Raw genomic sequence first — 57,671 nt, forward strand, 5'->3', positions numbered from 1 at the left:
CTCCGAAAACGAATGTCGACTTTACAAGCTTAGCTGCCAGCAACACTTTACGCAGACAGAGCCAATTCATTCGCGAGAGGCCCTTACATTCGACAGATCTTCATCGGGTGTCCCGCCGCCTCGCGAATGAATTCGCTCCCACAGATTTCGCTCCTCACTGCTCCATATCCAGCTCGATCAACTCCCCCCGCACCTCGCGCCCGTCGATGTGCAGCACCCCGACCGTAATCGGTAGCTTGAAACGCCGAGGCCCGGCGCTGCCCGGGTTGATGAACAGCACGCCGTGGCGCATCTGCTGCAGCGGTTTGTGGGAGTGGCCGGTGACCACCACCGCCACATCCGGCGGCAGGGTTTCCGGCACGTCAGCGAGGATGTGGGTCACGTAAATCCCCACTTCGCCGACACGCAACACCGCCTCGAACGGCACATCAGCCGCCCAGGCATCGTCGGTGTCGTTGTTGCCGCGCACTACCGTCAGCGGCGCGATTTGCCTCAACGCGTCGAGAATTTCGGGCTTGCCGATATCGCCGCCATGAATCAGGTAATCGCAGCCGCGCAATGCCTCCAGCGCCTGGGGACGCAGCAAGCCGTGGGTGTCTGAAATCAAGCCGACCTTTATCGCCATCGATCAACTCCCGGATGCAGCAACCGCAGCCTGACGGGCCTGTACGCGCTTCATGCTGATCATCGCCAGCAACGCCACAATCGCCACCAGCGACGCAAAGAACTCACCCACATGGGGCAGACCGAACGCCTGCACGCTGAAGCCTACCGCAACCACTGGCACCGAAATCGACACATACAACACCACGAAAAATGCCGAGGTCACCGCCGCCTTTTGATGGGGCGGGCTGCTGGCAGTGACCGCGCCCATGCCCGCGCGCAGGATCATGCCCTGGCCAATCCCGGCCAGCAGACCGGCGCCCACCAACAGCAGCAACTGCGCCGTCGCGATGCTCAGGCCGAGGCAGATCATACCCGCGATCAAACCCACGCAGCCCAGGGTCATGTGCAGGCCCTTGGGCAGCCATTGCAGCAACGCCTGGCCGATGATCGATGCAACGAAAAACAGGCCGATTACCGCACCGATCAACACGCCGCCGTGCACGTCCATGATATGGATCAGCACCGACGGCACCATGCTGGTGAACAGCCCGGCGACGCTGAATCCGGCCAGCCCCGCAATCGACGCCGAGATGAACACGCCACGCACCGAGGGCGGCACCGAAGGCTTTTGGATAGCGAGTTTGAACTGCGGCGGGCGCTGCACGGTTTCGCGAATCACTGCCACGCCAACGGCGGCGAGCAACAGCAGCGCCAGATGCACGTAGAAAATCAGGTGCAGCGGGTCTTGCAGATGCTGCGAGGTAAAGCCCGCGAGCAACGGCCCGATGCCCAGGCCCAGCATGTTCGCTGCGGTGGCCATGAGCGTGGCGTTTTTCCAGGTTTTCGGTGCCAGTTCAATGACCGCGACTGTGGCGGTACCGGTCATGATCCCCGCTGAAAAACCCGAGAACAACCGCCCGATCAGCAAGCCACCGATGGAGTCCGAGAACAGGAAAATCAGCGCACTGAGCGCGCCCATGAACAGCCCGGCGAGCAGCATCGGGCGTCGGCCCACCTGATCCGACCAACTGCCCACTGCCAGCAACGCCGCGATAACCCCTGCGGCGTAGATGGAAAAAATGATCGTCAGCCAGCTCGCATCAAACCCCAACCGCTGTTGATAGATCGCGTACAGCGGCGTCGGCAGCGTGGTGCCGACCATAGCGATCAGTAACGCGGCAGCGGCGATGAAGAAGTCGCGAGTAGACGGTGAAGCGGGCGAGGTCATGAATCCTCCGGGCAGGACAAAAAGGACACACATTATTGGCCAATTGCGTACAAAACGTCGGAAAAGTTTCTGTGGGAGATGGACCACGGCACACTCGGTAATGTTCGATGCCGCCTATCAAGGACCTCGGAAGCTAACTAAATCCAAGGATGAGAACGTTAACATCCGATGCATCCGGCTCATCGCTTTTGCCCCCCTTCGTGCTAGCCTTGTGCACTTCAGCACCATGTGGCCGCCCCGCATGTTGTTCCGTTTCAAGGCCGCCAGAAGTCCATGAGCAAAAAGACCCCCGTCACCATTTCCGACATCGCCCGCCGCGTGAACATGACCCCGGTCACCGTGTCCCGCGCGCTGAACAAACCCGATCTGGTCAAGCCCGCAACCCTGGCGCGCATTCTGGAAGTGGCGCAGGAGCTGGACTATGTGCCAAACGCCTTCGCCCGCAGCCTCAAGCGTAGCGAGAGCATGATCATCGGCGTGATCACCGCGTCGGTGGACAACCCGTTCTACAGCGAGATGATCAAGGCGATTTCCCGCGAAGCGAAGAAATACGGCTACACGATCATGCTGGTCGACACCGACGGCTCCGAAGAGCTTGAGCGCAAGGCCGTGGACACCCTGCTCAGTTATCGCGTGGCGGGCATCGTGCTGTCGCCGGTGTCGGACGAGCCGGAATATCAGCCTCAATATCTGAGCCGCCTGAGCAATGGCGACGTGCCGGTGGTGCAACTGGACCGCTCGCTGCATGGCAGCCCGTTCAGCCACGTGGTGCTCGACAACTACCATAGCGGCTTGAAGGGTGCGCGTTATCTGTTGGCGCAAAGCCCTGCCATGCAGCGCCTGTTGGTGCTGACCGGCCCTGCCCATTCGCGGATTTCCGAGGAGCGCCTCAAGGGCGTGAAAGCTGCGCTGTCCGAGAGTGGCAAGGACGTACAGCTGGATGTGTTCGCGGGCGATTACACCCTTGAGCCGTCATACCAAAGCACCCTGGACTACCTGAGCGAGCACGCCGTGCCGGATGCGATTTTCGGCTTCAACCAGCTGATTACCCTGGGCGCCATGCGTGCGCTGCGTGATCGGGGAATCGCCCACGACAGTCTGCCCATCTGCGGCATCGACCGCCTGCCGTTTGCCGACATCTTCGGCATTCCGATTGCCTGTATTGCGCACGATGCCTCGCGAGCGGGCAGCCAAGCGGTGACGTTGCTGCTGGAGCGGATTCAGGATCGGTTCTTGCCGAAGGCCAAGGTGGTGATTGTCGGGGAGTTGGAGAACGGCGCGGCGGGGTGATTCTCCCCGCCGAACTCTTGCCGAACACAAAACCTGTGGGAGCGAATTCATTTGCGAGAGGCCAGTACAGCCGATACAAATGCGTCGGATGTACAAACGTCTCGCGAATGAATTCGCTCCCACAGGATCAGTATCCGGCCTCCCAATCGGGTCAGAACTTCTACCGGCTGGTATACCCGCCATCAATCGGCAACGACACCCCACTGATCATCGACGCCGCATCACTCAACAGAAACAGAATCGGTGCCGCAACTTCCGCCGTTTCAGCAAAACGCCCCAACGGAATGGCCGCCAGCGCAGGGTCGCGCTTGCTCGGTTCGCTCCAGGCCATCTGCCCCATCGGCGTCAGGGTGACCGTGGGGTTGACACTGTTGACCCGAATCCCGTGCTTGCCCCACTCACCGCACTGCACGCGGGTCATGGCGTCCATGGCGCCTTTCGACGCGCAGTAGCTCAGGTGATCGTCCAGCGCCACCAGCGACGCCTGGCTCGACACGTTGACGATGCTGCCCTTCACGCCCTCGCCGATCATGGTCTTGGCCACCTTCGCCGCGACCATCGCCGACGCCCGCACGTTGACGGCCATGACCTGATCGAAGGCCTGCGCGCTGACCTCGGTCGCCGCTTCGAGAATGGAAATCCCGGCGCAGTTGACCAAGCCATGTATCACCGGCAACTCGGCGAGCAACACAGCCAATTGTTCGTGATCCGCTACATCCACCCGCAAGACGTGGCAGCCTTGGGCTTCGAGCTTCTGCAACGCGAGCGGATCACGCCCCATGGCGTACACCTCGGCCCCGCTGGCCCGCAATTGCTGCACGACCTCCCAACCGATGCCACTGCTGGCGCCGGTCACGAGAATGCGCTGAGCGCTGAAATCAAAGTGAACGCGGTTCAAGGTCAAGCTCCCTGCAAGCGATGCATGATGGGTTTGAGCGCCGGGTACAGCGCCACGTAATCGGCGAACAGGCGTGAATACAGCGCAACGTTCTCCGCCTGGGGTTCGGCGCGACGCTCCAGCTGCACCCAGCCTTTGTGCACCTGCGCCTCATCCACCAACCCCACTGCGTGGGCCGCCAGCAGCGCCGCACCGAGGGCCGCTTCGACTTCCTGCACGATGGTGTAGACCGGGAAATTGGTGACGTCGGCGATGATCTGCATCCATAAATCCGAATGGCTCGCGCCACCGACCACGATCAGCTGAGGGTCCAGCGATTGCGCGCCTTTGGTGCCAGCCTCGATGTTGTGGCGCAGGGCGAAGGTCACGCCTTCGAGCACGGCGCGGTACAGGTGAATGCGGCTGTGAAAGAGGGTCAGGCCGACGAAACTGCCACTGGCTTTCGGGTCCCACACCGGGCTGCGTTCCCCCATCAGATAAGGCTGAAACAGCACGCCGTCGCTGCCTGCGGGAATCTGCGTGGCAGCACGTTCGAGGATGGCGTGGCTGTCTTCGCCGGTCTCACGAGCCTGCTGTTCTTCGGCCTGACAGAACTGCTCGCGAAACCAACTGACGGACGCCCCCGCCGTGATCGCGCCACCGAAGATGTAGAGATCCTTCGCGCCATTGAAGACGTGGGGAAAACTTACCAGTCCATGGCGCGCATCGACCTGCTGATTGAGGTAGCCCCAGCACATGCTGGTGCCGATCATCGCCACGTGGTTGCCGGCTTGGGTGACGCCTGCCGCGAAAGTGGCCATGGCCGCATCGACGCCACCGCCGAGCAACGGAATGCCCGCCCGCAGGCCCAGACGCTCGGCCCATTCAGGAAGCAGCCCGCCGACCACATCGCCGGAATGCACCAGCCGCTCGGGCATCATTGATTGGGGGATGCCCAGCGCGTCGAGCATCTCTGTCGACCAGCTTCGCGCCTCGATGTCGTAGACGCCGCCGATGTTGCCCGCCGAGCTGTGATCCACCGCCACCTCACCGGTGAGGCAGAAGTTGATGTAGCTGTTGGGCGGCAGCAGGTAGCGGGTGTCAGCCCAGACCCGTGGCTGTTTGTCCTTGAGCCAGAGCATCTTGGTGAAGCCGTAATAGCTGTCCACCGAGTTGCCGGTGATCGCGTACAGGCGTTCGAGATCGACGTTCTGGTTGACCCACTCCACTTGATCTTCGGCGCGCCGGTCCATCCAGATCAGGCACGGGTAAAGGGGTTTGATCTGCGCATCGACCGCAATGCCCGAGCCGCCGTAGAGGCTGCTGACGCAGAGGGATTTGACGCGGTCTCTGGGCACGCCGCTCTTTCGCATGCAGGCGGCGACGCAGATTTCCACGGCATCCAGCCACACCTGCGGCCACTGCTCGGCCCAGCGCGGTTTGGGGGTATCGACCTTATAGCCGTGACTGTGCTGCGCGACGATGCCGCCCTGGGCATCGACCAGCAATGCCTTGGTGCTCTGGGTACCAATGTCGACCCCGATGACGTATTCCATCTTCACGCACTCTCTTGTTATTGGTTGAATCGCTGGATCTTCGGCGCTCGCGCCGACGCCATCGCGGATGAATCCGCTCCCACAGGAGTTTTGTATTCCTGCCGCAGAAATCACACTCACCCCGACACCCTCGCGGATGAATCCGCTCCCACAGGAGTTTTGTATCCCTGCCGCAGAACCACCCTCACCCCGGCGCCATCGCGGATGAATCCGCTCCCACAGGAGTTTTGTATTCCTGCCGCAGAACCACACTCACCCCGGCACCCTCGCGGATGAATCCGCTCCCACAGGAGTTTTGTATTCCTGCCGGAGAATCACACTCACCCCGGCACCCTCGTGGATGAATCCGCTCCCACAGGAGTTTTGTATTCCTGCCGCAGAATCACACTCACCCCGACACCCTCGCGGATGAATCCGCTCCCACAGGAGTTTTGTATCCCTGCCGCAGAACCACCCTCCCCCCGGCACCCTCGCGGATGAATCCGCTCCCACAGGAGTTTTGTATTCCTGCCGCAGAACCACACTCACCCCGACACCCTCGCGGATGAATCCGCTCCCACAGAAGATTTGCATTCCACCTGTGGGAGCGAATTCATTCGCGATGCGATGTACAACGCGCCGCTAACTCAGGCACCTGTAACAGGCTTGAGCAACACCTTGATCGACTTGGTCGAGTTCGCCAGTTCGAAGGCTTCAGCATAATCATCCAGCCCGAAATCATGGGTGACGATGCCTTCAGAGGTCACCAGCCCACGCTCGAACAGGTCGATGGCGATCGGGTAGCAATACGGCCCCAGGTGAGCGCCGCGCACGTCCAGCTCCTTGCGGTCACCGATGATCGACCAGTCGGCGCTGGTCTCGGCGCCGAACACACTGAATTCGACGAAACGCCCCAGTTTGCGGATCAGGTCCAGGCCTTGGGTCACGCCGACCGGCACGCCGGTGGTTTCGATGTAGACGTCGCAGCCGTAACCATCGGTCAGGCCGTTGATGATCTCGCGGGCGTTGTCGCGGCTCGGGTTGATCACCACGTCAGCCCCGAATTTTTTCGCCAGTTCCAGACGCTCGTCGACCATGTCGATGACCACCAGTTTCTTCGGCGTTTTCAGCGCAGCGACCTGCACCATGCACAGGCCCAGGGTGCCTGCACCGGCGATGACCAGCACATCATCAAGCTGTACGTCGCCACGGTTGACGGTGTGGATGGAGCAGGCCATCGGCTCGATCAGCGCCGAGTCTTCCAGCGAAACGGATTCAGGAATCTTGTGCACGATGGCGGTTTTCGGGATGCGCATGTACTGCGCCATGCCGCCTTCGGCGACGTCTTTCTGGAAGCCGAAAATGTTGTGCACTTCGCACATCCAGTACTTGCCGGATTTGCAGAATTTGCACTTCTCGCAAGGCACGATCTGCTCGGCGATGACCTTGTCGCCAACCTTCACGCCGAAGTGCTCTTCAGCGCCCTCGCCCACCGAATCCACATAGCCGAAGAACTCATGGCCCGGCACCACGGGCGCCTTGACCCACGGGCTCTCGCCACCCCAGAACATCGCCGCGCCCGAGTGGCATTTGCAGTCACTGGCGCAGATGCCGCAGGCGCCGATGCGGATGACCAGCTCGTTGATGCGTGCCACCGGCTTGGTGATGCGCTCTAGGCGGTAGTCTTTCGGCGCGTGGCAGACGACGGCTTGCATGGTGGTTTTTGTGTTTTGTTCCATGTCGGTTCACCTTTTGAGTATTGATGACCTGTAGGAGCGCGCTTGCCCGCGATGGCGTCGTGTCAGTCGGCAGCAATGCCTCTGGCCCGCCGCCGTCGCGGGCAAGCGCGCTCCTACAGGTGTGGTGTTCAAAATCGGTTTATTTATGCCGCTGCCGACTGATGAAAATCGCCAGCAAGATGATTGCGCCCTTGATCACGCTCTGCACATACGGCGACACGCCGAGCATGTTCAATCCGTTGTTGAGCACGCCCAACAGCATGGCCCCCACCAGAGTGCCGATGATCACGCCGCGACCACCGGCAATCGACGCGCCGCCCAATACCACGGCAGCGATGGCGTCCAGTTCGAAACCGACCCCGGCGTTGGGCTGGCCGCTCATCAGACGCGACGACAGCACCAGCCCGGCAATCGCTGCCGTCAGTCCGCTGATCGAGTACACCAGCAGCTTGAAACGCGAAGCCCGCACGCCAGAGAGGCGCACCGCTTCTTCGTTGCCACCGATGGCGTAGACGTAGCGGCCGATGCGGGTGTGTTGCAGCAGCACCCAGGCGAAGAAGTAGGTCAGTAGCATGATCACAATCGGCACCTGAATGCCGAACAAGGTGCCGCGACCGAACCAGGCGAACCAGTCCGGCATCCCGGAAATCGGGTAGCCGTCGGTGTACATCAGGCCCAAGCCGCGGGCGATGCCCATGGTCGCGAGGGTGACGATGATCGGCGGCATTTTCAGGTAGGCGACGAAGATCCCGTTACCGACCCCAAAGCCCACGCCAATCAGCAAACCGATCAGGATCGCGATCGGCGCCGGAACGCCTGCGACCATCAAGCCGGTGGTCAAAGTGCCGGACAGCGCCATCACCGGCCCCACCGACAGATCGATGCCACCGGTGAGGATCACGCAGGTCATGCCCACGGCGATGATGGCGTTGATCGACACTTGCCTGGCGATGTTTTCCAGGTTCGCACCGGTGAGGAATTTGTCGCTGGCGAAGATCATGAAGACCGTCACCACCACCAGCCCGACGAAGGGATAAAACGCCGGCGAGCGGATCAGTTGGGCAAAGTTGATCCTCAAGCGATTGGGTTGTGCAGTCATGGTTTTAATGGACGTGTTCACTGTTCAGACTCCCGGTGGCATGGCGCATCACTTCTTGCGGGTTGATGTCACTTGCCTGCAGCACGTTGACGATGGCGCCCTTGTTGAAGACGGCCACGCGATCGCACATGCCGATGATTTCCGGCAGTTCCGAAGAGATCATGATGATCGCGAAGCCTTGTTCGGTGAGTTTGCGCATCAGGGTGTAGATCTCCGCCTTCGCGCCGACGTCGATGCCTCGGGTCGGCTCGTCGAAGATCAGAATGTCGCAGTGGTGATTGATCCAGCGGGCGATCACCACCTTCTGCTGATTGCCGCCGCTCAGATTGATCACCCGGCTTTCGCAAGAAGGCGCCTTGATCGACAGCTGCTTCATCAGCTCGGCCGTGGTGGTGTCTTCCTTGTGCCGATCGAGCAGGTGCGCGGCGCTTTCGTACTTGCCCAGGTTGTTCAGCGAGATGTTCTCGCGAATGCTGAAATCGACGATCAGCCCTTCGCTCTTGCGGCTCTCGGGCAGCAGGCCGATGCCGTTGGCCAACGAGTGCGCGGGATCACTGAGGTTGACCGACTGGCCACGCAGCAGCACGTCCTTGCTCACCACCGGCAACGCGCCGATCACGCCCAGCGCCAGCTCCGTGCGCCCGGAACCGACCAACCCGGCAAAGCCGAGAATCTCGCCCTTGTGCAGGTTGAAGCTGTTGTGCGGGCCGTTGCGGGTCAGCTGAATATCGCGCACCTGCAGCACGGCGTCGCCCAGCGGTTTGTCGGGTTTGGGCGGAAAACTTGCCTCCAGACGACGCCCCACCATCATCTCCACCAGGGTGTCGATGTCACTGTCGGCGACGGTCAGCGCGCCGACATTAGCGCCGTCGCGCAGCACGCTGATGCGATCACAGACCTGGAAGATTTCCTCAAGGTGATGAGAGATGAAGATCACCGCCACGCCCTGATTTTTCAGCTCGCGCATGATGTCGAATAGCAGCTCCGCTTCCGATGGCGTCAGCGTGGCGGTGGGTTCATCGAGAATCAGCAGGCGCGCTTCAAGGGCCAGTGCCTTGGCGATTTCGACGAATTGCTGCTCGGCCACGCTCAGATGCTGCACCGAACAATCGAGGTTGATCTTGACCCCAAGGCGATCGAACAGCGCGATGGCTTTCTCGCGCATCTCGCCTTTGCGCAGCAGGCCGAAACCGTTGACGATTTCATGGCCCAGGAAAATGTTCTCCACGGCATTGAGATACGGGATCAGGCTGAATTCCTGAAACACAATGCCGATGCCCGCGGCGATGGCTTCGTTATACGTCGCGAAATGTTGCTCGGCGCCATCGATAAGGATGCTGCCTTTGTCCTGATGCTCGACACCGGCGAGGATCTTCATCAGCGTGGATTTGCCCGCGCCGTTCTCGCCCAGCAAGGCGTGGATCTCGCCGCGCTCGACCGACAGATTGATCGACTTGAGCGCGTGCACGCCGGGGTAGCTTTTACAGATGTTTTCCAGTTGCAGAAGGCAGCTCATAAGCACCTCGTCAAACCGCAGCTCGCGTGAATCCGCGCCGCCCGCCCAACGGAGAAACGTCAGGCGGGCGGCAGCGTCAGTGTCACCAGGTAAAGGTTTTGGCCTTGGCCTGGTCCACCAGCAGGATGTCCACCGGAATGGTCGCCGGGACTTGCGAGCCCCACTTCTTGGCGAGCGCCAGGCCCAGGGCCAGACGCACCTGATCACGCGGGTATTGAGCGGAGGTGGCGATGAATTTGCTGTTCGGTTTCTGGATTTCCTTGACTGCTTCCGGCGCGCCGTCGACGCTGGTCAGCTTGACGTCTCGACCGCTGGATTCGATGGCCGCCAATGCGCCCATCGAGCCGTTGTCGTTGACGCTGAACAGGCCTTTGAGATTGGGCTGAGCCTGAAGCATGTTCTCGGTCACGCTGAGTGCCTGGTCACGCTCCTGCTTGCCGTTCTGGATGCTGACGATCTTGATGTCCGGGTGCTTGGCCAGTGCGTCCTTACAGCCACGCACGCGCTCAAGAATCGGGACCACGGCGATGCCGTCAAGAATCCCGACGTCGCCTTTGCCGCCGATGTGAGTCGCCAGGTATTCACAGGCCTGAACGCCCGCGTCGTAGTTTTTGGAGCCGACGAAGGAATCCAGCGGGCCGCTGGCCTGGGCGTCCACCGCAATCACCACCACGCCCTTGTCATGAGCCTGCTTGACCGCCGACTGCACACCTACCGAATCGGTCGGGTTGATGATCAGCACATCGATGCCCTTCTGCAGCATGTCTTCGATATCGCTGAGCTGCTTGGAGACATCATGACGCGCGTCGGTCACCAGCAAGGTCGCCCCGATGCTGTTGGTGGCGTCCTGCAGAGCATCCTTCATGGTCACGAAATAGGGGTTGTTGATCTCTTGGAATGAGGCACCGATCTTCAGCGGAGCGGCTTTGGCATCCGCCGCCTGAGCGGTGACAGAGCCTGCGCACGCTACAGCCACAGCGAGCGAACAGAAAACGGCGGAAAAGCCCTTCTTGAGGCGAGTTGTCATGGCGAAAAATCCCGTTGTTTTTATTGTTAAAGCGGAAATGTCATCGTTAACATTTTCGAAATTAGCAGAGAAAAATGAGCTTCGCAACAGCTACTCCTCGTCCATACATCGGCTACAGCGCTTGAGTTTTGTATATCCCATTGACATATCCAAAAGTGAGCCTAACCTTGCATATCTTTGAGGGATATCCCACCGGAGGTACAGACATGGAACAATCCACCCTATTCAAAAGTAATCGCAGCCAGGCCGTCCGCTTGCCCAAAGCGGTAGCGCTTCCCGATGACGTTAAACGCGTCGATGTGATTGCCATTGGCAGAACTCGAATCATCACTCCGGCAGGTGAGTCTTGGGACAGCTGGTTTGACGGAGAAGGCGTGAGCGCCGACTTCATGAACGATCGTGAACAACCCGCCGATCAGACCCGCGAGTCGTTCTAATGCTCAGGTACATGCTCGACACCAACATCTGCATTTTCACAATCAAAAACAAACCCGCTCAGGTCCGAGAAGCGTTCAATCGGCATCACGGCCAGCTTTGCATCAGTACCATTACCCTTATGGAGCTGATCTACGGAGCAGAGAAGTCGGCAGCTGCGCAGAAAAATCTGGCTGTTGTCGAAGGCTTCGTCGCACGGTTGGACGTGCTGCCATATGACAATGATGCCGCCGCCCATACCGCGATGATCAGGGCTGAACTTGCCCGTGCGGGAACGCCGATTGGCCCTTATGACCAGATGATCGCTGGCCACGCCAGATCCCAAGGTTTGGTGATCGTCACCAATAATCTGAGGGAGTTCGAAAGAGTCGCCGGGCTCAGGACAGAAGACTGGATTTGAGCCTTGGCCTCACGCGTTGACAAAGTTTGTTACGGGTGTCGATAATCCCGGCACGTGTCATACGACAACCGATGACACCTATAACAACAACGTCCATCAAGGTCTCTCATGATGACTCAATCCAGTGCCTCCACGCCTTTGAACCGCATTCTGCTGACAGGCGCCGCGGGCGGTCTTGGCAAGGTATTGCGCGAAACCTTGCGCCCTTACGCCAATGTTCTGCGCCTCTCCGACATCGCCGACATGGCCCCTGCCGCCGGCCCTCATGAAGAAGTGCAGCGTTGCGATCTGGCGGATAAAGCCGCCGTTCATCAGTTGGTCGAAGGCGTCGACGCCATCGTGCACTTTGGCGGTGTGTCCACCGAGCACTCGTTCGAAGACATCCTCGGCCCGAACATCTGCGGCACCTACCACCTCTACGAAGCGGCCCGTCGTCATGGCGTGAAGCGGGTGATCTTCGCCAGCTCCAACCACGTGATCGGCTTCTACCGCCAGGACGAAACCATCGACGCCAGCGCCGTGAAGCGCCCCGACAGCTACTACGGCCTGTCCAAGTCCTACGGTGAGGACCTGGCCAGCTTCTATTTCGATCGCTACGGCATCGAAACCGTGAGTATCCGCATCGGCTCCTCGTTCCCGGAAGCGCAGAACCGCCGCATGCTGAGCAGTTGGCTGAGTTACGACGACCTGACCCAACTGATCGAGCGCGGCCTGTTCACTCCCAACGTTGGCCACACCGTGGTGTACGGCGCGTCCAACAACGCGAAGGTCTGGTGGGACAACCGCCTGGCCAGCCATCTGAATTACCAGCCCAAGGACAGCTCCGAGCCATTCCGCGCCAAGGTCGAAGCGCAGCCAGCGCCTGCTGCAGATGATCCGGCAATGGTGTACCAGGGCGGCGCATTCGTGGCGTCAGGGCCATTTGGCGACGCGTGATTGCCGCTGGCGTAATGGCGAGACTGAACCTGTCTTTTTCCACCTCAGAGAACGAGTGCCATGCAGGCTGAGTTGATCCTCGACGCGCGCAACGCTACCGGCGAAAGCCCGGTGTGGAGCGCGCAGGAACAGGCGCTGTACTGGGTCGATATTCCGGCGGGGCGTCTGCATCGCTGGAGAGCGCTGGATAACCGCTCGCAGAGCTGGCAGGCGCCGCAAATGCTCGCCTGCATCGCCCGCCACAGCGACGGCAGTTGGCTGGGCGGGATGGAAGACGGCCTGTATCGCCTGATTCCGCAAGCCGATGGCAGCCTGAATTCACAGCGGTTGCTCGGCGTTGAGCACGCTCGGCCGAACATGCGCTTCAACGACGGTCGCTGCGACCGTCAGGGCCGCTTCTGGGCCGGCACCATGTTCATGGACATGGGCGCGTCCTCAACCACCGGCTCGCTCTATCGCTACATCGGTGGTCAATCCGCGCCTCTGCGCGCCGTTATCAACAACATGATCGTGCCCAACGGCCTGGGCTTCAGCCCCGATGGTCGGGTCATGTACCTTTCCGATTCGCACCCCTCGGTGCAGAAGATCTGGGCCTTCGATTACGACATCGACGATGGCATCCCCCACAATCGCCGCCTGTTCGTCGACATGAAACAGCACCCCGGTCGCCCCGACGGCGCAGCGGTGGACGCCGACGGATGCTACTGGATCTGCGGCAACGATGAAGGCCTGATCCATCGCTTCACCCCGGCAGGCCAGCTGGATCGCTCGCTGTCAGTGCCGGTGAAGAAACCGGCCATGTGCGCGTTTGGCGGGCGTGATCTGGACACCCTTTTTGTCACTTCGATTCGCCCCAGCGGTGACCTCAGCGATCAGCCGTTGGCCGGGGGCGTGTTCGCCTTGCACGCTGGAGTCAAAGGACTCGAAGAAACGCCATTCGGGCTGTGAACGCACTTCGCCATCGCGCAAGAACAAGAAGTGACACATCAGCTACCTCAAAAACCGCCTGGCCATCGACGGCCGTGCCTTCACCCGCATCGCTATGCAGCCAGGGCATCTGTACCTGTTCTGGGGCTACGCAAGTCGTTGGGCGTGTTGAAGGGGCCGGATGTGCAGGATGACATTCCGCAGACGTAGATATTTCTACGCAACGACTCGAACCCTGTGGGGAGCGAATTCATTCGCGAAAAATAGTACAGCCGACAAAGATGCGTGGGCTGTAACGACGTTTCGCGAATGAATTCGCTCCCACAATTTTCTGTCGCGGCGAGCCAGAGGATGCCGCATCTTACTTTCGAATAACCTTATGTAATCTAGTTATCTTCATAAACGCTACGCATAAACTCTCCTTCTATATTTATGACAAAAGGTGATTAGCGGATCGCCGATTTATATCTTTATGATCTGAGCCACAACAACCTAAACAGGAGTTCAGGACATGGCGATTCAGATCAAACCCGTGGCAGGGAAAATTGGTGCCGAGCTTTCCGGCATCAAACTTTCCGGTGATATCTGCGAACACGATTTCGATTTCATCAATCAGGCACTGCTGAAACACAAAGTGCTGTTCTTTCGCGAACAGTTCCTCACCGACGAGCAACACGAAAGCTTCTCCCGCCTGTTCGGTGACCAGGTGCCGCATCCTACCGTGCGTTCCGCTGAGCAAAGCACTGCGATCCTCAACCTCGATTCCCGCGAAACTCGCGCCAACTCCTGGCACACCGACGTCACCTTCGTTGCCGACTACCCGAAAGTCTCCATCCTGCGTGGCGTGGTCATTCCGCCGTACGGTGGCGACACCGTATGGGCCAACACCGCAGCGGCCTATGCCGACCTGCCGGAGCCGCTCAAGGCGCTGGCCGACAATCTGCGCGCCCTGCACACCAACGTTTACGACTACGTGACGCCCAAGGACACCGGGGACGCGGGCGTCAAACGCTACCGTGAACAGTTCACCGCCGAGATCTACGAGACCGAGCACCCACTGGTGCGTGTGCACCCGGAAACCGGTGAGCGCAGCCTGGTTCTGGGTCACTTTGTGAAACACATACAGGGCGTCAGCAGCAACGATTCGAAACAGCTGATTCGACTGTTCCACGACCGTATCACTCAGGTCGACAACACTGTGCGCTGGCGCTGGAGCGAAGGCGACGTGGTGATCTGGGACAACCGCGCCACGCAACACATCGCCATCAACGACTACGGCCAGGCGCAGCGCATCGTGCGTCGCACCACCATCGCCGGCGACATTCCGGTGGGTGTCGATGGCCGCTCCAGTCAAGCGATCAAACCAACCCCGCAAACCCTCTCCCCGCGCACAGAAGCCGACAAAAAGCATCTGGCTGCCTGACACACCCGTCACTCATTCTTTAAGGAAGAACCGTCATGGCAAAGGCCAAGCGCCCCTCTCTCTTCAGCAAAACAAGCGTAGCTACCGCACTGGCGGCGCTGCTGATGATGCCCTTGGCCGAGGCCGACGTGCTGCGCATCGGCGTGGCCAGCGCCGGAGGCGGCGATCCGGTGACCTTCAGCGGCTCACCGCTGGGCATCGTGCGCAACCAGCAGCTTCTGGAAAAAGCCTTTGAAGGCACGGGCACAGAGATTCAGTGGTTCTTCTTCAAGGGCGCAGGCCCTGCGGTGAACGAAGCCCTGTCGAACAAGCAACTGGACTTCGCCTACGAAGGCGACCTGCCGCAAGTGGTCGGTCGCGCCAACGGTCTGGACACCAAGCTGCTGGCGGCCATTGGCGTGCGCTCCAACGTGTATCTGGCAGTGCCCAAAGGCTCTGACATCAAGACCATCGAAGACCTGAAAGGCAAAAAAGTCGCGGTCTTCCGCGGCACCAACGGCCATCTGGTGTCGATCAACTTGCTGGCCGACCACGGCCTGACCGAACGCGACCTGAAAGTGATCAACCTCGACAGCGGCAGCAGCCAGGCCGCGCTGGCGTCCAAAGGCGTCGACGCCGCATTTGGCGGTCGCGAATTGTTCAAACTGCGCGATCAGGGCCTGGCCGACATCATCTTCGACAACCCGAACAACGACGTGCGTTACACCCGCCAGTGCGCGCTGGTGGTTCGTGGCGACTATGAAAAAGAACACTCGGCCAACGTGCAGAAAATGGTCGACACCCTCGTCGAAGCGGCCAAGTGGGAATCCGAAGAGAGCAACCGCGACGCCGTGCTCAACGAGTGGGCCAAGACCAACGAACCGATCGCCTCGCTTAAGGCTGACTTCGGTCACATCGCCCTGCGCGACAGCGCATCGCCCCTGGTGGATGACTTCCTGAAGGCGCGTTATCAGGCCGTCGCGGATCAGGCCAAGGAGGAGAAGATGATCCGTCGCCCGGTCAGCATCGACGGCTGGTTCGAAACCAAATACCTGGAAAACGCGCTGAAGTCCAAAGGGCTGCAGCACTACTGGACGGCGTACGGCGCTGATGGCAAGGCCGCTGCGAATAACGCAACGGCGTCGTCGGACAAAGCCGTGAACAACGGAGGCTGATGCCATGGCCCGAGCCAACGCTAGCGCACTCGAACGGCACCAGACGCCTGCAAAGCCTCTGGCGCCCGTCGAACGTCTCCCCAACTTTCCGGCCCGCGCCCCTAGGCGCGTGTCGGCCAGCCAACGCCCCCGTATCGCCTGGCGATCCCGGGCCCTGAACGGCACCCTGCCCTGGCTGCTGCCGATCGCGCTGCTGGGGCTGTGGTACTTGGGCACCGAACGTGGCTGGCTGTCGGAGCAGGTCTTGCCGCCACCGGCCTATGTCTATCAGACGCTGGTGGACCTGGTGACCACCGGGGACTTGTGGCTCAACGCATCGGCCAGCCTGCAACGCGTGCTGGTGGGCTTTGTGATTGGCTCGGGGCTGGGCGTGACGCTGGGTCTGGTGATGGGGCTGTCGAAGACCGTCGAGGATTACCTGCTGCCGACCTTCAACGCTCTGGTGCAGATTCCCGTTCTGGGCTGGATGCCCTTCGCCCTGCTGCTGTTCGGCATCGGCGAACCCCTCAAATACGTGCTCATCGCCCACGCCGCGCTGGTGCCGGTCACCCTGTGCACCTTGCAGGCCTTTCATCAGGTACCCAAACGCCTGCTGGAAGTCGGGCAGGCTTACGGTTTCAGCCATCGCCAGATCGTCACCGACATCGTCCTGCCGTCCGCCGTCGCGCCGATTTTCACCGGTTTGCGACTGGGCTTCACCAAGGCCTGGCTGTCGCTGGTGGTGGTCGAGCTGCTCGCCTCCAGCGAAGGTCTGGGCTACCTGATCGCCTATGGCCGTCAGCTGTTCCAACTGGATCTGGTGATGGCTGCGGTGGTCGTGGTGGGCGCGGTCGGCCTGCTGATCGATCGGACATTCGAAGTCGTCGAGCGCCGTCTGAACAAAGGTCGGCCAGTCGCACCCGGGAGGCTCTCATGAGTTCATTGGCAATCACCCAGCCCCCACGCCAGCATTGCTATCGCGGCTGGGTCGTGCCCATCGTCGCAGTCGCTATCTGGTGGCTGGCGGTCAATCAGGGCTGGAGCGATTCGGGCCTGCTGGTCTCGCCGCAGAAGGTCGCCGTTACAGCCTGGGATCAGGTGACCTCGGGGCAGTTCTGGCGAGCGATTTCGTCAAGCCTGGCGCGCAACCTCAGTGGCTTTTTCATCGGCACGGTACTGGGCCTGATCCTTGGTTGCCTGCTGGGCTTCTCCCGCCTGTTCGAGCGGTTGGTGGGCCCGAGTTTCAACACCTTCAAACAGATCTCTCTGTTCGCCTGGATTCCACTCATTTCGGTGTGGTTCGGCCTGGGCGACGTCGCCAAGGTGGTGTTCCTCTCCCTCGCGGCGCTGGTGCCGGTGGTGGTCAACACCTGTGACGGCCTGCGCAACGTGCCCAATGCATTTGTGGAAGTGGCCAAGGTTTACGGCTTCAGCCGCTGGCAGACCATCGTCGGGGTGATGCTGCCCGCCGCACTGCCTTCGATTTTCACCGGTATTTATCTCGCGCTGGTGTACTCGTGGCTGGCCACCATCGGTGCCGAATACCTGCTGGTGTCGGGCGACGGCATCGGCAACACGCTGATCGATGGCAGCGAACATTTCATGATGGATCTGGTGCTGTTCGGCATGGTGATCATCGGTCTGGTGGGCTGGGCGCTGAACGTTTTGGCGCGCCGACTGGAGCGACGCCTGCAGCGGCTTTACGGCATTACGCCTCGTTAACTTCCAGCAAAAGGGATCACTCATGCCTGCCACTCAATCGATTTCCCTCCCGGCCCAGCAAGGCAATGGCCTGCGCCTGGAGAACATCAGCAAGCGCTTTTCCAGCGCCAGCGCCGACACGCAACTGCAGGTGCTCGACAACGTGCAACTGGACATCGCGCCGGGCGAATTCATCACCATCGTCGGCGCCAGCGGTTGCGGCAAGTCAACGCTGCTGCGGCTGATTCTGGGCCTGGACGAGGCGTTCGATGGGCGCATCCTGCTCGATGACAAGCCGATCAAGGGCACCGGTCTGGAACGCGGCATCGTGTTTCAGGATCACCGCTTGTTCCCTTGGCTGACTGTGGAACAGAACGTCGCCGTCGGCCTGAAAAACGCGCCCCTGACACCTGCGCAGAAAAAGGACACCGTGCGCGAGCACATTCATCTGGTGGGGCTGCAGGATTTCACCGAGTCGTACCCGCATCAGATTTCTGGCGGCATGGCGCAACGTGTGGCCATTGCCCGAGGGCTGGTGAACCGCCCGAGCGTGCTGCTGCTCGATGAGCCCTTCGGCGCATTGGATGCCCTGACCCGCACACGCTTGCAGCGGGAACTGCAGAACATTTGGCAGCAGGAAAAGATCACCATGGTCCACGTCACCCATGACGTGGACGAAGCGGTTTATCTTGGGGATCGGGTGGTGGTGATGCAGCCGCATCCGGGGCGTATCCGGCGCATCGTTGATATCGACCTGCCCCGCCCACGCAACCGCAGCGATGCGCGATTCATCACGTTGCGCGATGACGTGTTGAGTGATTTTGCGGAGTTGGCATAGGGTCCCAAGCGATCCTTTCTGTGGGAGCGAATTCATTCGCGAGGCGGTGGCACATCCGCCCCCTATTTGTCACCTGTGCTTATGTCTCGCGAATGAATTCGCTCCCACAGATTTCGTGCACGGCCGGAGGGATTCGATCACCTAGGGTTCGTGCACAGCCGGGGGGATTCGATCACCTAGGGTTCGTGCTCAGCCGGGGAGATTCGCTCACACCGGGTTCATGTCCAGCCGGGTATTGGTTGCGTGACCGGATTGAAGTCACTCACCCCAACTCATGCAGCGAAACCTGATTGCGCCCATTTTTCTTCGACGCATAGAGGGCCTGATCCGCCCATTCGATCAGCGTCTTGTACTCATTGAGCGGTGAGTTCATGTCCGCTACGCCAAGGCTGATGGTGCAGCGAATCACCTCGCCCTCGTGCATGACCTCCTGCGCTTCGATGGCCACGCGCAAACGCTCGGCGAACATGCCGCCGCCGTATTTGTCGGTGTCGGGCAGCAGCACCGCGTACTCTTCTCCCCCGTAGCGACCGGCGATGTCCGAGTCGCGAATGTGCTCGCGAATCACGTCGGCCACGCGCTGGATCACCTTGTCGCCGCACTGGTGGCCATAGGTGTCGTTGACCCGCTTGAAGTGGTCGATGTCGAACATCACCAGTGCAGCCGACGTGCCGTAGCGCACATGGCGGGCGTACTCCAGACGCAACGCTTCCTCCCAGTGCCCGCGGTTGTACAGCCCGGTCAGGCGATCGGTGCTGGAGAGCTTCTGCAGCTCGCGGTTGGCGGCCTGCAATTGCTGGCGGTTGGTGGCTACGTCGGTGACGTCGTAGATCACCACGCACACGTGGGTCACCTCACCGTTGGTCGCCCGCAGCGGGAACATCGTGGTGTTCTGGTACATGAAATCTTCCTGGCCGGTGATCGGCTGGTAGCTCTTGAAACGCACCAGGTACGGCCGCTGCTCCCAGATCGTGAACGCCGGGGTACCAAGGGTGATCACGCTGTCGATCTTCTTTTTCAGCCAGTCTTGATTGACCTCGGGAAACAGCTCGAAAAACGAGCGGTTGGCCGCTTCATAGGGCAGCACGCCGGAGCGGTTTTCCATGAAGGTGTTCCACACCTGCACCTGATATTCCTGGTCCAGCACCACCACGCCAACGTCGATGCTCTGGGTGATGGTCAACAGCCAATGCAGCTCTTTGATGTCGATACGATCGTTCATGAATCAGCTCATCAAATAGGCGAGTTTGCGCGACAGCCGCTCTACCGAGTCTTCGGTGAACAACATCAACAGGTCGAAATGAACATTATGGCCTTCCAGGCTGTAACTGATCTCCACAGCGAGGGTTTTCTTCCAGCGCTGCTGATTGATGCGAATCAGCTCCTCGATGCCGCTATGGGCGCCGAGCACCTGCGGGTGGCCCTGGGAGAAGGCAATGTCGATCTGCTCGGCGATACCGCTCAGGCACGCGCCGATGATGATCGACGACAGGTCCAGGAGCATCTCCATGTCGGAGTAGTCCTTGTCGCGGATCTTCATCAGCTGCGCCATGTCGGCGATTTCAGAATCGTGAAACAGCAACAACGCCTCGCCCGCGATCCCGCCACCGATGTAGCCCTGGCAGACGGCTGTGAGCCGGTCGCTGCTCTGCGCGTCGGCCAGCGCCATGTGCAGCTCCCCCACTTCCAGCATGTTGACGTTGGGCACCGGCAGTTGCACGAACACCCCCAGCACCCGCGCCAACAAAGCGGCCGCGCGGCCCATGGCGACGTTGACGGTCTCGCGCAAGGCGTCCTGAAAACTGATGACGGCGGTATCCGCCTTGGGTGCGGGGGTGACCGGTTTGCTCGGCTCACCCAGCAACCCCAGGCGTTGCAGGGTCAGTTGCAGTTCGAGGGGGTCGGCCGGCTTTTTCAGGAACGCCAGCGCCCCCAGCTCCAGAGTCCGGCGCACGGCCTCTTCCTGAACGTCGCCCGACACCACGATGACCTTGGCCTGCAGATTCTCCGCGCGCATGGCGGCCAGCGCCTGATAGCCGTCCATGTCCGGCATCGTCAGGTCCAGTAACACCACCTGCCCCAGGCCCTGACGAATAGCCTGAAGACCCTCGTGTCCGTTGGTCGCGGTGGTAACCGACACCCCCCAATCGGAAGGCAAGGCGCGTATCAGCTGTTTGCGCGCCATATTGGAATCGTCGCAAATCAGCAGAGGAATCGTGGGCATTGCTTTCAATCTCACGGCAAAAGAGTTTCAGGCTGGGCCCGGAATATCAGCGCAATCAATTGGCTTGCAACACTCGCACCGCATTGAATCGAACAATGTTCAATAACAACTGCGCGGAAAAAGTGAGTCGAATCTTCACTCATTCAGGGATAGGCTGCGCAGTATGCAATATTTATGCTCATGCCTACTTTCAACAACGCATTTGAATGAAAAAGACAAACGCTTGATTGTTGGCGTCAATATCCTCGCGAGCAGCCTTAACTGTGATCGTGACGAAAGCCGCGACATATCCGCCAACCCCGCCAAACATGCGGTCAGCCGCTCTGCCCAAGGCTTGCAAGACCAAGACAAATACGCCGTTAATTCAAAGACTTAATAGGCATTTATTAAAACCATCGGGCAATGGACAGGGTGAATTACCGACTCAACGCCGCCGAACCGTTACTGTTAATTCAGAAGCTGTAAGTAAGTGCAGACATGCGACGCACCCATTCCGGCATTGAACCAAGACAGTGCGCATTGAGCAGCGGGATGTAGTTAGGAGAACACAGGGCGCATCAGACCCGAGTCGAGGGAATATTGAGCGAAGGTGCTGACACTTTCTCGACCGCCAGATAGAACAAGCCCCGGCGCGAGCGCCAGGGCTTGTAATGGCCACATCCCTGTGGCCTTCGCATGAACCTTCAATCGACCAACTAACAGCCTCCCTGGCCGTCAGCCGTGCGTTCTTTCGGCTCTTGAGAAACTGATTACTGAGCTTTGAGGCCGTCAGCCGAAACAGCTTTGACGCCTTTAATTTTCTTGGTGATGGCGACAGCGGTAGTTTTCTGCGCTTCGGTGATAGCGACCGTCGACGACAGGGAAACCACGCCTTTGTTGGTTTCTACCTTGATGTCGGAGCCTGGAATGCCTTTTTCAGTCAGCAGGTCGGACTTGACCTTGGTGGTGATCCAGGTATCAGAGGTGGCTTCTTTGGTTTTAGCCACTTCACCTGCAGCCAATTGCATAGGTGCTTGGGTCGAGGTTTCAGCCATGGCTACGTTAGCCATGGTCAGAGTCAGAGCAGTGGCGGTAGCAGCAGCGATAGCGAACTTCTTCATACGAGTAACTCCTGTTTTTCTCAGAATCTGCGCCAACCTCGTTGGCCGCAGGGTTATGAGGTATATCGCAAGCGCTGTGCCAAACCTCGCCGCTTGATTTTGTTTATGAAAATCAATGAGTTAACAAATAGTGGATCCCGTCCGATCGTGCAGATTGCCCGTTTACGGAAAGTTCCGCTTGCAAGATGCATGTTCTGAACGAGCATTTGCGTTTCGTTCCGGCCGTAACCCCTTAATTGCACTCGAAAAAAAAGGGCCCAAACGGGCCCTTTCTCAATAACCTTGACTGCGTGCGATTAAACGCCCGATGCCTTGGCTGCCGCGACGTCCTTGATCGACAGTTTGATACGGCCGCGATTGTCCACGTCCAGTACCAGTACTTCGACTTCCTGACCTTCTTTCAGCACGTCGGTAACTTTCTCAACGCGAGCGTCGCTCAGCATGGAGATGTGCACCAGACCGTCCTTGCCAGGCAGGATGTTGACGAATGCGCCGAAGTCGACGATGCGCTCCACCTTACCGACGTAGATCTTGCCGATCTCGGCCTCAGCAGTAATACCCAGAACGCGCTGACGTGCAGCCTCAGCGGCTTCCTTGGTTTCGCCGAAGATCTTGATCGAGCCGTCGTCTTCGATGTCGATCGAAGCCTTGGTTTCTTCACAGATGGCACGGATGGTCGCGCCGCCCTTGCCGATGACGTCACGGATCTTGTCGGTGTCGATCTTCATCGCGATCATGGTCGGAGCGTTCTCCGACAGCTCAGGACGCGATTGACCGATGATCTTGTTCATCTGGCCGAGGATGTTCAGGCGAGCTTCCAGGGCCTGGCCCAGGGCGATCTCCATGATTTCTTCGGTGATGCCTTTGATCTTGATGTCCATCTGCAGTGCGGTGACGCCATTGGCGGTACCGGCCACTTTGAAGTCCATGTCGCCGAGGTGGTCTTCGTCACCCAGGATGTCGGTCAGAACAGCGAATTTCTCGCCTTCTTTAACCAGACCCATGGCGATACCGGCAACCGGTGCCTTCAGCGGAACGCCTGCGTCCATCAGGGCCAGGGAAGCGCCGCAGACCGAAGCCATGGAGCTGGAACCGTTGGACTCGGTGATTTCCGATACCACACGGATGGTGTACGGGAACGCGTCAGCAGCAGGCAGCATGGCCTGAACCGAACGGCGAGCCAGACGGCCGTGGCCGATTTCGCGACGACCAGCGCCACCCATGCGACCACACTCGCCCACCGAGAACGGAGGGAAGTTGTAGTGCAGCATGAACGGGTCTTTCTTCTCACCTTCCAGAGTGTCCAGCAACTGCGCGTCACGGGCAGTACCCAGGGTCGCTACAACCAGCGCCTGAGTTTCACCACGGGTGAACAGGGCCGAGCCGTGGGTCTTTGGCAGAACGCCGACTTCGATGTTCAGCGGACGTACGGTGCGGGTGTCGCGGCCGTCGATACGTGGCTTGCCATCAACGATGTTCTGGCGAACGGTGCGGTATTCGATTTCGCCGAATGCGGCTTTGACTTCGGAAGCCGACGGGCTGCCTTCTTCAACGGCCAGCTTGGCAACGACCTGATCCTTCAGCTCGCCCAGACGCGCGTAACGGTCGGCCTTGACGGTGATGGTGTAGGCCTCGGAGATCGCAGCACCGAACTCGGAGCGGATCGCGCCCAGCAGTTCAGTGGCTTCTGCCTGAGGCGCCCAGGTCCAGGTAGGCTTGGCAGCTTCGGCGGCCAGCTCTTTGACAGCCTTGATGACCGACTGGAATTCGTCGTGAGCGAACAGCACGGCGCCCAGCATCTGGTCTTCGGTCAGCTCTTTGGCTTCGGACTCAACCATCAGTACCGCTTCTTCGGTACCGGCAACGACCATGTCCAGGCTCGAAGCTTTCAGTTGCTCGTAGTTCGGGTTCAGCAGGTAGCCGGTGCTTTCGTGGTAAGCCACGCGAGCGGCGCCGATCGGGCCGTCGAAAGGAATGCCGGAGATCGCCAGGGCAGCCGAGGTACCGATCATTGCAGCGATGTCCGGATCGGTTTTCTTGCTGGTGGAAACGACGGTGCAGACAACCTGCACTTCGTTCATGAAACCTTCAGGAAACAGTGGGCGGATCGGACGGTCGATCAGACGCGAGGTCAGTGTTTCTTTTTCGGAAGGACGGCCTTCGCGCTTGAAGAAGCCACCTGGGATCTTGCCGGCGGCGTAGGTTTTTTCCTGGTAGTGAACAGACAGCGGGAAGAAGCCTTTACCAGCGTCTGCCTGCTTGGCGCCGACCACGGTCACGAGGACGGTGACGTCGTCGTCAACGGTGACCAATACCGCACCAGAAGCCTGACGGGCGATACGGCCTGTCTCCAGAGTGACGGTCGATTGACCGAATTGAAACTTCTTGATTACCGGGTTCACGGTTTCCTACCTTCTTTGTGGCTCTTGGGGGAACTGGTTTCTTGCGAATTCTTGGGCAGCGAGGGGAATCGGCCCGACGCCTGTCCAGATGTACGTGTATACCGAAAAAACGTGTATCCAGATAAAACTTGAGGCTGGGAGCCTGCCATGCGCCAGCGGGAAACCCTCTGACGCACGACAGACAACCAACCTCTAGCGCAATCGCTGATTAGCGACGCAGACCCAGGCGAGCGATCAGAGCGCTGTAACGGCTCACGTCCTTGCCTTTCAGGTAGTCCAGCAGCTTACGACGCTGGTTAACCATGCGGATCAGACCACGACGGGAGTGGTGATCCTTACCGTTGGCCTTGAAGTGACCTTGCAGTTTGTTGATGTTGTGGGTCAGCAGTGCAACTTGCACTTCTGGCGAACCAGTGTCACCAACAGCTTGCTGGTAGTCAGCTACGATTTGAGCCTTTTCTTGAACGTCGAGAGCCATGTGGCAATCCTTCTATCAGGAAACTGTTTCAAAGAAACAGCTTCAACAGGCCAGGGACAAATCCCTGTATCTATAAATGAGGAGTGACCATGCCTGTTAACAGCCACCCTCGTACCGCCGCGCCGGGAGACCCCCGACTCGACGGGTCCGGTCACTCTGACCGAATCAGTCGACGTGGCGCAATGCGCCCGTCTTCACTCACTTCACCGATCCCGATGAAGCGTCCTTCATGATCCTGCACCCGCACCATGCCGAATTTCGGCGCATCCGGTGCGCGGACTGGCTGACCATGCAACCAGTAGAACGAACTGTGCTCGGAAAACTTCAGCAACGGCCAGTCGAGCAAACCGCTGTCGGACGGCATCAGGAAGCGATCGACCGCTTCGTTGCCACCTTCGGCGTGCACGGCTTCCAGCTCTTCGAGCGTGACCGTCTGGGCCAGCGTGAAGGGGCCGGCGTGAGTGCGGCGCAGTTCTGCGACGTAAGCACCACAGCCGAGCTTCTCACCAATATCCTCCACCAGGGTCCGAATATAAGTGCCTTTGCTGCAGCCAACCGACAGTCGAGCGGTCTCGCCTTCGCTCGCCAGTAATTCCAGGCGCGCAATAGTAACAGAACGCGCCTCGCGCTCCACCACTTCCCCTGCGCGCGCCAGTTTGTACAACGGCTGGCCATCACGCTTGAGGGCGGAGTACATCGGCGGTATCTGACTGATATTCCCGCGAAAATCGGGCAGTACAGCCTCGATATCGGCGCGACCAACGGTCACCGGGCGAGTTTGTAACACGTCGCCTTCAGCGTCTGCCGTGGTGGTAGTCTTGCCCAGCTGCATCAGGGTTTCGTAACCCTTGTCGGAATCGAGCAGGTACTGGGAGAACTTGGTCGCCTCCCCGAAGCACAACGGCAGCACGCCGGTGGCCAATGGGTCGAGGCTACCGGTGTGGCCGGCCTTTTCCGCGTTGAGCAACCAGCGAACCTTCTGCAAGGCAGCATTGGAGGTGAAGCCCAGCGGCTTGTCGAGCAGGATGATGCCGCTGACGTTACGGCGGATACGCTTGACCTGAGCCACGCCGCTACTCCTCCGAGGCATCTTGCTTGGAAGCTTGGTCGTGCTGGTTGTCTTCAGCCACCGCGCGCTCGATCAGCGCCGACAGGTGAGCACCGCGCGATACGCTTTCGTCGTAATGGAAGTGCAACTGAGGCACGCTGCGCAGCTTCATTTCACGACCCAGCTGCATGCGCAGGAAGCCTGCGGCGGAGTTCAGCACCTTGAGCGTCTGTGAGATATCTTCCGCGCCTTCGACTCCCATCACGGTGATGAAGATCTTCGCGTGACCGACATCACGACTGACGTCGACGGCAGTGATGGTGACCAGACCCACGCGTGGGTCCTTGACTTCACGACGGATCAGTTGCGCCAGCTCGCGCTGCATCTGATCGCCGATACGTTGGGTACGGCTGTATTCTTTTGCCATGTCTTGTTACCTGCTGCTGCCACCCAGCGGTGCTGCGTGGTCTGAAAGCGGCAAACGCCCGGCCTGGCAGAAGCCGGACCGGGCGTTGCGTTTAGAGTCCATAACGGGCGCTGGGCATTTTCATGCGGCGACTGCCAGGATTCCTGAAGCTCGCGATTTAGAGGCTGCGAGCCACTTGGACCTTCTCGAAGACTTCGATCTTGTCGCCGACCTTGACGTCGTTGTAGCTCTTGACGCCGATACCGCATTCCATGCCGTTACGCACTTCGGAAGCGTCATCCTTGAAGCGGCGCAGGGATTCCAGCTCGCCTTCGAAGATAACGATGTCTTCACGCAGTACGCGGATCGGACGGTTACGGTAAACGGTACCTTCGACGACCATACAGCCGGCGATCGCACCGAATTTCGGCGAGCGGAACACGTCACGCACTTCGGCGATACCCAGGATGTTCTCCCGGACGTCGCTGCCAAGCATGCCGGTGAGGGCCTTCTTGACGTCTTCGATGATGTCGTAGATGACGTTGTAGTAACGCATGTCCAGACCTTCCTGCTCGACGATCTTGCGCGCGCCAGCATCAGCACGCACGTTGAAGCCAAACAGAACAGCGTTGGAAGCCAGCGCCAGGTTGGCATCGCTCTCGGTGATACCACCGACGCCGCCGCCCACTACACGTACCTGCACTTCGTCGTTGCCCAGGCCGTTCAAAGCGCCCTGCAAAGCTTCAAGAGAACCACGGACGTCGGATTTGAGGACGATGTTGAGCGTCTTCTTCTCTTCCTGCCCCATGTTCTCGAAGATGTTTTCCAGCTTGCCGGCGTGAGCACGGGCCAGCTTGACTTCGCGGAACTTGCCTTGACGGAACAGAGCCACTTCGCGGGCTTTCTTCTCGTCAGCCACAACGCTCATCTCATCGCCAGCATCTGGCGTACCGTCCAGGCCGAGAATCTCGACAGGGATGGATGGACCGGCTTCCTTGATAGGCTTGCCGTTCTCATCGAGCATGGCGCGAACGCGACCGTAGTTCGAACCGACCAGGACCATATCGCCCTGACGCAGCGTGCCGTCCTGAACCAGAACAGTCGCCACAGGACCACGGCCCTTGTCAAGACGGGACTCGACCACAACACCACGGCCAGGAGCCGACGGGGTTGCAACCAGTTCCAGAACTTCGGCCTGCAGCAGAACGGCTTCGAGCAGCTCGTCGACGCCAGTACCGACTTTCGCCGAGACCGGAACGAATGGCGTGTCACCACCCCACTCTTCGGACGTTACGCCGTGAGCCGACAGCTCACTGCGGATACGGTCCAGGTCAGCGCCGGGCTTGTCGATCTTGTTGACCGCGACCACCAGCGGAACACCGGCAGCCTGTGCGTGTTGCACGGCTTCGATGGTCTGCGGCATCACGCCGTCGTCAGCGGCGACAACCAGAATCACGATGTCGGTGGCCTTGGCACCACGAGCACGCATGGCGGTAAACGCGGCGTGACCTGGGGTGTCGAGGAACGTCACCATGCCACGCTCGGTTTCGACGTGGTATGCACCGATGTGCTGGGTGATCCCGCCGGCTTCGCCAGCAGCAACCTTGGCACGACGGATGTAGTCGAGCAGCGACGTCTTACCGTGGTCAACGTGGCCCATTACGGTCACGACCGGTGCACGGGAGAACGTCTCGCCTTCGAACTTCAGCGACTCGGCCAGGGAATCTTCCAGGGCGGTGTCGCTGACCAGGGTCACTTTGTGGCCCAGTTCTTCGGCGACCAGCTGAGCAGTTTCCTGATCCAGAACCTGGTTGATGGTCGCTGGAGTACCCAGCTTGAACATGAACTTGATGATCTCAGCGGCCTTGACCGACATCTGTTGAGCGAGGTCGCCCACAGTGATGGTCTCGCCGATCTTCACTTCACGAATCACAGGACCGGTAGGGTTCTGGAAGCCGTGCGCATTGCGCTTCTTCAGTTTGGCCTTGCCACGACCGCCACGACGGAAGCCATCGCTTTCTTCGTCGGTGGTACGTGGAGCAACCCGTGGGGCTGGCGCCTTTTCCTTGACCGAAGCGCGATGCGGAGCGTTTTTGCGCTCGCCATCGCCACCACCGCCGCCGCGACGGTTGTTCTCGTCGGCACGTGGCTTGTCAGGACGACGTGGTTCGTCGCGCTTGCGAGCGTCTGCCGCTGGAGCAGGAGCCGCCACAGGCGCTTCCTGAACAGCTTCGACAGCCACGGGTGCAGCCGCCTGAGGTGCAGGAGCGGCAACCGCTTCTGCAGCTTGGGCAGCAGGAGCAGGCTGACGGCGTGCTTCTTCTTCGGCACGCAGACGGGCTTCTTCTTCAGCCTTCTGGCGTGCAGCGTTTTCTACTGCACGACGCTCGTCTTGCTCGCGCTTGCGCTCGGCTTCGATTTCTTCCGGGCTGCGTTGTACAAAGACTTTCTTTTTACGTACTTCAACGCTGATGCTCTTGCTGCCAGCAACGCGCAACGTACTGGTGGTTTTACGCTGCAAAGTGATCTTGCGCGGTTCTTCCACTTTCGCCTTGTGGCTGCTCTTCAAGTGCGTCAGCAAAGACTGCTTCTCACTATCGCTCACACCTTCATCGGCGGCGGTGTGCGGCAGACCTGCCTCACGCATCTGCTGCAACAGGCGCTCAACCGGTGTTTTGACCTCATCGGCCAGTTGTTTCACCGTGACTTGCGTCATGCACTTCTCTCCTCAGGCCGCGCCTAGTTACTCGAACCAATGGGCTCGGGCGGCCATGATCAACTTGCCGGCACGATCATCGTCAATGCCGTCGATGTCGAGCAGATCGTCAATAGACTGCTCGGCCAGGTCTTCGCGGGTAATTACGCCGCGCACCGCCAGTTCCATCGCCAAATCCTTGTCCATACCCTCAAGCGAGAGCAGGTCTTCGGCCGGATGGGCGTCTGCCAGCTTTTCCTCTGTAGCGATGGCTTTGGTCAACAAACGATCCTTGGCACGAGCGCGAAGCTCGTTGACGATGTCTTCGTCAAAGCCGTCGATGTTGAGCATTTCTTCCAACGGTACGTAGGCAATCTCTTCCAGGCTGGTGAAGCCTTCGTCTACCAGCACCTGAGCCAATTCTTCGTCGACTTCCAGCTCGTCGATGAAGTTGCGCAGGATGTCACCGGTTTCCGCTTGCTGCTTGGCCTGGATGTCCGACTCGGTCATCACGTTCAGGGTCCAGCCGGTCAACTGACTGGCAAGACGAACGTTCTGACCGCCACGGCCAATCGCCTGGGCCAGATTGTCTGCACCTACAGCGATATCCATGGCATGGGCGTCTTCATCAACGATGATCGCTGCAACTTCCGCAGGCGACATGGCGTTGATGACGAACTGTGCCGGGTTGTCGTCCCACAGGACGATATCTACACGCTCGCCGCCCAACTCGCCGGAAACAGCCTGAACACGCGAACCGCGCATGCCGATGCAGGCGCCTTGCGGGTCGATGCGTTTGTCCTTGGAGCGAACTGCGATTTTTGCACGCGATCCTGGATCACGGGAGGCAGCCATCACCTCGATGAGACCTTCGGCGATTTCCGGAACTTCGATCCGGAACAGCTCGATCAGCATCTCTGGCGCGGTGCGCGACAGGATCAGCTGAGGGCCGCGGTTTTCAGTGCGGATTTCTTTGAGCAATGCACGAACGCGGACACCGACGCGGAAAGTTTCCCGCGAAATGATGTCTTCACGCGCCAGCAGCGCCTCGGCATTGTTACCCAGGTCGACGATGACATTGTCACGTGTAACTTTTTTAACAGTACCGGAAATGATTTCGCCCAGACGCTCACGATAAGCGTCCACCACCTGGGCGCGCTCGGCTTCGCGGACTTTCTGCACGATGACCTGCTTGGCGGTCTGGGCAGCGATGCGGCCGAACTCGATGGATTCGATCTTTTCTTCTACAACCTCACCGACCTTGGCGCCCGGATGCGTCTGGGCAACCTTGCTCGGCCAGGTTTCAATGGCCGGATCGTCAAGATCGTCTTCTTCGACGACCGTCCAGCGACGGAACGTCTCATAGGCACCCGTGTGGCGATTGATTTCCACACGAAGGTCCACTTCGTCTTCAAAACGCTTTTTGGTGGCCGTGGCCAACGCAATTTCCAGCGCTTCAAAAATCACACCGGCCGGTACGCCTTTTTCATTGGATACCGACTCAACAACCAGCAGTACTTCTTTGCTCATCGTACGCCTCGCCTTTCGCAAGCCATTGGATCCGCGGGATCCGCAGTATCTGGCACGTCTCAGTCAAACGTGGGAATAATGTTGGCTTTGTCGATCAGATCGATCGGCAACAGGTATTCATGGGCATCCACTTGCACCACGACATCCTGCTCCTCCACCCCGCGGAGAAGGCCTTGAAAGTTACGTCGACCGTCGAAGGGCGAACGTAGTCTTATCTTCACTTGCTCCCCGGCAAAGGCGGCAAACTGCTCGATCGTGAACAGCGGGCGTTCCATGCCAGGAGAAGAAACTTCGAGCGTATATTCGGAGCTGATCGGATCTTCTACGTCCAGAACACCGCTGATCTGACGGCTCACGATGGCACAATCGTCCACCAGCACACCGCCCTCTTTATCGATATAAACGCGCAACAGCGAGTGACGGCCCTGAGCCGAAAACTCGATACCCCAGCATTCATAGCCAAGGGCCACGATTACCGGGGCCAACAAGGCCTGCAACTGTTCTAGCTTGCTCGACACCTGAACCCCCTCGTGCATGCTGTGCAAATAAAAAATGGGCGAAGCGCCCATCATGAAAACGCCGTCGAACAGCGGCGCCATAAAGTGTCCAGCTAACAAAAAGCCCCTGAAAAGGGGCTCCGCTAAAACTGGTTGCGGGGGCTGGATTTGAACCAACGACCTTCGGGTTATGAGCCCGACGAGCTACCAGACTGCTCCACCCCGCGACAAAGCTGGGGCGGAAGTATACGACCGAACCCGTTTCGGGTCAATCCAACACATCCACCTACAAGAAAGCCCGCTACTGCGGGCTGCCTTGTTAATTGGTACCGAGAAGGGGACTCGAACCCCTACACCCTATGGGCACAACCACCTCAAGGTTGCGTGTCTACCAATTCCACCACCTCGGCATTACAACTCTATTTGCAGTCCCAATATCAACTGCGAATCCTGTGTTACTTCTGTTCTGGAGCGGCAGGAACGTCAGCTGGAGCAGCGGCTGGTTTCTGTTGCCCTTCCAGGACCGGAACATCATCTGCTGCCGGTTTTTGCTTCACTTCCAATACCGCTGGATCTGGCAAACCTACTTGAGTCAGCTGGTGAGCTTTCTCTTTAGCAAAGTAACCTAACCCCAAGCTGGTTATGAAGAAACAGGCGGCAAGTATAGCAGTAAACTTACTAAGAAAGGTAGAGGAACCTTGGCCTCCGAAGACAGTATTTGATGCACCTGCTCCGAACGACGCACCAGCGTCCGCACCTTTACCCTGCTGCAGCAATACCAGAGCAACAACGCCCAGCGCACCCAGCAGATGAAGAACGACTACGACTGTTTCCAGCATTTTTTCAGTTTCCCGCGGCGCGAATGATCGCACCGAACTCATCTGCATTCAGGGAAGCGCCACCAATGAGGCCCCCATCGATATCCGGCATGCTGAACAGCTCGACCGCATTGGCCGCCTTCACGCTGCCGCCATATAGAAGCCGCACACCTTGCGCGACCTCAGAATTCTCTTTCGCCAACTGCGCACGAATGGCTGCGTGCACCTCCTGCGCCTGTTCCGGCGAGGCCGTCAATCCGGTACCAATGGCCCAGACTGGCTCGTAGGCAATTACCGCATTCACAAACGCATCGATACCAAGCTCTTCGATGATGCTGTCGAGTTGTTGCCCGACAACTTCAAGCGTCCTGCCAGCCTGGCGCTGCTCAAGTGTTTCACCGATGCATAACACCGGAGTAAGCCCACTTGCCTGGGCCGCCGCAAATTTGCGGGCGAGGACTTCATCGCTTTCGCCCATGATCTGGCGACGCTCCGAATGACCTACAAGCACCATCTTGCAACCTGCGTCCTGCAACTGAGTCGGCGAAATCTCGCCGGTCAGCGCACCCTGACCTGCCTCGTGTGCGCAGTTCTGCGCACCCACCGAAATCGAGTGATCTTCAAAGCACTCGACAACGAAGCTGACGTGCAGGCTCGAAGGGAATACCGCAACATCGACACCTTCAGGAATGGCCATGTTCGCCAAACCTTCGACCAGCTCAGCGACGCTGGCGCAGGTACCGTGCATTTTCCAGTTACCAGCTACCATAGGGCGACGCATGCTGTACCTCGTCGGTCAAAGTGGGCGCAGATGTTACCCAACACTTTCAACACTGGCAAGCCGAAATCAGAGGCAAACTTCAGCAACCAGTTTTGCCAGCTCATCGGCATACCCGGCGACCACGTTCTGGTCTTCACCTTCGACCATTACACGCACCAGCGGCTCTGTGCCGGACTTGCGCAGCAGCACGCGACCACGACCACCCATGGCCGCCGTGACACGCTCACAGGCCTCTTTGACGGCCGGGTGCTGAACAGGGTCGACCTTGCCGCCCTCAAAGCGCACATTGACCAACACCTGCGGGCATTTCTTCAGTCCCTGACGAGACTCGGCCAGGCTCTGGCCGGTACGCTTCAAGGCCAGCAGTACCTGAAGCGCAGCGATGATCGCATCACCGGTAGTTGTGTGCTGGAAGCAGACAACGTGGCCGGAGTTCTCACCCCCCACTTGCCAGTTGCGCTCAAGCAGCTCAGCGATCACGTAACGGTCGCCCACGTTGGCGCGCACGAATGGAATGTTCAGATCCGCCAGTGCCAGCTCAAGCCCCAGATTGCTCATGAGAGTACCGACAACACCACCCTGCAAGCGCCCCCGCTCGTGCAGGTCGCGGGCGATGATGTAAAGCAGCTCGTCGCCGTCGACGATGGCGCCAGTGTGGTCGACCATCAGGACGCGATCACCATCGCCATCGAAACCAATGCCCAGGTCAGCCTTTTCAGCGACGACAGCTGCCTGCAGGCTGCCCATGTGGGTGGAGCCGCAATCGTCGTTGATGTTCAGGCCGTTCGGAGCCGCGGACAGCACGGTGACCTTGGCACCCAGTTCGCGGAACACGTTTGGCGCCACTTTGTAGGTCGCGCCATGAGCGCAGTCCACGACGATCTTGAGGCCGGCAAAATCAGTGCTCGTCGGCACGCTGCTTTTGCAGAACTCAATATAGCGACCCGCTGCGTCGTTGATGCGCGAGACCTTGCCAAGTTTTTCCGACTCGGCCACGGTCATGGGCGCATCGAGCAGCTCCTCGATCATCATCTCGATCTCGTCCGGCAACTTGGTGCCCTGGCCCGAGAAGAACTTGATGCCGTTGTCGTGATGCGGGTTATGCGATGCACTGATGACGATGCCTGCTTCCGCATGAAAGGTGCGCGTCAGGTAAGCGATCGCTGGCGTCGGCATCGGGCCGAGCAACATCACGTCAGCACCGGCAGCAGACAGGCCCGCCTCCAGCGCGGATTCGAACATGTAACCGGAGATTCGCGTGTCCTTGCCGACCAGAATGCGGCACGCGCCCATCTTGCGGAACGCCATACCGGCAGCCCAACCGAGCTTGAGCATGAAGTCCGGGGTGATCGGAAATTGACCGACACGACCACGAATGCCGTCGGTTCCGAAATATTTCTTCTTGGTCATGGATGCTCCATCCTTCTTATTTTGCCGATTCGACAGCGGCAATCATCCGCACCACGTCGACAGTTTCCGCAACATCGTGCACACGTAAAATTCTTGCCCCTTTGAGCATGGCCATCGCGGCCAATGCCAGGGCGCCGTAAAGACGCTGATCGACTGGCTTGTCGAGCACCTTGCCGATCATGCTTTTGCGCGACACACCCACCAGCAAAGGCCGACCCAGCACATTCAGGACCTCCATGTGCTTGAACAGGCTCAGGTTGTGATCGAGCGTCTTGGCAAATCCATAACCGGGGTCGAGGATGATCTTGTCAGCCGCGATGCCGGCCGCCACACAGGCGTCCATTCGCTCACGAAGGAAAGACGTCACTTCACCAATCAGATCGTCGTAGCGCGGGTCATCCTGCATGTCCGTCGGCTCGCCGCGCATGTGCATCAGGCACACCGGCAGCCCGGTCGCGACCGCAGCATCCAGCGCGCCATCACGCCGCAGCGAACGCACGTCGTTGATCAAGCCAGCGCCCAGACGTGCCGTTTCGCGAATCACTGCAGGCGTCGAGGTATCCACCGAGATAACCACATCGAGCTCACGATTGATCGCTTCGACGATCGGCGCCACCCGCTCAAGCTCCTCAACGGGAGAAACGGTGCGCGCGCCAGGACGCGTGGATTCTCCACCAACATCGATCAGCGTCGCGCCAGCCTTGACCATCGCTTCGGCATGACCCAGCGCGAGATCACGCTGCGCGAAACGACCGCCATCGGAGAACGAATCGGGGGTGATATTGAGGATTCCCATGACGTGCGTCCGGGACAAATCAAGAACCCGGTTGCCGCAAGGCAACCGGGTAGGGTACAGCGTAGAAGTCATGTCAGGCCTTAATGGTCAGCAGCAGGGCCGCCAATCGGTGTTTCCGGGCGTGGACCGACAGGGGCGGTAGGCGTACCGGAGTTACCGGTGCCACCCGACCAGTCACGCGGCTCGCGAGGGGTGCGGCCGGCCATAATGTCATCGATCTGTTCAGCGTCGATGGTTTCGTACTTCATCAGCGCGTCGGCCATCGCATCGAGCTTGTCGCGATTGTCGGTGAGGATCTGCTTTGCAGTGCCGTAGCACTGATCGATGATGCTACGCACTTCGAGATCGATCATCTTCGCGGTTTCACCCGAAAGGCTCGAACTCTGACCGCCACCACCACGACCCAGATAGCCGCCATCATCGTCTTCCGAATACATCAGCGGACCCATTTTCTCGGACAGGCCCCACTTGGTGACCATGTTTCGGGCAATCTGGCTGGCGCGCATGATGTCGTTGGAGGCACCGGTGGTCACACCGTCGAAGCCCAGCGTCATCTCTTCAGCGATACGGCCACCATACAGCGAACAGATCTGACTGATCAGGGCGCGCTTGGACAGGCTGTAGCGGTCTTCCTCAGGCAGGAACATCGTCACACCCAAGGCACGGCCGCGCGGGATAATCGAAACCTTGTAAACCGGGTCATGCTCAGGCACAACGCGACCGACGATGGCGTGACCGGCTTCGTGATAAGCGGTGTTCTGCTTCTCTTTTTCCGACATGACCATGGATTTACGCTCGGCGCCCATCATGATCTTGTCTTTGGCCAGTTCGAATTCTTTCATTTCGACGATGCGCTTGCCGACACGAGCAGCAAAAAGCGAGGCCTCGTTGACCAAGTTGGCAAGGTCGGCACCGGAGAAGCCCGGCGTACCACGCGCGATGACGGCAGCGTTGACATCATCACCCATCGGCACTTTGCGCATGTGTACTTTCAGAATCTGTTCACGACCGCGGATATCCGGCAAACCGACCACGACCTGACGGTCGAAACGGCCCGGACGCAGCAGTGCAGGGTCCAGTACGTCCGGACGGTTGGTGGCGGCGATGACGATGATGCCATCGTTCATTTCGAAGCCGTCCATCTCTACCAGCAACTGGTTGAGAGTCTGTTCACGCTCGTCGTGGCCACCGCCCATGCCTGCGCCACGATGGCGGCCAACGGCGTCGATTTCGTCGATAAAGATGATGCACGGCGCGTGCTTCTTGGCCTGCTCGAACATGTCACGAACGCGGCTTGCACCGACACCCACGAACATCTCGACGAAGTCGGAACCGGAGATGGTGAAGAACGGCACTTTCGCTTCGCCGGCAATCGCCTTGGCAAGCAAGGTTTTACCCGTACCTGGAGGACCGACCATCAGCACGCCACGTGGAATGCGACCACCCAGACGCTGGAACTTGCCCGGATCACGCAGGAATTCGACCAGCTCGCCTACTTCTTCCTTGGCCTCGTCGCAACCGGCGACGTCAGCCAGGGTGGTCTTGACCTGATCTTCAGAAAGCAGCCTCGCCTTGCTCTTGCCAAAGCTCATCGGCCCGCCTTTGCCCCCTGCACCACCTTGCATCTGGCGCATGAAAAACATGAAGACGGCGATAATTACCAGAATCGGGAAGCTGGCGACGAGCAACTGAGTCCAGATGCTCTGCTGTTCAGGCTGCTTGCCTTCGATCACAACATTGTTGTCGACGAGATCGCCGATCAGACCGTTGTCCTGAATGGCCGGACGAATGGTCTTGAAAGTGTCGCCGTCGCTGCGTTTGCCCGTGATGACGTAACCGTCCACGGCAACTTTCTCGACCTTGCCATCCTTCACCTGCTGGATGAACTCGGAGTAGTTGAGGGTCTGCGGCTCGTTCGGGCTGGAGAAGTTGTTCATCACAGTCACCAGGACTGCAGCGATGATCAACCACAGGATCAAATTCTTTGCCATATCGTTCAATTAGCTACCCTCTGAAGCAAGCTCCACGCTGGAGCGTGCCTCGCATGATATTCACCGGCCTAACTTACTACAGATCCTACAGGTGTGGCAGGCGGCGTCTGTAACCCTTTGTGAAACTTTGACTACAAGATGTTCGTTACGCTTCGTAAATAAAGCCATTTGAAAAAAGCTATGGCCCTTACTCGAAATCGCCCGGTGCCTCGTAACTGCCTTTGAAACCGCGCCCTAAAAGGTACTGCTCGCGGGAGCGATCACGGGAGGACGTCGGCTTGCGCATCTGCACCTTGTCGAACATCTTGCGCACATCCTTGTGATAGGTATCAAAGCCTTCGCCCTGGAAGATTTTGATCAGAAAATCACCACCCGGACGCAGAACTCGACCTGCAAGGTCAAGCGCCAGCTCGCAAAGGAACATGGCTCGTGGCATATCCACGGCGCTCAATCCACTCATATTGGGGGCCATATCGGAAATCACAAGGTCTACTTGTGTATTACCGATCGCCGCGAGGATCTGCTTGAACACCTCATCCTCAGTGAAATCCCCCTGAATGAAGGTCACATCGGGGATGCTGTCCATTTCCAGGATGTCGGATGCAATCAGACGGCCTTGACCACCAATCAGACGACTGGTCACCTGAGACCAGCCTCCAGGCGCCGCGCCAAGGTCGACGACGGTCATGCCAGGACGGATCAGACGATCCTTTTCCTGGATCTCCAGCAGCTTGTAGCTGGCGCGCGAACGGTAGCCGTCCTTCTGCGCCTGCTTAACGAATGGGTCGTTGAAATGTTCTCTGAGCCAGTTATGGCTGCTTTTGGAACGCTGCGCCACGGGGCACCTCGGTGATAAAGGGTCGTGATTAACTGGGCGGAGCCACGGCCCCTCGGGTAAAATGCCCGCCAATTTTACAGAATCAGACGAAAAGGGTCAGATTATGCCGCTCAATAACGAGCAGAAGAAACAATACAAATCCATTGGACATGACCTCAAGCCCGTCCTGATGGTCGCCGGCAATGGCCTGAGCGAAGGCGTGCTGGCCGAGCTTGACCGTGCTTTGGTGGATCATGAACTGATCAAGGTTCAGATCAAGCTGGAAGACCGCGACGAGCGTCGCGCCGTGATCGAAGAACTGTGCAAGCAAGGCCGTGCCGAACTGGTGCAGACCATCGGCAAAATGGCGCTGATTTACCGCAAGAACCCGCAGCCTAACAAACAGCTGTCCAACATTCACCGTTACAAGTAACGGCGAAACCCGTCAGGAGGCGCGACCTGCGCGCCTCTGAGCGGAACCTGCCCCTCATCGCAAGCCACTCCACCGGAGCGGCTCGCCACTCAATCGGTCAAATGTGCTTGACCTCAACGATCTCATACTCGATCACGCCGCTTGGGGTCTTGATCGCGACGACATCGCCCTCTTCCTTGCCAATGATCGCCCGGGCAATCGGCGCACCGACTGAAATCTTGCCCAGTTTGATGTTGGCTTCGTCCTCACCCACGATCTGGTAGGTGACCTGGTCGTCAGTCTCAACGTTGGCCAGCTCAACGGTGGTGCCGAAAATCACCTTGCCTGTATGGGCGATGGTGGTGACGTCGATCACCACCGAGTTCTGCAGACGGCCTTCGATATCGCGAATCCGCGCTTCAACCATACCCTGTTCCTCGCGGGCGGCGTGGTATTCGGCGTTTTCCTTCAGGTCGCCCAGCTCGCGAGCTTCACCAATGGCCTGGCTCAAGCGGGGACGCTCTACCTTGCTCAGGTGATGCAGCTCGTCTTCCAGGGCGCGAGCGCCCTGAACGGTCATTGGATATTTGGTAATGCTCATGCCTTCAATCCTGCATGTAGATCCTGCAAGCGACGCACGGTCTTTTCAGGACCGAATTTCAGCGCTTCACAGATGGCCTCGCCCGCAGCAATTGTGGTGGTGCAGTAAATCTTGTGCTGCAAGGCATTACGACGGATGGAGTAGGAATCGGCGATCGACTGGCGACCTTCGGTGGTGTTGATGATCAAGGTGACTTCGTCGTTCTTGATCATGTCGACCACGTGCGGGCGACCTTCGGTCACTTTGTTCACGCGACGCACTTTCAGGCCTGCCGCCTCGATCAGGCGTGCAGTACCGGCAGTGGCGACGACTTCGAAGCCCAGTTCGATCAGGCTGCGCGCAACGCCAGCCACCAGAGGCTTGTCGTCGTCACGCACGCTGATGAACGCAGTACCGCCGGTCGGCAGCACTTCGCTGGCGCCCATTTGCGCCTTGGCGAACGCCTCGCCGAAGGTGTCACCGACACCCATGACTTCACCGGTCGACTTCATCTCTGGGCCCAGGATCGGGTCCACACCCGGGAATTTGGCGAATGGGAATACCGCCTCTTTCACGCTGTAGAAGTTTGGAATGATTTCCTTGGTGAAGCCCAGTTCTTTCAGGGTTTTACCGGCCATGACGCGTGCAGCGATCATGGCCAGGGAAACACCGATGCACTTGGAAACGAACGGCACGGTACGCGAGGCACGCGGGTTCACTTCGATGACGTAGATGTCTTCGCCCTGCAGCGCCAGCTGAACGTTCATCAAGCCGACGACGCCCAGCTCCAGGGCCATTTTCTTAACCTGTTCACGCATCTCGTCCTGGATGTGTGCAGGCAGCGAGTACGGCGGCAGCGAGCATGCGGAGTCACCCGAGTGAACGCCCGCTTGTTCGATGTGCTGCATGATCGCGCCGATCACGACGTCAGTACCGTCGCAGACCGCATCCACGTCCATCTCGATGGCGCAGTTGAGGAAGTGGTCCAGCAGCACCGGGCTGTCGTTGGACACCTGAACCGCTTCACGCAGGTAGCGCTTGAGTTCTTCTTCCTGGTAGACGATTTCCATCGCACGGCCGCCCAGCACGTAGGACGGACGAACCACCAGCGGGTAACCGATCTTGGCGGCGGCACGAATCGCTTCGTCTTCGCTGCGTACAGTGGCGTTGGGCGGCTGACGCAGGTTCAAGCGCTCGACCATCTGCTGGAAGCGCTCCCGGTCTTCTGCGCGGTCGATGGCGTCAGGGCTGGTGCCGATGATCGGCACGCCAGCAGCTTCCAGAGCGCGAGCCAGTTTCAGCGGGGTCTGGCCACCGTACTGGACAATCACGCCCTTTGGCTTCTCGACGCGAACGATTTCCAGCACGTCTTCCAGGGTCACAGGCTCGAAGTACAGGCGATCGGAGGTGTCGTAGTCGGTCGATACGGTTTCCGGGTTGCAGTTGACCATGATGGTCTCGTACCCGTCGTCGCGCAGTGCCAGGGCGGCATGTACGCAGCAGTAGTCGAACTCGATGCCCTGGCCGATACGGTTAGGACCGCCGCCCAGGATCATGATTTTGTCGCGCGTCGAAGGGTTGGCTTCGCACTCTTCTTCGTACGTGGAGTACATGTACGCGGTGTCGGTGGCAAACTCGGCGGCGCAGGTGTCGACACGCTTGTAGACCGGGAAGATCTCCAGCTTGTGACGGTGGCTGCGAACGCTCTTCTCGGTCACGCCCAGCAGCTTGGCCAGACGCGCGTCGGAGAAGCCCTTGCGCTTGAGACGGAACATCACATCGCGGTCAATGGCCGACATCCCCATGGTCTTGACCTTCTCTTCTTCCTTGATCAGATCTTCGATCTGCACCAGGAACCAAGGATCGATCATGTTCATGCCGAAGATCTGCTCAACGGTCATGCCCGCGCGGAAGGCGTCGGCGACGTACCAGATGCGCTCGGCGCCCGGAACGGTCAGCTCGCGCTTGAGGATGCTCGCGCTTTCAGAGTCGCTTAGGTCCAGCTTGGGATCGAGACCGCTGACGCCCACTTCCAGACCGCGCAGGGCTTTCTGCAGGGATTCCTGGAAGGTGCGGCCGATGGCCATGACTTCACCGACCGACTTCATCTGAGTGGTCAGGCGAGCGTCAGCCTTGGAGAATTTCTCGAAGGCGAAACGTGGCAGCTTGGTAACGACGTAGTCGATGGACGGCTCGAAGGACGCCGGGGTCTTGCCGCCGGTGATGTCGTTCTGCAGCTCGTCCAGGGTGTAGCCCACTGCCAGCTTGGCGGCGACTTTGGCGATCGGAAAGCCGGTAGCCTTGGAGGCCAGTGCCGACGAACGCGATACACGCGGGTTCATCTCGATCACGACCATGCGGCCGGTGTCCGGACAGATACCGAACTGCACGTTGGAACCGCCGGTTTCGACGCCGATCTCGCGCAGCACTGCCAGCGAGGCGTTACGCAGGATCTGGTATTCCTTGTCGGTCAGGGTCTGCGCAGGGGCCACGGTGATCGAGTCACCGGTGTGCACGCCCATCGGGTCGAAGTTTTCGATGGAGCAGACGATGATGCAGTTGTCCTTTTTGTCGCGGACAACTTCCATTTCATATTCTTTCCAGCCGATCAGGGATTCGTCGATCAGCAGCTCTTTGGTTGGCGACAGGTCCAAGCCACGGGCGCAGATTTCTTCGAATTCTTCACGGTTGTACGCGATGCCGCCACCAGTGCCGCCCATGGTGAAGGACGGACGGATGATGCACGGGAAGCCCAGCTTCTCGAGGACCGCATTGGCCTCTTCCATGCTGTGGGCGATGCCGGAGCGCGGGCATTCCAGACCGATGGCCTTCATGGCCTTGTCGAAACGCGAGCGGTCTTCGGCCTTGTCGATGGTGTCAGCGTTGGCACCGATCATCTCTACGCCGAACTTCTCCAGAACGCCTTCGCGCTCCAGATCCAGGGCGCAGTTCAGAGCGGTCTGGCCACCCATGGTTGGCAGCAGTGCGTCCGGACGCTCTTTCTCGATGATCTTGGCGACGGTCGCCCACTTGATCGGCTCGATGTAGGTGGCGTCGGCCATGGCCGGGTCGGTCATGATGGTGGCCGGGTTGGAGTTCACCAGGATGACGCGGTAACCCTCTTCGCGCAGTGCCTTACAGGCCTGGGCGCCGGAGTAGTCGAATTCACAGGCCTGGCCGATCACGATCGGGCCAGCGCCAAGAATCAGGATGCTTTTAATGTCTGTACGTTTTGGCATGGGTTGTCACTCGAATCCTGTGTCAGTCGGCAAGCCGTCTTGAACATTCTCTGAGGTGGCCGGGCGGGCGTTCGGATCGAGTCCGGCTCGCCGCAGCCACCTGCTCGCTACAGTCGCACGTCAGCCGCTTAGCGGCGCTTGGCCATGGCTGTGATAAAGCGATCAAAAAGCGGCGCGACGTCGTTAGGGCCCGGGCTCGCTTCAGGGTGACCCTGGAAGCTGAACGCGTCCTTGTCGGTGCGCTCGATACCTTGCAGGGTGCCGTCGAACAGCGATTTGTGGATCGCGCGAACGTTGCCTGGCAGGGTGGCTTCGTCCACCGCAAAACCGTGGTTCTGGCTGGTGATCATGACCACGCCGGTGTCCAGATCCTGGACCGGGTGGTTGGCGCCGTGGTGGCCGTGACCCATCTTGACGGTCTTGGCACCGGAGGCCAAGGCCAGCAGTTGGTGACCCAGGCAGATGCCGAACACCGGAATTTCGGTTTGCAGCACGTCCTTGATCGCCTGGATCGCGTAGTCGCAAGGCTCAGGATCGCCTGGGCCGTTGGACAGGAACACGCCATCCGGATTCAGTGCCAGCACTTCGCTCGCTGGGGTCTGGGCAGGCACCACGGTCACGCGGCAGCCGCGCTCGACCAGCATGCGCAGGATGTTGGTCTTGACGCCGTAGTCGTAGGCCACGACGTTGTACGGCAGGTCAGCGGCAGCGATTTCCGGATGGCTGTCGGTTTTCAGGCTCCAGACGCTGGAGCGCCATTCGTAGCTTTCCTTGGTGCTGACTTCTTTCGCCAGATCCATGCCTTTGAGGCCCGGGAAGCCGCGAGCAGCAGCGATGGCGGCTTCTTCGGAGATGTTGTCGCCGGCCATGATGCAGCCGTTCTGTGCGCCTTTCTCACGCAGGATGCGGGTCAGGCGGCGGGTGTCGATGCCGGCGATGGCGACGACGTTGTTGGCTTTCAGATAGTCAGCCAGGGACATCTTGTTACGCCAGTTGCTCGCTACCAGTGGCAGGTCACGAATCACCAGACCCGCCGACCACACGCGGTCGGACTCGGCGTCTTCCGGCGTGGTGCCGGTGTTGCCGATGTGAGGGTAAGTCAGGGTGACGATTTGCTGGGCATAGGAAGGATCGGTAAGGATTTCCTGATAGCCGGTCATTGCGGTGTTGAACACCACCTCACCAACGGTTTGACCGTCGGCTCCAATGGCTTCGCCGCGAAAAATGCTGCCATCAGCAAGGGCGAGTATGGCTGGCTTAGTCAAGAAGACCTCCCGTAATAAAGCCTGAAAGGGCGATCGCAGGTTGTAAAAAAGCGGAATGACGTATTGACACGTCACCCCGCTTTTTTTCATCGAATTATCTGCGCGCTTTTAGTGGACACACTAAAGCTGTAGCTTACAGAAAAATGCTTTTTTAATCCACCGCTAAAACGCCTTCAAGGCTGGAGAATGCGACAGGATATCGCGTAGCGGTTAAAACTGCGGGCAGGATACAGGGAAACCCCCTTCTCCGCCCGCTTTGTTGCGTCAGTTGCCGATGCAGCTCGGGGAAAAATCAGTGCAGATCGAGTACATCCTGCATGTCGTACAAACCTGCCGCCTTGCCATCGAGCCACAATGCCGCACGTACCGCGCCCTTGGCGAAGGTCATGCGGCTTGAGGCCTTGTGGGTGATCTCCAGACGCTCGCCTTCAGCGGCGAACAGCACCGTGTGATCGCCCACCACATCACCACCGCGGACCGTGGCAAAGCCGATGGTCTCGCGCTCGCGCACGCCGGTGTAGCCTTCACGCCCGTAGACCGCGACCTTGCTCAGGTCACGCCCCAGCGCATTGGCAACCACCTCACCCATGCTCACCGCCGTTCCCGAAGGCGCATCGACCTTGTTGCGATGATGCGCTTCGATGATCTCGATATCGGCGTCTTCACCCATCACCCGCGCCGCCAGATCCAGCAGTTTGAACGACAGGTTCACGCCCACGCTGAAATTGGAAGCGAAGACGATCGGGATGTCCTTGCTGGCTTCGAGCAGCGTGTGTTTTTGCTCGGCGTTCAGCCCTGTGGTGCCGATCACCATGGCCTTGCCCGCCTTGCGGCAGGACGCCAAGTTTTTCAGCATCACCTCAGGCAGCGTGAAGTCGATCAGCACGTCGAACTCGTCGAGCACCTGCTCCAGGTGACCGGTCAGCTGCACACCGATGCGACCCAGCGACGCAAGCTCACCCGCGTCAGCGCCGATCATGGTGCTGCCAGGACGAACGACCGCCGCCGTCAGCCCGGCCTGCGGGGCGCGCAGTTGCACGGCCTCGATCAGGTTCTTGCCCATGCGCCCGGCAGCGCCCATCACAGCAATACGTCGCATGCCCTGCTCCTTAGAGGTCGCCGAAGAAACGCTTCACGCCTTCGAACCAGCCGCTGGCCTTGGGCGAGTGCGAGCTGTCCCCTTCAAGGGAGGCACGCAGCTCTTCGAGCAATTCACGCTGACGACGGCTCAGGTTGACCGGAGTCTCTACCGCCACGCGGCACATCAGATCGCCCGCACCACCACCGCGCACAGGGGCAACGCCCTTGCCACGCAGACGGAACTGCTTGCCGGTTTGAGTGCCTTCCGGGATCTTCAGCTTGACGCGACCGTCCAGCGTCGGCACTTCCAGCTCGCCACCCAGTGCGGCGTCGGTGAAGCTGATCGGCACTTCGCAGTACAGATGCTTGCCGTCGCGCTGAAAAATATCGTGCTCGCGGACATTGATAACCACGTACAGGTCGCCCGTCGGACCACCTTGAACGCCCGCCTCACCTTCACCAGACAGACGAATGCGATCGCCCGTATCGACACCGGCCGGCACCTTGACCGACAGGGTCTTGTATTCCTCGACACGGCCTTCGCCATGGCAGGAATCGCAAGGGTCGGAGATGATCTTGCCGTTGCCGTGGCAACGCGGGCAGGTCTGCTGAACAGAGAAAAAGCCTTGCTGCATGCGCACTTGGCCGATACCGCCACAGGTCGGGCAGGTGACTGGCGAGGAGCCTTTCTTGGCACCGCTGCCATCGCACGGCTTGCAGTTCACCAGCGTCGGCACGCGAATGCTGACAGTGGTGCCGCGCACGGCTTCTTCGAGGTTTAGCTCGAGGGTGTAACGCAGGTCGCTGCCACGCTGAGCGCCGCCACGACCGCCGCCACCGGCACGGCCACCGCCGAAGAAATCACTGAAGACATCGCCGAAAATATCGGAGAAGTTCGCGCCGCCGCCACCGAAGCCGCCACCACCCATGCCCTGATCCACGCCGGCATGACCGTACTGGTCATAGGCCGCGCGCTTGCTGGCATCGGACAGCACTTCGTAAGCCTCATTGGCTTCCTTGAAAGCGTCTTCCGAGGCTTTGTCGCCCGGATTGCGGTCAGGGTGATATTTCATCGCGAGACGACGGTATGCCTTTTTCAGGTCCGCCTCGCTGGAGCCGCGCTCCACCCCCAGTACTTCGTAATAATCACGCTTTGACATAAGTTTTCTGCACTCTTGAGGACGTCCGACACCACCCTCCTGAGCGTGCCGAACTCGTTGAGCCCCTTTCAGGCCCGGACCCAACTCACGTCAATTCAACGATCCTGGTCTTGGTTCAACGGCCTTCGATCGACCGAGTAAAGCGGCAGAACAAGCCGGTTTGCAGGAGCATCCGGCTTTGCCACGGGGCCCGCGAATCGACGTGCGCGAGCCGTGAAATTTTGGGTGTTCCAGACACACCAACGCGGGAGCAAGCTCCCGCGCGGCGACATCCTACCAGCGACCACTCGAAAGTGGTCAACCGGCGATCAAGTGAGCCAGCGCCTTTTCACGACGGGTCACTGCGTTCATCACTTCTGATCTTTCACTTCTTCGAACTCGGCATCGACTACGTCGTCAGCCTTGTGCTCTTCCTGTGCAGCCTGCGCACCGGCTTCTGGCTTCTCAGCCTGCTCGGCGTACATCTTCTGCGCCACTGGAGCGGAGACTTTCGACAGTTCTTCGACCTTGGCGTCGATGGCAGCCTTGTCGTCGCCTTTGACAGCAGCTTCCAGAGCAACAACAGCAGCCTCGATTGCGGTCTTCTCTTCTTCAGAGACCTTGTCACCTGCGTCAGCGACCATCTTGCGAGTCGAGTGAACCAGTGCATCACCCTGATTGCGAGCAGCGGCCAGCTCTTCGAACTTCTTGTCCGCTTCCGAGTTCGCTTCAGCGTCGCGAATCATCTGCTGGATTTCTTCATCCGACAGACCCGAGTTGGCCTTGATCACGATCGACTGAGTCTTGCCAGTGGCCTTGTCTTTCGCGCCGACGTGCAGGATGCCGTTGGCGTCGATGTCGAAGGTCACTTCGATCTGAGGCACGCCACGTGGCGCTGGTGGAATCTCGGCCAGGTCGAACTTGCCCAGGGACTTGTTGGAAGCCGCCTGCTTGCGCTCACCTTGCAGCACGTGAATGGTCACGGCGCTCTGGTTGTCGTCGGCAGTCGAGAATACTTGCGATTTCTTGGTAGGAATTGTGGTGTTTTTCTCGATCAGCGCAGTCATCACGCCACCCATGGTTTCGATACCCAGAGTCAGCGGGCTGACGTCCAGCAACAGAACGTCTTTCACGTCACCGGCCAGTACCGCACCTTGAATCGCAGCACCCATGGCAACGGCTTCATCGGGGTTGACGTCCTTACGCGCTTCTTTCCCGAAGAACTCGGTCACTTTCTGCTGAACCAGCGGCATACGGGTCTGACCGCCGACCAGGATCACGTCGTTGATCGCGCCGATGTCGATACCGGAGTCTTTCAACGCGATACGGCAAGGCTCGATGGTGCGGGCAACTAGGTCTTCAACCAGCGATTCCAGCTTGGCGCGGGAAATCTTCACGTTCAGGTGCTTAGGACCGGTGGCATCTGCAGTGATATAGGGCAGATTCACGTCGGTGGACTGGCTGGAAGACAGCTCGATCTTGGCCTTCTCGGCAGCTTCTTTCAGACGCTGCATCGCCAGCGGGTCACCTTTGAGGTTCATGCCGCTTTCTTTCTTGAATTCGTCAACGAGGTAATCGATCAGACGAATGTCGAAGTCCTCACCACCCAGGAAAGTGTCGCCATTGGTGGCCAACACTTCGAACTGGTGCTCGCCGTCAACTTCAGCGATTTCGATGACCGAAACGTCGAAAGTACCGCCACCCAGGTCATAAACGATGACAGTGTGGTCGCCTTTCGCTTTGTCCATGCCGTAGGCCAGAGCAGCAGCGGTCGGTTCGTTGATGATGCGCTTTACGTCCAGACCCGCGATACGGCCGGCGTCTTTGGTCGCCTGACGCTGGCTGTCGTTGAAGTAGGCCGGTACGGTGATGACCGCCTCGGTAACGGATTCGCCGAGGTAGTCTTCAGCGGTCTTCTTCATCTTCTTCAGGATTTCAGCGGAAATCTGAGGCGGGGACATTTTCTTGTCGTTGACCGAAACCCATGCATCGCCATTGTCGTTCTTGGCGATGGTGTAAGGCACCATCTTGATGTCTTTCTGAACGACTTCTTCGTCGAACTTACGGCCGATCAGACGCTTCACGGCGTACAGCGTGTTGTGTGGGTTGGTGACCGCCTGGCGCTTGGCAGACTGGCCGACCAGAATTTCACCATCATTGGCGTACGCAATGATCGAAGGGGTGGTACGCGCGCCTTCGGCGTTCTCGATCACCTTGGCTTTACCGTTTTCCAGAACCGAGACGCAGGAGTTGGTGGTCCCCAGGTCGATGCCGATAATCTTGCCCATGTTTGACTCTCCCGAAACTTTGAATTTGGTTGCCGCAACTGCGTTTACAAATTGCGGTAATTCTTTAAACCATGGCCCTTAGATGGGGCCCGTTCAGCTGATTTCAAGCCTGCTCGTCAATTGACGGTGCAACAGGCGACGGCGCTTTGCTGACCACAACCATGGCCGGGCGCAGCAGGCGGCCGTTAAGCTGATAGCCCTTCTGGAACACCTTGAGCACGCTGTTGGGCTCGACGTCGGCGCTTTCCTGCATCGCCATCGCCTGATGGTGCTCAGCGTTGAACGGTTGGCCGTGCGGGTCGATGGCTTCCAGCTGATAGCGCTTGAGGGTGTCCGCGAACATTTTCAGCGTCAGCTCGATGCCTTCACGCATCGGGCGAATGCTTTCGTCGTCCGGGTTGGACAGGTCCAGACCCCGCTCCAGGCTGTCGACGATCGGCAGCAGGTCGCCAGCGAACTTCTCCAGCGCAAATTTATGGGCCTTCTCTACGTCCTGCTCTGCACGACGGCGGACGTTCTGCAGATCCGCAGCGACACGCAGAGACTGGTCCTGCGCCGCGGCCAGTTGCTCTTCGAGCACTTGCACACGGGTTGCCAAATCTTCTCCGGAAGTCGCCTCGCCAGCTTGATCCTGAGTTTGCGTATCCGGGTTCTGTTCGTCAGCCATTGTTCTCTCCTCCAATTACGTCCGTGAGGCTCAACTCACGCTTCTGCCCGGCTATATGGGGCCGTAATTTTCGGCTTCAAGGGGTAAAGGTGCAGGATCGGGCGAATAACCCTACAAATATTCCGACATGAAGCGATGGGGCCTGATGACCTGCCAAAACACAGTTTCAATGCTAAAAATGCTGTGCAACCTGCCAAATCGAGCTAAAGGTGGGCATTGTCAGGCCAAAGCAAAACACTGTATAAATAACCAGACATATCGCTTGGGAGCCGCCCTTATGCTGGTGCACCTGTCCATACATAACTACGCAATCGTTGAACACCTCGATCTGGAACTGGATCGCGGCATGAGCGTGATCACCGGGGAAACCGGCGCGGGCAAGTCGATCATGCTCGACGCCCTGGGCCTGACTCTGGGCGATCGCGCCGACAGCGGCGTAGTGAGGCCGGGCGCCGACAAGGCCGACATCCTCGCAACCTTCGATGTGTCGGACATCCCCGAAGCACGTAGCTGGCTTAGCGAACGCGATCTCGAAACCGACGGCCCGTGCATCCTGCGCCGGGTGATCACCGCTGAAGGGCGCTCACGCTCCTATATAAACGGCACGCCCTGCCCCCAAGGCGATTTGAAGGCACTGGGCGAACTGTTGATCGACATCCACAGCCAGCACGAACACCAGTCGCTGCTCAAGACCGACACCCATCGGCGCCTGCTGGACGAATACGCCGGCGCGACCGATCTTGCCCGTCAGGTTCAACTGGCTGCGCAGCGCTGGCGCCAGACCCGCCATGAGCTGGAGCTTCTGGCCAATTCCGGTGACGAGCAGCGCGCCAAGCATCAGTTGCTCAGCTATCAGCTCGAAGAACTCGAAGGCCTGAGCTTGGGCGAGAACGAGCTCGAACACCTGGAACAGGAACACACCACCCTCACCAACGCCGAGAGCCTGTTGGGCATCTGCCGACAAGTAGTTGAGCTGTGCAGTGAAAGCGACTCAGGCAATGCCTTGAACGCGCTGACCGCCAGCCTTAACCGCCTGACCAGCGTGAACAACTCCCCGGATGCGCTCAATGAGGCGACCAACCTGCTCTCCAGCGCGCAGATTCAGGTCGAAGAGGCCGTTGGCGAAATCAATCGATTCCTCGATCGCTTCGAGGCTGATCCAGCGCGTCTGCAACAGATCGAAGAGCGTCTGGACACCATCTACACCCTGGCGCGCAAACATCGCGTGCAGCCGACCGAAGTCCCTGCGCTGCATCAAAAACTGCTGGATGAAATCGAAACCCTCAACGCCAACGACGAGGCCATCGAGCGCCTGGAGCACGAGCTCGGCTCTTATGCCCGCCACTATCAAGAAAAAGCTCGGGAGTTGAGCGACCTGCGCCATCGCGCCGCGCCAGAACTGGCCCACGCGGTGGAACATGAAATCCAGCGCCTCGGCATGCCAGGCGGGCGCTTCAACATCGAGTTGCGCGCCAACGTCGATAAAGAGCTGTCACCCAATGGGCTTGAGCAGGTCGAATTGCTGGTCAGCGCCAATCCCGGCCAACCGCTCAAGGCGCTGGCGAAAGTGGCGTCCGGGGGCGAGCTGTCGCGGATCAGTCTGGCGATTCAAGTCATTACTGCCCAAACGTCTCGCGTGCCAACGCTGGTGTTTGACGAAGTCGATGTCGGCATTGGCGGCCCGACGGCCGAAATCGTCGGCCAATTGCTGCGCAGGCTCGGCGAGCGCGGTCAGGTCATGACCGTTACCCATTTGCCGCAAGTGGCTGCGCAGGGTCATCAACACCTGTTCGTGCACAAGGTGCGCGAGAGTGAGGCGACGCGCACGGCGGTCTCCAAGCTCAACAAGAATGAGCGTGTGGAAGAGGTGGCGCGAATGCTGGGCGGCATTGATCTGACCAAAGAGTCACTGGCTCACGCGAAGAAAATGGTCGTAGCGGCAAAGTCCTGAGAGGCTTCTTGCCAATTATCGCGACCCGCACGAGACCCTGTGGGAGCGAGCTCATTCGCGAGACGTCGGGGGACCCAACACACATCGCTGATTGATAAACCGCCATCGCGAATGAATTCGCTCCCACAGAGGGATCAGCGTGACACCGTGATTTCTCATTTGGCCTCAAGCCCCAAAAACAACAAAGGCGACCCTGAGGTCGCCTTTGTTGTTTCAAAAAAAGACTTATGCCTTTTTCGTGCGCACGTAGAGCACCAGATTGTGATCCACCAGCTCGAAGCCGTGTTCGGCAACGATCTGTTTCTGAAGCTCTTCGATGCCTTTGTGAAAGAACTCGATCACTTCACCGGAATCCACATTGACCATGTGGTCGTGGTGGCCTCCGTCAGCCAGCTCGAATACGGCGTGACCGCCGTCGAAGTTGTGGCGAACCACCAACCCGGCTGCTTCGAACTGAGTCAAAACACGGTAAACCGTCGCCAGACCGACGTCTTCGTTGGCCTCCATAAGCGCCTTGTAGACGTCTTCCGCGCTCATGTGGCGCTGCTCTGCAGAATCGAGCATTTGAAGGATCTTGACCCGTGGCAGGGTCACTTTAAGTCCAGCTTTGCGTAGTTCGCTATTTTCAACCATGGTCAGCTTTCTCGCAGACGCTGCTTCGCAGCTTCTCTTAATGCAGGTATGATCGGGGTTTACGTTGTCCCAGCCAAGATAGTGGAAGTCGCCCACCGATGCAAAACACCAAGCTCTTGCTAACCAGTTTCACCTTCGTGGGACTGCTCGCACTCGCCGGTTGTTCATTCCCCGGGGTTTATAAAATCGACATCCAACAGGGCAATGTCGTCACGCAAGACATGATAGACCAGTTACGTCCGGGAATGACCCGACGGCAAGTACGGTTTATCATGGGCAACCCCTTGTTGACCGACACGTTCCACCCTGACCGCTGGGACTACCTGTACAGTCTTCAGCCAGGTGGCGGTGAACGCCAGCAGGAACGCATCAGCCTGATCTTCAACGGTAACGATCAGCTGGCGAGCCTTTCCGGCGACTTCAAGCCAGGTGTGAGCCGTGACGAGGCGATCCTCGGCAAACCGAGCGACACCAACGTCACGCCCGAAAACAAAGGGGATCAGCCTCAAAAGGAAGCACCGCCGAAGCCGGGCTCCCTGCTCGAGCAGATCCAGAACGACGTCGACAAGGTCGAAACCGTTCCGGTCCCGGCTCAGGAACCTCTGGATACCAATCCGCAGTAATCCAGCTTGCCGCGTTGTGCGGCAGCCCAAAAAAAGCCCGGCGATCCCGGGCTTTTTTGCGTCTGGACAATCGAGGCGATGAAAAACTTAAATCGATTTCTGCTTCTTTTTGGCCAACGCCGCTTTCTCTGCGCGCAAACGTCGCACCTCTTTTGGGTCAGCGAGCAGCGGTCGATAGATCTCGACCCTGTCGCCCTCCTCCAGAACACGCGCCTGAGGGTTGGCAACCACCTTGCCAAACACCCCCAGCGGACATTGCGTCGGATCCAGCCCTACGACCCTATGCGCGATACCTGATGCCTCGACTGCAGCGTACGCCGTCGTCCCCGCAGGCACATCGAGCGCGATCAGCGTCTGCTGCTCGGCCGTGGCGTACACCACTTCGACGTGAATCATCGGCTCAGCCATACAGCTCTTTGGCTCGCTGGCAGAACGCGTCGACCAGGGTATTGGCTGCCTGATTGAACAGCGGCCCCAGGGTCGCGCGAACGATCGACCCCGAGTAATCGAACGACAGATCCAGGCTGATCTTGCAGGCCTTCTCGTTCAGCGCCTTGAAGGTCCAGACGCCATGCAACTGGCTGAAAGGCCCTTCTTCAAGGTTCATCTCGATGATCTGCCCTGGCGTCAGGACGTTGCGGGTCACGAAGTGCTGGCTCAACCCCCCCTTGGCCACTTCGACCCGCGCCCGCATGCTGGTCTCGCTCTGCTCGAGCACCGTGGTCCCGGAGCACCACGGCAGGAACTCCGCGTAGCGGGACACGTCGTTGACCAGGTCGTACAGCGCCTTGGCCGGATACGGCAACAGGGCCGAACGTTGAATATGCGTAGTCATGTCAGCGTTATTTCCAAAGCTGAGCGGCAAAGACAATCAGAATGCCGATCGGCGCCACATAGCGCATCAAAAAGAACGTCAGAGCGAATAGGACCGGGCTGCGTACCGACAACTCGTCACGCACCGCCTCACGCCCCATCACCCAACCCGCGAATACCACAAAACACAAACCGCCCAAGGGCAGCATGATCCGCGACGTGAAGAAATCGATCACGCCAAAGAAGTCCAGCCCCGCCGTCGCGCCCCATTGGTAGAGGTGAAACGCGCCGCCTTCGTTCACGAAAAACTTGGCCTGCTTCCAGATGTTGAAGGAGAAGACCGTGCCCAGGCCAACGAACCAGCAGATGAACGACAGCCAGAACGTCACCCAGCCGCGACGCACCTTGGTGCGCTCGACCAGATAGGCAACCATCGGCTCCAGCAGCGAGATTGCCGAGCTCCAGGCCGCGACCGCCACCAATATAAAGAACACCACACCCATGACCGTGCCGAACGCCACGTTACCAAATGCGTACGGCAAGGTAACGAACATCAGGCCAGGCCCTTCGCTCGGGTTCAGGCCCGCCGCGAACACAATCGGAAACAACGCCAGACCCGCCAGCAGCGAAACAAAGGTGTCCAGCAACGCGACGCCCACAACCGTCGCACTGATCGAAGCGCCTTTAGTCATGTACGCGCCATAAATCATGATCGAACCGACGCCCACGCTCAGGGAAAAGAATGCATGCCCCATCGCTGGCAGCAAACCTTCCATGACCTGCTCAGGCTTGAAGTCGAACATGAAATGCACGCCTTCCATGAAGTGCCCGGTGGTCAGGCTGTAGCCCAGCAGAATCACCATCAGCACGAACAGCAGCGGCATCAGGATGCGCAAGCTGCGCTCAAGCCCCGCGTTCACGCCCTTGGCAATGGTGATCGCCGACAACAGCATGAACAACGTGTGCCAGGCCACCATGCGCCAAGGGTCGGCGATCATCTCACCGAAGAACGCGCCCACGCCGTCAGGGGTGACCGCCTGGAAATCGCCCTTGCCGACGTCGATGATGTACTCCAGCGACCAACCGCCGACGACACTATAAAAAGACAGAATCAGCAGCGCGGTGATCATCCCTGCGAACGCACCCCACGACCATTTGCCGGAGTGTCCCGCCTTGCGCGCCAGCACTTTCAGGGCGTTGGCCGGGCTTTGCCGGGCACGGCGGCCGATCAGGGTTTCGGCCATCATCACCGGGATGCCGATCAGTGCGATGCACGCCAGGAACATCAGCACGAACGCGCCGCCGCCATAGACGCCGACCATGTAGGGGAATTTCCATATACTGCCCAACCCCACGGCCGAACCTGTGGCGGCCAGGATGAACACCCAGCGACTCGCCCAGCTACCGTGAACCGAAACCTTGTCCGTCGACATCGTTGACACGTCCAACACGCAAAAAAGAGCGCGCATTGTCCGGGATTCACTCAGCGCGCTCAAGCACGCAGGTCACCTCAAAGCCCCCATAGCCGAGAGCGCCGTTGATCCCTATAATGCGTCGCCTATGGCCAAGCTCAAGAAACATCCCACAGGGACCATCGCGCAGAACAAAAAGGCGCGACACGATTACTTCATCGAACACAAATTCGAGGCCGGTCTGGTCCTGTCCGGTTGGGAAGTAAAAAGCCTGCGTGCCAACAAGGTACAGCTGGTGGACAGTTATGTGCTGCTCAAGGACGGTGAGGCATGGCTGATGGGTTGCCATATCACGCCGCTGACGACTGCCAGTACTCACGTCATCGCTGACCCGACACGCACCCGTAAACTTCTGCTCAACAAGCGCGAGCTGGAACGGCTCAACGCCTCCGTTGCGCAAAAAGGCTACACCGCCGTCGCCCTCTCCGTTTACTGGAAGGCGCACCTGATCAAGTGCGAAATCGCGCTGGGCAAGGGCAAGAAGGAATACGACAAGCGTGATACCGAGCGGGTCCGCGATTCCGATCGCGAACTGCAGCGCGCTGTGCGCAACAAGGGCAAGGAAGACTGAATTGCTTCTGGCTGCTACGGCGGCCTGCCTGACGAACGCAAGACATCTGTGGGAGCGAATTCATTCGCGATTGGGCGGTACATCCGATGCAAATATGTCGAATGTACAACCGCATCGCGAATGAATTCGCTCCCACAGGAAGTCTCGGCTCAATCCGGAAAAACCGCCTCTAAGTCCCGAAACCGCCCCTGAATCTGAAACCCGTTAAATCCCGTTACGCCGCTCAGCCCTGGCCGTGCGCTGCACCTGCTGACGCACCTCTTCCAGCACCTCCTGCACATACAACAGATGCCGGCTGGACACCTCACGGGCATCGTTGGCCCGGCCTTCGATAATCGCCTGATACAATTCACGGTGCTGATTGATCAGCATGTCGCGCGTTTCAGCGCGCTGTTTGTACATGCCGCCGATGTTGGTCACGACGTTACGCTTGAGCAGGTCGAACAACCCGCGAATAGTGTGCAGCAGCACAGCGTTATGGCTGGCCTCGGCAATGGCCAAGTGGAAGTTGGCATCGGCCGCGCCCTCTTCCGCACGGCTCACTTCATCAACCCGGCTGTAGCAATCCTGCAAGGCATCGAACGCTTCGCGCAGGCGCGTGCGGTCGACGTCGGTCGCGCGGATAGCTGCGTAATACGCGCATGAGGCTTCCAACGTATGGCGGAATTCCAATAAATCCCGCTGTGCCTCAGGGCTGCTTTCCAGCAGATGCAGCAGCGGATCGCTGAACGTCGAGCCCAGGTTCTCGACGACATAATTGCCACCGCCCTGACGACTGACCAACAGGCCCTTGGCCGTCAGCTTTTGAATCGCCTCACGCAACGAGGGGCGCGATACCCCGAACTGCTCGGCCAACGCGCGTTCGGCAGGCAAGCGCCCGCCGGCCCTGAGCGTCCCCTCAAGAATCATGCGTTCGAGCTGTTCGACAATATCGTCAGACAAGCGGCGCTGACGCACCTGATCAAAGCCCATACCCCTCCACTCCACATCCCCGACGGCCCCCGCCTGACATAACAGGGGGCGCATATTCTCGCTGATTGTGATCGGACATTCACCCGGCAGATGCAGGTCAAATCAGCGCCTCAGGAAAAAACCGTGATCACTGCGACAAAAGTTTTAGAGCCACAAATTGACACACCAATGCCAAGGCTTTTAACCTAGCGCCAAGACATTGTAAATTGGTATTACCAATTTACAGATGCCGGCGACGAGTGGATACCCCACGACACGCCGCAAGCGCTTCGCGACGGCGGAACGTTTGAGCTGGTGAGCTGTGCGATTTCGTTCGTCAGCACCGGCAGGACGACAGACAAGCAGTTGTCGCTTGCAGGCGCCGCGCACGCAAGACACGGACACCGGGCCTAACCAACAACAATACGGGGCCTCCTACATGCAAACCTGGCAACAGTTCTACACACCCCTCGGCAGCCTGGGCCTTTCGGCGCTGGTTGCAGTCATCCCTATCGTGTTCTTCTTCGTGGCCCTGGCTGTTTTCCGGCTCAAAGGGCATGTCGCGGGCACCATCACTCTGTTGCTTGCCGTGCTGATCGCGATCTTCGGCTTCAACATGCCAGCCGACATGGCCATCGCTTCGGCGATCTACGGCTTCCTGTACGGCCTGTGGCCCATCGCGTGGATCATCATCGCGGCGGTGTTCCTCTACAAACTCACGGTCAAGAGCGGTCAGTTCGAGATCATCCGCAGCTCGGTCATGTCGATCACCGACGACCAACGCTTGCAGGTGCTTTTGATCGGCTTCTGCTTCGGCGCCTTCCTGGAAGGTGCGGCCGGGTTCGGCGCTCCGGTGGCGATCACCGCAGCCTTGCTGGTAGGCCTGGGCCTGAACCCGCTGTACGCGGCAGGCCTTTGCCTGATTGCCAACACCGCACCGGTGGCCTTCGGCGCATTGGGGATTCCGATCATCGTGGCCGGTCAGGTGTCGGGCATCGACGCGTTCAAGATCGGCGCCATGGCGGGCCGTCAATTGCCGCTGCTGTCGGTGTTCGTGCCCTTCTGGCTGATGTTCATGATGGACGGCGTCAAAGGTGTGAAGGAAACCTGGCCAGCAGCGCTGGTAGCAGGCGGCAGTTTCGCCATCGTGCAATTTCTGACCTCCAACTTCATTGGCCCTGAACTGCCGGACATCACCTCGGCACTGGTGAGCCTGGTATCCCTGACCTTCTTCCTGAAAGTCTGGCAACCGGCTCGCGCGACCGACGCGCACGTCGCAAGCACCAGCGGCGGTGCGGCAGTCATGGGTGGCGGTCCTGGCGGCTTCGGTCAACCACGCACGACCCGCAAATCCCCCTACTCGGCAGGCACCATCCTCAAAGCGTGGTCGCCGTTCCTGATCCTCACCGTGATCGTGACGATCTGGACCCTCAAGCCGTTCAAGGCGCTGTTCGCGCCAGGCGGGCCGCTGCAGGCGCTGACCATGAACTTCCCGGTCCCGCACCTGGACCAACTGGTGATGAAGGCCGCGCCCATCGTCGCCAACCCGACAGCCATGCCGGCCGTTTACAAGTTCGACCTGCTGGCAGCTTCAGGCAGCGCGATTCTGGTTTCAGCGATTCTGGCGATGATCGTACTACGCATCGGCGCCAAAACTGGTCTGACCACTTTTAAAGAAACCCTGATCGAGCTGCGCTGGGCCATCGTGTCCATCGGCATGGTGCTGGCCTTTGCCTTCGTCATGAACTACTCGGGCATGTCCACTACCTTGGCGCTGGTACTGGCGGCGACAGGTTCTGCGTTCCCGTTCTTCTCGCCGTTTTTGGGATGGCTGGGGGTGTTTCTGACCGGTTCCGACACATCGAGTAACGCTCTGTTTGGCTCGCTGCAAGCGACCACCGCGCATCAGGTGGGCGTGAGTGATGTGCTGATGGTGGCCGCCAACTCCAGCGGCGGCGTGACCGGCAAGATGATCTCGCCGCAGTCGATCGCGGTTGCCTGCGCGGCCACGGGCTTGGTCGGCAAGGAATCGGACCTGTTCCGCTTCACCCTCAAGCACAGCATCTTCTTCGCCGCCATCGTCGGCTGCATCACCTACGCTCAGGCGTACTGGTTCACCGGCATGCTGGTTCACTAAAGAGACGAGCGCCGGGTGCCCCGAGCACCCGGTCGCAACCACGCTCAATCAACGTTGCGAGACTCCATGATCATTTCCGCCTCCACCGATTATCGCGCCGCCGCGCAACGCAAGTTGCCCCCATTCCTGTTCCATTACGCCGACGGC

General features: G+C 59.3%; 52 protein-coding genes and 2 tRNA genes (1 of these 54 running past the window's edge). 16 read left to right on the forward strand and 38 right to left on the reverse strand.

Features of this window, described 5'->3' with window-relative positions; genetic code table 11:
- Nucleotides 1-154: 154 nt before the first annotated feature.
- Together AC07V9_RS25725 and AC07V9_RS25730 are read right to left on the reverse strand one after the other, a co-directional pair.
- The gene (locus AC07V9_RS25725; protein ID WP_495018449.1) at nucleotides 155-625 is read right to left on the reverse strand and encodes a metallophosphoesterase family protein; all 471 of its coding nucleotides are present in this window, start codon (nucleotides 623-625) and stop codon (nucleotides 155-157) included.
- Between the two features lie 3 nt (nucleotides 626-628).
- A complete protein-coding gene (locus AC07V9_RS25730) occupies nucleotides 629-1,834 on the reverse strand; it encodes an MFS transporter (RefSeq protein WP_495018450.1) in 1,206 nt (401 codons plus the stop codon).
- 273 nt (nucleotides 1,835-2,107) lie between these two features.
- Here AC07V9_RS25730 and AC07V9_RS25735 point away from each other — a divergent pair, with 273 nt between their 5' ends.
- Nucleotides 2,108-3,124 (forward strand): LacI family DNA-binding transcriptional regulator, encoded by a 1,017-nt coding sequence (locus AC07V9_RS25735; protein WP_495018451.1) that lies wholly within the window; start codon nucleotides 2,108-2,110, stop codon nucleotides 3,122-3,124.
- A gap of 160 nt (nucleotides 3,125-3,284) precedes the next feature.
- On the opposite strand, the gene AC07V9_RS25740 is transcribed toward AC07V9_RS25735, so the two are convergent.
- The 6 genes from AC07V9_RS25740 to AC07V9_RS25765 form a co-directional block, all read right to left on the reverse strand.
- The gene (locus tag AC07V9_RS25740; RefSeq protein ID WP_495018452.1) at nucleotides 3,285-4,022 is read right to left on the reverse strand and encodes an SDR family oxidoreductase; all 738 of its coding nucleotides are present in this window, start codon (nucleotides 4,020-4,022) and stop codon (nucleotides 3,285-3,287) included.
- 2 nt (nucleotides 4,023-4,024) lie between these two features.
- Nucleotides 4,025-5,557 (reverse strand): FGGY-family carbohydrate kinase, encoded by a 1,533-nt coding sequence (locus AC07V9_RS25745; protein ID WP_495018453.1) that lies wholly within the window; start codon nucleotides 5,555-5,557, stop codon nucleotides 4,025-4,027.
- A 626-nt stretch (nucleotides 5,558-6,183) separates the two neighbouring features.
- Nucleotides 6,184-7,275: an alcohol dehydrogenase catalytic domain-containing protein gene (locus AC07V9_RS25750; RefSeq protein ID WP_495018454.1), complete on the reverse strand. Its 1,092-nt coding sequence runs from the start codon at nucleotides 7,273-7,275 to the stop codon at nucleotides 6,184-6,186.
- A gap of 139 nt (nucleotides 7,276-7,414) precedes the next feature.
- Nucleotides 7,415-8,374 (reverse strand): ABC transporter permease, encoded by a 960-nt coding sequence (locus AC07V9_RS25755; protein ID WP_495018501.1) that lies wholly within the window; start codon nucleotides 8,372-8,374, stop codon nucleotides 7,415-7,417.
- 4 nt (nucleotides 8,375-8,378) lie between these two features.
- Nucleotides 8,379-9,890 (reverse strand): sugar ABC transporter ATP-binding protein, encoded by a 1,512-nt coding sequence (locus AC07V9_RS25760; protein ID WP_495018455.1) that lies wholly within the window; start codon nucleotides 9,888-9,890, stop codon nucleotides 8,379-8,381.
- An 82-nt stretch (nucleotides 9,891-9,972) separates the two neighbouring features.
- Nucleotides 9,973-10,917, reverse strand: a complete 945-nt coding sequence (locus AC07V9_RS25765; RefSeq protein WP_495018456.1) for an ABC transporter substrate-binding protein — start codon at nucleotides 10,915-10,917, stop codon at nucleotides 9,973-9,975.
- 206 nt (nucleotides 10,918-11,123) lie between these two features.
- Between AC07V9_RS25765 and vapB the strand changes: the two genes are divergently transcribed.
- From vapB to AC07V9_RS25810, 9 genes are all read left to right on the forward strand, one after another.
- On the forward strand, nucleotides 11,124-11,354 hold the full coding sequence (vapB, locus tag AC07V9_RS25770; RefSeq protein ID WP_495018457.1) for a type II toxin-antitoxin system VapB family antitoxin: 231 nt from the start codon (nucleotides 11,124-11,126) through the stop codon (nucleotides 11,352-11,354).
- Complete coding sequence (gene vapC / locus AC07V9_RS25775) at nucleotides 11,354-11,752, forward strand: type II toxin-antitoxin system tRNA(fMet)-specific endonuclease VapC (protein ID WP_495018458.1); 399 nt, start codon at nucleotides 11,354-11,356, stop codon at nucleotides 11,750-11,752. Before vapB ends, vapC begins: the two co-directional genes overlap by 1 nt.
- Nucleotides 11,753-11,863: 111 nt before the next feature.
- Nucleotides 11,864-12,688: an NAD-dependent epimerase/dehydratase family protein gene (locus tag AC07V9_RS25780; protein ID WP_495018459.1), complete on the forward strand. Its 825-nt coding sequence runs from the start codon at nucleotides 11,864-11,866 to the stop codon at nucleotides 12,686-12,688.
- 60 nt (nucleotides 12,689-12,748) lie between these two features.
- Nucleotides 12,749-13,636 (forward strand): SMP-30/gluconolactonase/LRE family protein, encoded by an 888-nt coding sequence (locus tag AC07V9_RS25785; RefSeq protein ID WP_495018460.1) that lies wholly within the window; start codon nucleotides 12,749-12,751, stop codon nucleotides 13,634-13,636.
- Nucleotides 13,637-14,126: 490 nt separating this feature from the next.
- Nucleotides 14,127-15,038, forward strand: a complete 912-nt coding sequence (locus tag AC07V9_RS25790; protein WP_495018461.1) for a TauD/TfdA dioxygenase family protein — start codon at nucleotides 14,127-14,129, stop codon at nucleotides 15,036-15,038.
- A 35-nt stretch (nucleotides 15,039-15,073) separates the two neighbouring features.
- On the forward strand, nucleotides 15,074-16,192 hold the full coding sequence (locus tag AC07V9_RS25795) for an ABC transporter substrate-binding protein (RefSeq protein WP_495018462.1): 1,119 nt from the start codon (nucleotides 15,074-15,076) through the stop codon (nucleotides 16,190-16,192).
- A gap of 4 nt (nucleotides 16,193-16,196) precedes the next feature.
- Nucleotides 16,197-17,108 (forward strand): ABC transporter permease, encoded by a 912-nt coding sequence (locus AC07V9_RS25800; RefSeq protein WP_495018463.1) that lies wholly within the window; start codon nucleotides 16,197-16,199, stop codon nucleotides 17,106-17,108.
- Entirely contained in the window at nucleotides 17,105-17,893 is a 789-nt protein-coding gene (locus tag AC07V9_RS25805) for an ABC transporter permease (RefSeq protein ID WP_495018464.1), read from the forward strand. The genes AC07V9_RS25800 and AC07V9_RS25805 overlap by 4 nt, the downstream gene beginning before the upstream one ends.
- Nucleotides 17,894-17,915: 22 nt before the next feature.
- A complete protein-coding gene (locus tag AC07V9_RS25810; RefSeq protein WP_495018465.1) occupies nucleotides 17,916-18,710 on the forward strand; it encodes an ABC transporter ATP-binding protein in 795 nt (264 codons plus the stop codon).
- A gap of 262 nt (nucleotides 18,711-18,972) precedes the next feature.
- On the opposite strand, the gene AC07V9_RS25815 is transcribed toward AC07V9_RS25810, so the two are convergent.
- The 18 genes from AC07V9_RS25815 to rlmE all read right to left on the reverse strand — a co-directional run bounded on the left by AC07V9_RS25815 (nucleotide 18,973) and on the right by rlmE (nucleotide 37,724).
- Entirely contained in the window at nucleotides 18,973-19,932 is a 960-nt protein-coding gene (locus tag AC07V9_RS25815; protein ID WP_495018466.1) for a sensor domain-containing diguanylate cyclase, read from the reverse strand.
- Nucleotides 19,933-19,935: 3 nt separating this feature from the next.
- Nucleotides 19,936-20,934 carry a response regulator gene (locus tag AC07V9_RS25820; RefSeq protein ID WP_495018467.1) on the reverse strand — a complete coding sequence of 333 codons (999 nt, stop codon included), beginning with the start codon at nucleotides 20,932-20,934 and terminating at the stop codon, nucleotides 19,936-19,938.
- A gap of 749 nt (nucleotides 20,935-21,683) precedes the next feature.
- Nucleotides 21,684-22,034 (reverse strand): BON domain-containing protein, encoded by a 351-nt coding sequence (locus AC07V9_RS25825; protein WP_495018468.1) that lies wholly within the window; start codon nucleotides 22,032-22,034, stop codon nucleotides 21,684-21,686.
- A 296-nt stretch (nucleotides 22,035-22,330) separates the two neighbouring features.
- Nucleotides 22,331-24,436, reverse strand: a complete 2,106-nt coding sequence (gene pnp / locus AC07V9_RS25830; RefSeq protein WP_495018469.1) for a polyribonucleotide nucleotidyltransferase — start codon at nucleotides 24,434-24,436, stop codon at nucleotides 22,331-22,333.
- 208 nt (nucleotides 24,437-24,644) lie between these two features.
- Complete coding sequence (gene rpsO, locus AC07V9_RS25835; RefSeq protein WP_003197723.1) at nucleotides 24,645-24,914, reverse strand: 30S ribosomal protein S15; 270 nt, start codon at nucleotides 24,912-24,914, stop codon at nucleotides 24,645-24,647.
- Nucleotides 24,915-25,065: 151 nt separating this feature from the next.
- Nucleotides 25,066-25,983, reverse strand: a complete 918-nt coding sequence (truB, locus tag AC07V9_RS25840) for a tRNA pseudouridine(55) synthase TruB (protein WP_495018470.1) — start codon at nucleotides 25,981-25,983, stop codon at nucleotides 25,066-25,068.
- A gap of 4 nt (nucleotides 25,984-25,987) precedes the next feature.
- Nucleotides 25,988-26,389 carry a 30S ribosome-binding factor RbfA gene (rbfA, locus tag AC07V9_RS25845; protein WP_495018471.1) on the reverse strand — a complete coding sequence of 134 codons (402 nt, stop codon included), beginning with the start codon at nucleotides 26,387-26,389 and terminating at the stop codon, nucleotides 25,988-25,990.
- Between the two features lie 157 nt (nucleotides 26,390-26,546).
- Nucleotides 26,547-29,084, reverse strand: coding sequence for a translation initiation factor IF-2 (gene infB / locus AC07V9_RS25850; RefSeq protein ID WP_495018472.1), 2,538 nt, complete (start codon nucleotides 29,082-29,084; stop codon nucleotides 26,547-26,549).
- 27 nt (nucleotides 29,085-29,111) lie between these two features.
- Nucleotides 29,112-30,593, reverse strand: a complete 1,482-nt coding sequence (gene nusA / locus AC07V9_RS25855; protein WP_495018473.1) for a transcription termination factor NusA — start codon at nucleotides 30,591-30,593, stop codon at nucleotides 29,112-29,114.
- 59 nt (nucleotides 30,594-30,652) lie between these two features.
- Nucleotides 30,653-31,111 (reverse strand): ribosome maturation factor RimP, encoded by a 459-nt coding sequence (gene rimP, locus AC07V9_RS25860; RefSeq protein ID WP_495018502.1) that lies wholly within the window; start codon nucleotides 31,109-31,111, stop codon nucleotides 30,653-30,655.
- A 129-nt stretch (nucleotides 31,112-31,240) separates the two neighbouring features.
- A tRNA-Met gene (locus tag AC07V9_RS25865) sits at nucleotides 31,241-31,317 on the reverse strand.
- Between the two features lie 97 nt (nucleotides 31,318-31,414).
- Nucleotides 31,415-31,500, reverse strand: a tRNA-Leu gene (locus AC07V9_RS25870).
- Between the two features lie 45 nt (nucleotides 31,501-31,545).
- Nucleotides 31,546-31,929: a preprotein translocase subunit SecG gene (secG, locus tag AC07V9_RS25875; RefSeq protein WP_166597059.1), complete on the reverse strand. Its 384-nt coding sequence runs from the start codon at nucleotides 31,927-31,929 to the stop codon at nucleotides 31,546-31,548.
- A 4-nt stretch (nucleotides 31,930-31,933) separates the two neighbouring features.
- Nucleotides 31,934-32,689: a triose-phosphate isomerase gene (tpiA, locus tag AC07V9_RS25880; RefSeq protein WP_495018474.1), complete on the reverse strand. Its 756-nt coding sequence runs from the start codon at nucleotides 32,687-32,689 to the stop codon at nucleotides 31,934-31,936.
- Nucleotides 32,690-32,755: 66 nt separating this feature from the next.
- The gene (glmM, locus tag AC07V9_RS25885) at nucleotides 32,756-34,099 is read right to left on the reverse strand and encodes a phosphoglucosamine mutase (RefSeq protein ID WP_495018475.1); all 1,344 of its coding nucleotides are present in this window, start codon (nucleotides 34,097-34,099) and stop codon (nucleotides 32,756-32,758) included.
- Nucleotides 34,100-34,115: 16 nt separating this feature from the next.
- Nucleotides 34,116-34,967, reverse strand: coding sequence for a dihydropteroate synthase (folP, locus tag AC07V9_RS25890; RefSeq protein WP_495018476.1), 852 nt, complete (start codon nucleotides 34,965-34,967; stop codon nucleotides 34,116-34,118).
- Between the two features lie 8 nt (nucleotides 34,968-34,975).
- Entirely contained in the window at nucleotides 34,976-36,886 is a 1,911-nt protein-coding gene (ftsH, locus tag AC07V9_RS25895) for an ATP-dependent zinc metalloprotease FtsH (RefSeq protein WP_495018477.1), read from the reverse strand.
- Nucleotides 36,887-37,073: 187 nt separating this feature from the next.
- Entirely contained in the window at nucleotides 37,074-37,724 is a 651-nt protein-coding gene (rlmE, locus tag AC07V9_RS25900) for a 23S rRNA (uridine(2552)-2'-O)-methyltransferase RlmE (RefSeq protein WP_495018478.1), read from the reverse strand.
- Between the two features lie 103 nt (nucleotides 37,725-37,827).
- Between rlmE and yhbY the strand changes: the two genes are divergently transcribed.
- Nucleotides 37,828-38,136, forward strand: a complete 309-nt coding sequence (yhbY, locus tag AC07V9_RS25905; protein ID WP_093465544.1) for a ribosome assembly RNA-binding protein YhbY — start codon at nucleotides 37,828-37,830, stop codon at nucleotides 38,134-38,136.
- A 97-nt stretch (nucleotides 38,137-38,233) separates the two neighbouring features.
- Here the strand turns inward: yhbY and greA are convergent, their stop codons facing one another.
- The 7 genes from greA to grpE form a co-directional block, all read right to left on the reverse strand.
- The gene (gene greA, locus AC07V9_RS25910; RefSeq protein ID WP_495018503.1) at nucleotides 38,234-38,710 is read right to left on the reverse strand and encodes a transcription elongation factor GreA; all 477 of its coding nucleotides are present in this window, start codon (nucleotides 38,708-38,710) and stop codon (nucleotides 38,234-38,236) included.
- Nucleotides 38,711-38,712: 2 nt separating this feature from the next.
- Nucleotides 38,713-41,934 carry a carbamoyl-phosphate synthase large subunit gene (gene carB, locus AC07V9_RS25915; protein ID WP_495018479.1) on the reverse strand — a complete coding sequence of 1,074 codons (3,222 nt, stop codon included), beginning with the start codon at nucleotides 41,932-41,934 and terminating at the stop codon, nucleotides 38,713-38,715.
- Between the two features lie 128 nt (nucleotides 41,935-42,062).
- Nucleotides 42,063-43,199: a glutamine-hydrolyzing carbamoyl-phosphate synthase small subunit gene (gene carA, locus AC07V9_RS25920; protein WP_495018480.1), complete on the reverse strand. Its 1,137-nt coding sequence runs from the start codon at nucleotides 43,197-43,199 to the stop codon at nucleotides 42,063-42,065.
- A gap of 292 nt (nucleotides 43,200-43,491) precedes the next feature.
- The gene (gene dapB, locus AC07V9_RS25925; RefSeq protein WP_495018481.1) at nucleotides 43,492-44,298 is read right to left on the reverse strand and encodes a 4-hydroxy-tetrahydrodipicolinate reductase; all 807 of its coding nucleotides are present in this window, start codon (nucleotides 44,296-44,298) and stop codon (nucleotides 43,492-43,494) included.
- 10 nt (nucleotides 44,299-44,308) lie between these two features.
- A complete protein-coding gene (gene dnaJ, locus AC07V9_RS25930; protein WP_495018482.1) occupies nucleotides 44,309-45,439 on the reverse strand; it encodes a molecular chaperone DnaJ in 1,131 nt (376 codons plus the stop codon).
- 350 nt (nucleotides 45,440-45,789) lie between these two features.
- The gene (dnaK, locus tag AC07V9_RS25935; RefSeq protein WP_495018483.1) at nucleotides 45,790-47,706 is read right to left on the reverse strand and encodes a molecular chaperone DnaK; all 1,917 of its coding nucleotides are present in this window, start codon (nucleotides 47,704-47,706) and stop codon (nucleotides 45,790-45,792) included.
- A 103-nt stretch (nucleotides 47,707-47,809) separates the two neighbouring features.
- Complete coding sequence (gene grpE, locus AC07V9_RS25940) at nucleotides 47,810-48,373, reverse strand: nucleotide exchange factor GrpE (RefSeq protein WP_495018484.1); 564 nt, start codon at nucleotides 48,371-48,373, stop codon at nucleotides 47,810-47,812.
- Between the two features lie 277 nt (nucleotides 48,374-48,650).
- On the opposite strand from grpE, the gene recN reads away from it, so the two are divergent.
- A complete protein-coding gene (gene recN / locus AC07V9_RS25945) occupies nucleotides 48,651-50,324 on the forward strand; it encodes a DNA repair protein RecN (protein WP_495018485.1) in 1,674 nt (557 codons plus the stop codon).
- A gap of 225 nt (nucleotides 50,325-50,549) precedes the next feature.
- Here recN and fur read toward each other — a convergent pair whose 3' ends face one another.
- Nucleotides 50,550-50,957 carry a ferric iron uptake transcriptional regulator gene (gene fur / locus AC07V9_RS25950; protein ID WP_495018486.1) on the reverse strand — a complete coding sequence of 136 codons (408 nt, stop codon included), beginning with the start codon at nucleotides 50,955-50,957 and terminating at the stop codon, nucleotides 50,550-50,552.
- 98 nt (nucleotides 50,958-51,055) lie between these two features.
- On the opposite strand from fur, the gene AC07V9_RS25955 reads away from it, so the two are divergent.
- Nucleotides 51,056-51,580, forward strand: a complete 525-nt coding sequence (locus AC07V9_RS25955) for an outer membrane protein assembly factor BamE (protein ID WP_495018487.1) — start codon at nucleotides 51,056-51,058, stop codon at nucleotides 51,578-51,580.
- Between the two features lie 87 nt (nucleotides 51,581-51,667).
- Here the strand turns inward: AC07V9_RS25955 and AC07V9_RS25960 are convergent, their stop codons facing one another.
- The 3 genes from AC07V9_RS25960 to AC07V9_RS25970 are packed head-to-tail and all read right to left on the reverse strand — an operon-like array spanning nucleotide 51,668 to nucleotide 53,826.
- On the reverse strand, nucleotides 51,668-51,988 hold the full coding sequence (locus AC07V9_RS25960; protein WP_495018488.1) for an RnfH family protein: 321 nt from the start codon (nucleotides 51,986-51,988) through the stop codon (nucleotides 51,668-51,670).
- The gene (locus AC07V9_RS25965; RefSeq protein ID WP_495018489.1) at nucleotides 51,981-52,415 is read right to left on the reverse strand and encodes a type II toxin-antitoxin system RatA family toxin; all 435 of its coding nucleotides are present in this window, start codon (nucleotides 52,413-52,415) and stop codon (nucleotides 51,981-51,983) included. Before AC07V9_RS25965 ends, AC07V9_RS25960 begins: the two co-directional genes overlap by 8 nt.
- 7 nt (nucleotides 52,416-52,422) lie before the next feature.
- Nucleotides 52,423-53,826: a sodium-dependent transporter gene (locus AC07V9_RS25970; protein ID WP_495018490.1), complete on the reverse strand. Its 1,404-nt coding sequence runs from the start codon at nucleotides 53,824-53,826 to the stop codon at nucleotides 52,423-52,425.
- A gap of 127 nt (nucleotides 53,827-53,953) precedes the next feature.
- Here AC07V9_RS25970 and smpB point away from each other — a divergent pair, with 127 nt between their 5' ends.
- On the forward strand, nucleotides 53,954-54,436 hold the full coding sequence (gene smpB, locus AC07V9_RS25975; RefSeq protein WP_495018491.1) for an SsrA-binding protein SmpB: 483 nt from the start codon (nucleotides 53,954-53,956) through the stop codon (nucleotides 54,434-54,436).
- A 204-nt stretch (nucleotides 54,437-54,640) separates the two neighbouring features.
- Here smpB and AC07V9_RS25980 read toward each other — a convergent pair whose 3' ends face one another.
- A complete protein-coding gene (locus AC07V9_RS25980) occupies nucleotides 54,641-55,408 on the reverse strand; it encodes a GntR family transcriptional regulator (protein ID WP_495018492.1) in 768 nt (255 codons plus the stop codon).
- 418 nt (nucleotides 55,409-55,826) lie between these two features.
- On the opposite strand from AC07V9_RS25980, the gene AC07V9_RS25985 reads away from it, so the two are divergent.
- Both AC07V9_RS25985 and lldD read left to right on the forward strand, forming a co-directional pair.
- Nucleotides 55,827-57,524 carry a lactate permease LctP family transporter gene (locus tag AC07V9_RS25985; protein ID WP_495018493.1) on the forward strand — a complete coding sequence of 566 codons (1,698 nt, stop codon included), beginning with the start codon at nucleotides 55,827-55,829 and terminating at the stop codon, nucleotides 57,522-57,524.
- 66 nt (nucleotides 57,525-57,590) lie between these two features.
- A protein-coding gene (gene lldD / locus AC07V9_RS25990; RefSeq protein WP_495018494.1) for an FMN-dependent L-lactate dehydrogenase LldD crosses the window boundary here: on the forward strand, nucleotides 57,591-57,671 show its start. The gene runs 1,068 nt beyond the window's last position; 81 of the gene's 1,149 nt are visible here — the first part of the coding sequence; it begins with the start codon at nucleotides 57,591-57,593; its stop codon lies off the right edge, out of view.

The organism is Pseudomonas sp. GW821-FHT02A11 (genome assembly GCF_059421985.1).

Coding starts and splice junctions, on each gene's coding strand:
- AC07V9_RS25725 (WP_495018449.1), bottom strand. CDS start 625: ATGGCGATAAAGGTCGGCTTGATTTCAGACACCCACGGCTTGCTGCGT.
- AC07V9_RS25730 (WP_495018450.1), bottom strand. CDS start 1,834: ATGACCTCGCCCGCTTCACCGTCTACTCGCGACTTCTTCATCGCCGCT.
- AC07V9_RS25735 (WP_495018451.1), top strand. CDS start 2,108: ATGAGCAAAAAGACCCCCGTCACCATTTCCGACATCGCCCGCCGCGTG.
- AC07V9_RS25745 (WP_495018453.1), bottom strand. CDS start 5,557: ATGGAATACGTCATCGGGGTCGACATTGGTACCCAGAGCACCAAGGCA.
- AC07V9_RS25750 (WP_495018454.1), bottom strand. CDS start 7,275: ATGGAACAAAACACAAAAACCACCATGCAAGCCGTCGTCTGCCACGCG.
- AC07V9_RS25755 (WP_495018501.1), bottom strand. CDS start 8,374: ATGACTGCACAACCCAATCGCTTGAGGATCAACTTTGCCCAACTGATC.
- AC07V9_RS25760 (WP_495018455.1), bottom strand. CDS start 9,890: ATGAGCTGCCTTCTGCAACTGGAAAACATCTGTAAAAGCTACCCCGGC.
- AC07V9_RS25765 (WP_495018456.1), bottom strand. CDS start 10,917: ATGACAACTCGCCTCAAGAAGGGCTTTTCCGCCGTTTTCTGTTCGCTC.
- vapB (WP_495018457.1), top strand. CDS start 11,124: ATGGAACAATCCACCCTATTCAAAAGTAATCGCAGCCAGGCCGTCCGC.
- vapC (WP_495018458.1), top strand. CDS start 11,354: ATGCTCAGGTACATGCTCGACACCAACATCTGCATTTTCACAATCAAA.
- AC07V9_RS25780 (WP_495018459.1), top strand. CDS start 11,864: ATGACTCAATCCAGTGCCTCCACGCCTTTGAACCGCATTCTGCTGACA.
- AC07V9_RS25785 (WP_495018460.1), top strand. CDS start 12,749: ATGCAGGCTGAGTTGATCCTCGACGCGCGCAACGCTACCGGCGAAAGC.
- AC07V9_RS25790 (WP_495018461.1), top strand. CDS start 14,127: ATGGCGATTCAGATCAAACCCGTGGCAGGGAAAATTGGTGCCGAGCTT.
- AC07V9_RS25795 (WP_495018462.1), top strand. CDS start 15,074: ATGGCAAAGGCCAAGCGCCCCTCTCTCTTCAGCAAAACAAGCGTAGCT.
- AC07V9_RS25800 (WP_495018463.1), top strand. CDS start 16,197: ATGGCCCGAGCCAACGCTAGCGCACTCGAACGGCACCAGACGCCTGCA.
- AC07V9_RS25805 (WP_495018464.1), top strand. CDS start 17,105: ATGAGTTCATTGGCAATCACCCAGCCCCCACGCCAGCATTGCTATCGC.
- AC07V9_RS25810 (WP_495018465.1), top strand. CDS start 17,916: ATGCCTGCCACTCAATCGATTTCCCTCCCGGCCCAGCAAGGCAATGGC.
- AC07V9_RS25815 (WP_495018466.1), bottom strand. CDS start 19,932: ATGAACGATCGTATCGACATCAAAGAGCTGCATTGGCTGTTGACCATC.
- AC07V9_RS25820 (WP_495018467.1), bottom strand. CDS start 20,934: ATGCCCACGATTCCTCTGCTGATTTGCGACGATTCCAATATGGCGCGC.
- AC07V9_RS25825 (WP_495018468.1), bottom strand. CDS start 22,034: ATGAAGAAGTTCGCTATCGCTGCTGCTACCGCCACTGCTCTGACTCTG.
- rpsO (WP_003197723.1), bottom strand. CDS start 24,914: ATGGCTCTCGACGTTCAAGAAAAGGCTCAAATCGTAGCTGACTACCAG.
- rbfA (WP_495018471.1), bottom strand. CDS start 26,389: ATGGCAAAAGAATACAGCCGTACCCAACGTATCGGCGATCAGATGCAG.
- infB (WP_495018472.1), bottom strand. CDS start 29,084: ATGACGCAAGTCACGGTGAAACAACTGGCCGATGAGGTCAAAACACCG.
- nusA (WP_495018473.1), bottom strand. CDS start 30,593: ATGAGCAAAGAAGTACTGCTGGTTGTTGAGTCGGTATCCAATGAAAAA.
- secG (WP_166597059.1), bottom strand. CDS start 31,929: ATGCTGGAAACAGTCGTAGTCGTTCTTCATCTGCTGGGTGCGCTGGGC.
- tpiA (WP_495018474.1), bottom strand. CDS start 32,689: ATGCGTCGCCCTATGGTAGCTGGTAACTGGAAAATGCACGGTACCTGC.
- glmM (WP_495018475.1), bottom strand. CDS start 34,099: ATGACCAAGAAGAAATATTTCGGAACCGACGGCATTCGTGGTCGTGTC.
- folP (WP_495018476.1), bottom strand. CDS start 34,967: ATGACTTCTACGCTGTACCCTACCCGGTTGCCTTGCGGCAACCGGGTT.
- ftsH (WP_495018477.1), bottom strand. CDS start 36,886: ATGGCAAAGAATTTGATCCTGTGGTTGATCATCGCTGCAGTCCTGGTG.
- yhbY (WP_093465544.1), top strand. CDS start 37,828: ATGCCGCTCAATAACGAGCAGAAGAAACAATACAAATCCATTGGACAT.
- carB (WP_495018479.1), bottom strand. CDS start 41,934: ATGCCAAAACGTACAGACATTAAAAGCATCCTGATTCTTGGCGCTGGC.
- dapB (WP_495018481.1), bottom strand. CDS start 44,298: ATGCGACGTATTGCTGTGATGGGCGCTGCCGGGCGCATGGGCAAGAAC.
- dnaJ (WP_495018482.1), bottom strand. CDS start 45,439: ATGTCAAAGCGTGATTATTACGAAGTACTGGGGGTGGAGCGCGGCTCC.
- dnaK (WP_495018483.1), bottom strand. CDS start 47,706: ATGGGCAAGATTATCGGCATCGACCTGGGGACCACCAACTCCTGCGTC.
- grpE (WP_495018484.1), bottom strand. CDS start 48,373: ATGGCTGACGAACAGAACCCGGATACGCAAACTCAGGATCAAGCTGGC.
- recN (WP_495018485.1), top strand. CDS start 48,651: ATGCTGGTGCACCTGTCCATACATAACTACGCAATCGTTGAACACCTC.
- fur (WP_495018486.1), bottom strand. CDS start 50,957: ATGGTTGAAAATAGCGAACTACGCAAAGCTGGACTTAAAGTGACCCTG.
- AC07V9_RS25955 (WP_495018487.1), top strand. CDS start 51,056: ATGCAAAACACCAAGCTCTTGCTAACCAGTTTCACCTTCGTGGGACTG.
- AC07V9_RS25960 (WP_495018488.1), bottom strand. CDS start 51,988: ATGGCTGAGCCGATGATTCACGTCGAAGTGGTGTACGCCACGGCCGAG.
- AC07V9_RS25965 (WP_495018489.1), bottom strand. CDS start 52,415: ATGACTACGCATATTCAACGTTCGGCCCTGTTGCCGTATCCGGCCAAG.
- AC07V9_RS25970 (WP_495018490.1), bottom strand. CDS start 53,826: ATGTCGACGGACAAGGTTTCGGTTCACGGTAGCTGGGCGAGTCGCTGG.
- smpB (WP_495018491.1), top strand. CDS start 53,954: ATGGCCAAGCTCAAGAAACATCCCACAGGGACCATCGCGCAGAACAAA.
- AC07V9_RS25980 (WP_495018492.1), bottom strand. CDS start 55,408: ATGGGCTTTGATCAGGTGCGTCAGCGCCGCTTGTCTGACGATATTGTC.
- AC07V9_RS25985 (WP_495018493.1), top strand. CDS start 55,827: ATGCAAACCTGGCAACAGTTCTACACACCCCTCGGCAGCCTGGGCCTT.